Source organism: Kribbella sp. NBC_00889, assembly GCF_045207705.1.
Taxonomy (GTDB): Bacteria; Actinomycetota; Actinomycetes; order Propionibacteriales; family Kribbellaceae; genus Kribbella.
Genome location: NZ_CP108783.1, coordinates 2,273,359 through 2,331,029, shown reverse-complemented (window position 1 = coordinate 2,331,029; position 57,671 = coordinate 2,273,359). Strand labels below are relative to the sequence as shown.

Below are 57,671 nucleotides of genomic sequence, written 5' to 3'. Positions count from 1 at the left end.
ACAGCGTCGCGACTGCCCGCTGACGGGTTGTTTGCCCGATGACCGGCTAGATGCCGCCAGCGATCGCATAACCCGCCAGCGGGTCAGCCGACGACCTCCGCGACGGTCTCAAGGATGATGGTGCGTGCTTGTCACTTGAGCTTGAAGGTTAGTTCTCGCCAGAGGTTGTCTTTGGTGGTGATTCCGACGCGTTTGTTTGCTTGGGTGTCGGCTCGGACCACGGTGTGTTTGTGGTCGGCCAGGGCGGTCATCAGTTCCTTCTTCGGGATGGTGTCCTCCCAGCGTTTCACCAACCCCCACGGCAACATCGCAGCGGCGCCGTCGTGCCAGACCTCCTCCACGAACGCCTTCGGGGTGGCGTTGTGGGAGCCGTGGTGACCGATCTTGTAGAAGGCCGCGTCCGCGAGCAGAGCCTTCTTCCGCGGGTCGTTCAGCACGTGTTGCCAGGCGCCGTACTGCGCGTCTCCCGGGAACAGGAAGTGCGTGCCGGCGACGTCGAGTACCAGGAACAGGCTGGTGTTGTTGACGGCACGTTCCAGGATCGACGCCGCACCGAGCAGGCCGATGTCGTTGCTGAGCTTGTCCAGTTGCAAGGACTTCGCGGCTTCCTGCAGATCAGGCCGCACCCGACTGGGATCCCGCAGCGCGTAGACCTGTTCGAACAGCGGGTACGGCGAGGTCGCGACCGAACCGTCGATCGGCTCATCGAGGTTGAGCTGGAGCCAGCCGACACTGGCCGGCGGGTCCATCACCTTCAGGTCCTTGGGGTCGCGTGACGGCCCGAGCGCGTGGATCGTCACCCCGTCGACACCGATCTCGATCTTGTTCTTGACCTCATCCAGGTTCGGCAGATAGCGCACGGTGTGGTCGTTCTTGAATCGCTGGCCGTTCCGTCCGACCAGCCGGTCGGTCGCGTCCGCGTTCCCGAACGAGTTGAGCGCGAAGCTGCGCGCCGCCGCGACCGCTGCCGGCCACTGACCCGGATCCACACCGAGAGTCCGTCGTTCGATCATGCCCAGCAGTTGACGTGCGGTCGCAGCCTGCTTGCTGCGCAAGGCGAGGGCATCCGGGTCGTCCGCGTCCTCCACGAACGGCAGCCACACCTCGTCCACGGTGACCTGTTCCCAATCAGACAAAGCGAATCCGGAGATGTGGTCGGCATGATGATGGGTCGCTACCACGACATCCAGATGCGGCTCGCCGTTCGCACTCTCGGCGGTGAGGTCCGCGATGATCGCCTGGACCGACTCCCGGATCGGCCTGGCCTGTCCCTGGTTGTGTACGCCGCAGTCGACGAGCATCCGCCAGATCGCGCGGCCCCGTCGTACGGTCACCACGAAGGCGTCGCCGAAGCCGACGTTGTACATCCGCACCGTCACGGTCGATTGCGCCCGGGCCATCAGATCCCCCGATCCGCGTTCATGATCTCCGCGTGAATCGCGGCGAAGGTCAGGCGTTCGACGGACGGCTGGTCGGTCCATTCGCTCAACGCGTCTACGATGTCCAGCTGCTCGCCCCACCCTGTCATCGCCGCGAGCCGCCGTACGCCGGCGTCGTGGTGGTCACGCCCAGGATGGTCCAGCGGCAGCTTGGCGATCGCGGCCGCGTCCTTGAACGGCAGCGGTTTGGCGATCATGTGCTCGATCCGGCCGTCAACGCCGGCGATCAGAACCGTGCCGGCCCGCATCTTCGGTCTGGTGTCGTACGGCAGTTCCTGATCCTCCAGCTCGGGCCGCCGCTGGGTGAGCTGGATCGCCACCTCCGGCCGGGGCTGACCGTCGGCTGCCTGCCGGTACGCCACATGGATGCCGGTCAGCGCGATCCGCAGTTCGGGGTCCGGGTCGAGACCGATCTCCACGGCATGGAGGCGGGCCCAGCGGCTGAGCGTCTGGAACAGGACCTCGCCAGGGTCGCCCAGCTCGCTTTCGTCGGGATCGCTCCCGAGCGGAGCCTTCACCTGCAACGCGCCGGGCTTTCCTCCCGGGTCCAGGTCCATCGCCGCGAGCAGGATCAGGTTCCGAAGGTCGACCGGAGCCTCGGGGTCGTTCAGATCCAGCGCCTCGCGGTTGTTCGGGTCCACCTCGGCACCCTTCGGCCACGCCAGCGCCGGCGGCCATTCGAGCGCCACGTCGCTCAGCGAAGCGACCTGCTCGGGATAGATCCCCCGCCGGCGCATGGCCTCGACCAGATTGCCGCGCAGGTTGATGGCGTCGTCCGGATACAGCGCACGATCCGCCGTGACAATCGCCCGTACGACGTCGCCGAAGCAGACATCGACCACCGGTAGGTAGTCCATCGCGCGGACGACCATGCCGAGCAACCGGTCGGCGTTCTTCACGGCTTCGTCGGCGACCCGCTCGACCAGATCAGGATGCAACTCGCCGGCCGGCAGGATGCCCGTTCCACCGGTGGCGATCCGGATCAGATCTCCGATGGACCTCTTGTAGCTGTCGAGGTAGGCATCGAAGACAGCCGCGACGAAGCACGCACCGCGCTCATGCGGTTCCGTGGCCGAGAGGAACCGCTGCGGCGTCGGTTCGGTGCCGATCGCCGAGCGGAGCGCCGCTCCACGTCCTGTCGACTCGCCGAACTCGCGGGCCAACTGGAGCAGGCCGCTGTTCTTGCGGAGATCGCTCGACGTCGTTGCGACCGCCTCGCAGACGACATCGCGGTGGACGAAATGCTGGAACAACGCGACCAGATCCGCGAAGGCCTCGTGCCAGGCGAACACGTCCGGATTCGTCGGCTCGGCGTAGTACTGGCGCAGCCTGTGCAGGATCGCGTGCGTCACCTCGTGGGCGACGATGTCGGTCGACAGGCAAGTGAAGATGACCTGTCCGGGCAGGTTCGGCCCGGGGTCACGCCGATCGGCCTGGTAGTAACCGAAGAGCACGGCGCGCCGTTTCGGGTCGAAGAAGGCGTTGCGCCCCTCGAACGCGTGCGGCACAAGCCGAAGCTTCTGGCTCGACCGCCACCGGAACCGGCGTCCGACAAAGCGCTCGACCCGTTCGATCACGCTGGTCGCCACCGCGTAGACGATCTGCTGATGGGCCCTCGGGTCCCCTTCGGCCGGCCGCAGTCCGTCCTGCGCGAGAACAGCCGGATCGTTGAGGTCCAGCGGTTCGTACCACACATCCCGGGTCGCGTCGTAGTCGACGACCTGGACCAGGCTGCCGTCCGGACCCGGCAACAGATCGGCCTCGAACGGTACGTCGAGTCCCAGGAATCGACCGGACAGCCTTGTCGACATCGGGTCGAACGCGAAGGTTCTCAACTGCCGCCGGTCGGGTGGCCTGATCGTCGGATTGTTCGGCGCCACCGGCGCCACCGGCGCCGTGTCGCCGGTGGTCGTCATCACTTCGTGAGTGGATTGTCGGGATAAGGCAACGTCCCATCACCGGGGGGCTTCCCGAGGTGGGCGCGCAGACCGGTGTCGCAGATGACGTATCCCCAGTTGATCAACTGTTCCTGGACGTCGTCGTCCATCGCGTTCAGCCGCGTCGGGATCCCCGCAAGCCTCGCCGCAACAGCGGGATCCGACGGCAGCGGGTCGGCCAGCGGGAAGTCGTCCACATGGCTGCGGATGCCGACGTACATGCCGGGGCGCTTGTTGCGGAAGGCATCGATGACCTGACGTTTGCGCAGCGACCTGACCTGGTTGTCGATGACCTTGAGAACGCGGATCGTGTGCCGGGCCCAGTCCACCGGCGGGTCTGCGACCGCACCGAGGTGACCGCCCGCGTCGCTGACCAGGACCGTCTCGTACCGCTTCCAGGCCGTCTCCAGCCCGAGGTTGTCGTACACACCACCGTCGCTCAGGCGGATCTCGTTGCGGAACTCCGGCGTCGTCAGGTCATTGCCCGGTTGCGTGATCCATTCCTCCCGGTCGAGGTCGACCGTGCAGGGCGAAAGGATCGGCGGGAACGCCGACGAGGCCGCCACTGCGACAGCCAGCGGCACCTCCGGGTTGTTGATGCGACCGACTCGATAGTCGGCCAGATACTGCTTGCTGAATCGCATCAGTACGCCGGACTCCACGTTCGTCGCGTTGATCACGAACGTCGGCTTGTCCGGAAGACCCTGCAGCGTCGTCTGGCCGAACAAGTGCTTGCGCAGCGCACGGACGACCCGGTCGGCCACCGATGTGAACGGGAGCCCGATCCCGGTGAGCACGGCCGGAAGGTCCACATGCGTGCTGGCCATCGCACGAATCGGATCGACGACCTGATACACGAACTGCTTGGCCACGCCGGCCTGATCGAACTGCAGGTCGTTCCAATTCATCCCGAGTACGCCGGCCGTGATCGAACCGCCGGACACACTCGAGACACGCTTCAACTCAGGCAGCATCCCGGCCTCGTTGAGACGCCACAGAACACCGACGTGGAACACCATCGCCCGATAGCCACCGCCCGACAGGCACAAGGCGATCCCCGGCTGAGGCTTCCGGGCTGCATCACCAGGAATGCGCCGTACCGGTTCACCAGAAACGTGCACCTCATCCGGTGCCGACGCAGGACCCGCGGCCATCTCGCTCATCGGCCCGCCCCGGTCAATTCCCCGCAACTGTCCGACCCGCCCACGGGCACGCCGGAAACACGACAGTGCAACATGTTTCCCCCTGAAGATTTCCCCTTACCCAGAGCGTCCTCCCGCTCACGATCATTTGCAAGAAGTCACGACAGGGATCGAACAGTGTCAGGACTTGGCGTAGGTCTCGGCTGCGTGGGACTCGAACTCCAGGCCGATCGCGGGCTCGTCACCGACCACCCAGGCGTCGTGCCCAGGCTCGATCAGGTACGCGCTGCCGGCCGCGAGTCGCGCCTTGCTGCCGTCGTCGTGCACGACCTCGATCTCGCCCGAGAGAAGGGTGCCGACGTGCCGGACCTGGCAGGACTCGCCACCGACGACGGGACGAATGCACTCCGACCAGCGCCAGCCCGGCTGGAAGGTGATCTTCGCGACGCTGGCGCCGGGAAACTTCACCACGTTGACGACGGTCTTGTCCGGCGTCCTTTGCTCATCGGGTTCGTCGAACGACTTACTGTAAACGGCCATGCTCCGGCCCCCTCGATCGGGAAAGAATCATTTTCGACAATGGCCCAGATGGCTCGCCGTGAACAGATCCCGCCGCTTATGGCGTCCTTACAGAGCCGCCCGCTGAGGAAACGATCGGTTCGTGAGGTGTCGGTGGGGGTGCGGTGGTGGTCGGGTGGAGCGTCGGCTAGGGGTTTGGTGGGCGACGGGACTGGGTGGTTTGGCGGAGTACTGACCAGGCGTCGGCTACTGGGCCTACGTGGGTGAGTTTGTCGGGGTTGAGAACGGTGTGGATGGTTCGGATATGGCCGTCGAGGATGTCCAGGGTCCAGGTGTTGATGACCTTGCCGTCGCGGTCGCGGAGGATGGCGCCGGGTTGGCCGTTCAGGGCGTGGGGTTCGACGGTGCCGCCGATCCGGGTGAAGGGGGTGACCAGGGAGACGAGTAGGCGGGCCACCTTGCCGGCGCCGGTGATGCCGGTCCCCCACTGTGGGGCCTTGCCGCCGCTGTCGCTGACCATGCGTACGTCGGCTGCGAGCAACTCCTGCAGACTGTCGACGTCCCCTTCGCTGAAGGCGTCGAAGAAACGCGAGGCGAGTACGTCGCGCTCGGCGCGGTCGGCCTCGAACCGGGGCCGGCCGGCGTCCATGTGACGCCGGGCCCGCACCGCGAGCTGACGGCACGCCGACTCCGACCTGTCCACCGCGGAAGCGATCTCCGGAAAGCCGAACCCGAACACGTCACGCAGCACGAACACCGCACGCTCGAGCGGACTCAGCCGCTCGAGCAGGAGCAGGGCTGCCATCGACAACGAGTCGGCCAGCTCCGCCGCGCGCTCCGGATCCTGGTACGGATCCGCCAGCAGCGGCTCAGGGAACCACGGACCGACGTACGTCTCCCGCCGGACACGGGCGGACCGCAGTACATCGATCGAGATGCGAGTCACCACCGCGGACAGGAAGGCCTTGGTCGAGGCGGGCGCTGTCGGCGAGGATTCCCAACGCAGCCAGGTCTCCTGGACCGCGTCCTCTGCCTCGCTCACGCTGCCGAGGAGTCGATAGGCGATCGAGAACAGCAGCGGTCGCAGCTCTTCGAACTCCTCGGCACGCGTCATGCCAGCTCTTCCTTGAAGCCCTGCCGCCAGGACGGGTAGCGCAGTTCCCAGCCGAGCTCCCGCTTGGCCTTGGCGTTGGAGAACCCGCGGCCCTCGGTCATCATCATCACCGCCACGTCCCCGGCCAGTGGCCGCGCGAGCCAGGTGGGGAACCGCATCGGCCGCTTCGCTCCCGCGGACTCGGCCAGGTAGGGCAGCCATACGTTGGCCGGCGCCGGCTCGTCGTCGACGATGTCGAACACACCTTTGGCCTGCCGCTCCACAGCCAAGACTGTAGCGCTCGCCGCATCGTCGAGGTGCACCCACGAGCAGTAGCCGTCGCCACCCCCGACAACCGGAAACTGCCGCTTGCGCACCGGCTCGACCAGGTCGTCCATGGCACCAGGCCCGTAGAACCAGCCGTACCGCAGCACCGCGCCGCCGGCCTTGACCACCACCTCTTCGACGTGGCCGATCGCCGCCATCCCGGGCTCGGCCGGCGTACCCGTCATCGGGTCCACCGGGTCCTGCTCGGTCTTCACCCAGCCGCCCGTACGGATGCCGTTCCAGGCGCCGTACCCCTGCGCGACGAAGTTGGTCACACCAGTCGCCTCGGCGGCCGCGAGCAGGTGGTCCGTCCCCTCGGTCCGCAGCCGGTTGGTGCCGGCGAACCACCGATCCATGTGCTTCATGTCGGGCTTGCCCGCGTGGGCCACGGAGATCGCGGTCATCTGGTGCACGATCGCCTCCGGCCGGGCCTTGGCGACCGCCTCACCAACCGACGCGGCGTCCAGCCCGTCCATCACGACCGCCTCGGCGCCGAGCTTCTCCAGCAAGCCCAGCTTCGCCGAGCCCGTGGTGGTAGCCGTCACCTGGTGTCCCCGCGCCACCAGCTGCGGCACCAGCCGCCGCCCGAGCACCCCGGATCCACCTGCCACGAACACCCGCATGATCATCACCTTTCCGCCTTCAGGACTGTTCCTCAAGCCCGAGACGAGACAGTCCGGCCGGCTGTGACATGCCCTGTGGGGTGGCGCTCGTCACGTCGCCGAGCTGTCACGGGATCGATGCCGACGGCATCTGGTGGTCGTTCACACCAGCCGAAAGAACGGAAGCACACCATGAGCAAGGTTTGGTTCGTCACTGGTTCGTCACGCGGACTGGGACGTAGCTTCGTCGAAGCCGCTCTGTCCCGGGGCGACAAGGTCGCTGCGACCGCGCGGAAGGTCGAGACCCTCCATGACCTGGTCGTCAAGTACGGCGATGCGGTACTCCCGCTCGAGCTGGACGTGACCAGCAAGGCCGCGGTCTTCGGGAGCGTGGAGCAGGCACGGCAACACTTCGGCCGGCTCGACGTGATCGTGAACAACGCGGGCTACGGCCTGTCCGGCGCCGTCGAGGAACTGACCGAGCAGCAACTGCGCGATCAGTTCGAGACCAACTTCTTCGGCGCGGTGTGGGTCGTCCAGGCCGCGGTCCCCCACCTGCGCGAGCAGGGCGGCGGGCACATCATCCAGATCTCCTCGGTCGCCGGCGTCTCCGGGTTCCCACTCGGCGCCGCGTACTGCGCTTCCAAGTGGGCCCTCGAAGGCCTGAGCGAATCCCTCGCCCAGGAGGTCGCCGGCTTCGGCATCAAGGTGACCCTGGTCGAGCCCGGCGGCTACGCCACCGACGGCAACGCGGGCGCCGACCACGCTCAGCCCGATCCGCGGTACGACGGTCTGCGCGAGACCTTCGCGGCGTACGCGAAGACACTCGACCTCGGAGACCCGGCGGCCGCCGGCCAGGCGATCCTGAAGCTCGCCGACGTTGACAACCCACCACTGCGAGTCTTCTTCGGCAACCAGGGCAACGCGATCGTCCAACAGGTGTACGCCGACCGCCTCGAGACCTGGTCCGACTGGCAGGACCTTGCATTGGAGGCCCATGGCCGTACCCCCTGAGGGGTGTGCCGACTGACCCCGTTGGGAGGACGTACGTCGTACCGCCCCACAACTGAGCGTCAGGCCCCACCTGCAGCCTGAGGTGACCTAGCGTCAAGACCACCCGCCCTGCGGATACCAGCGGCAAGTGCCAAGGCCGTGCAGAGCTTCACGTTCCGCGCGGGCGGACGGCTGCTGGCGGTCCTGGCTCGGGCCACGGATCGTGATGGGCTGATTGCGCGGATACGGCTGTGGGGCCGGGGAGGGCAGTGCGCGTGCCTGGGTCGCTCGTTGGGGTATCGCCCCAGATCGCTTGGCGTGCTGCCTCTCGGAGTGCCGCAGCATCGGTGCGGAGATTGCCCGAGCACGTAGTCACCCTGGACGTATCTCCCACTCGTCCCTCCCGTGACTGCGCACTGTCCACACGTTCGGCGTCGTCCGACCGCAGTCCGTCCGACAGCCGTCCGCCCGACCACGGGTCGACGCGCGAACCGTCGTCGGGCAGGCGTCCGCGGAGGGGTTTGACCTGGGGGTTGGGAGGTGTGGATGAGCGCGGTCTGGTGGTTGGGGATGGTGGGGCGGGTTTGCATTGTCGTTGATCAGGGGCTGGTGGTGGGTCGGCCCAGGTGGGGCGGGTGACGTGGACTTTGCCGTTGGTGATGGTGATGGTCCAGTGGCCGGCGTGGAGGTCGATGTGGTGGCGGCGGCAGACCAGGACGAGGTTCCAGATGGCGGTTTCGCCGCCGTCGAGCCAGGAGCGTAGGTGGTGGGCGTCGCAGTGGATGGGTGGGGCGCCGCAGACGACGCAGCCTTTGTCGCGGGCGTTCAGGGCGCGGCGCATGGCGCGGGTGACGAGTCGTTCGGAGCGGCCGACGTCGAGGGGTTCGGAGTTGGAGCCGAGGACGAGCGGGATGATGTTGGCGTCGCAGGCCAGGCGTCTGATCGCGGCCGCGGACAGGTTGTCGCCGTAGACGAGTCCGCCGGTGGCCTCCGCGGCAGCCGACTTCAGATCCTCCAGGTCGATGGTGACCGTGATGTTCGCCTTCGCCCCGAACCCCGGGACGGCGCCGGCGGGTGCGGGGCCTGAGGCAGCCTCTCCGAGGGCAGGGTATGCAGGGCCAGTGTCAGGGCTGAAGATGTCGCCGCGGGCCGCGGCCGTGGCGGCGGCAACAGCGGCGGGCCTGACGCCTGCGGCGCCGGCTCCTGACGCTGCGCGACTGGACTGCGAAGCTAGGGCGGCGGGCGTGGTGGGGCCGGGCTTGGTGGTGGGGAGGTTGAGGGCCGGATCGGTGGATTTGGCGGCCAGGGTCAGCGCGGTCGTCAGGGCGTCGGCTTGGCGCTTGTCGCGGGGGCGGGGATCCAGTTCGCCGTCGAGGGTCTTGTGGGGACGGGCACCGGCGTGGATCAGGGACCGCAGCAGTTCGGCGTTCTCGTTGGCCAGGTAACCACGGAACTTGACGCCGTTCTCGGCGGTGATCAACGCCAGGGACTCGCGGGCGTAGGCCTTGTGCTCGTCAGGTTCGGGGCCGTCGGTGTCGAGGAGATCGCGGACCTGCTTGCCCGCTTTGCGCAGTTCACCAGGGTTGAGGTGGCGGGCCAGGTTCACCAGCTGCTGTTCGGCGACCTCGACATCCTCGACCGGCACCGTGGCGGGGACGCGCTCGAGGGCGGACACGATCGCCTCGGCCTGCGCGGGGTGCAGCACCTGGCCACCGTTGTCGGGGTCTGAGGTTGCGGGGATGGCGTCGTCGGTCAGGGCGGCAGACACGGTCCGATACTTCGGGAGGGCCCGGGCCAGGCGGACGTCGCGGTGGGCCACAGGGCGGTCCAGGCGGTAGCGGAAGGCCAACAGTTGCACGGTGTCATGGGCACCGATGTCGTGCGCGTGACCGATGTCGTCCAGGGCCGCAATGAGCTGCAGACGGTAGGTCTGGCGCTGGGCAAGCTCGGCATCCACGGCGTCGAGAGCCGACAGCATCTCGCTGCCACTCATCGACCAGATCGGCCGCTCGTCCAGAAGTTCCATACCTGCAACTCTAGACACCGCCACCGACAGTTTCCGAATCCAGAAGCCCTTATCCACAACGGAATCTGTTATCCACAGACGTCTGCCTCTGCGGATCTTGCCTTAGGCAACGTCTAATCCCGGCGCTCTCGTCGTCACCCACGAGGCTTCGACGGGCCGGGGGGCGACACCGCAACGCCGATCACTCGCCACCGACGAGATCGTCACCCGCCCGAGCTGTCCGCTGTGCCGACTGTGGCCGGGATCCAAACTGGGGGTCATGGTGGTCGCCGGCCAGGCTGTGATCGGCGGCGCCCGGTCGTGGGGCCGAACACGTTCGTCCAGAGGATGGACCCGTTGCTGGACAGGGGTCAGTGGGTTTGATCACGGCCTTGCCCGGCACCAGACCCACACATGACACCCGGTTGTCCTCATCGAACCAACCTCCGCTCGCGACCGGCCATCCGATGGTTTTACTGTCAGTACTTTCTGAGCTCGGCAGGACCAGGATCTGGACAATCCCGATTCTCCTTGCCCAGAAGGCACTTCTCGGTATGCCGCCCCCGATGGATCGGCCACATCACCGACTCAGGCTAAGGCGTTCGCGAGTGAGCCGGGAGGGCGTTGAAGGGGAGGCCGCTGGACTCGGATTGGCAGATGGATCGGAGTTGGGTGTAGAGGGCGGCAACTGTCTCGGGTTCGGTGGACCAGAGGTTGGTGGTTTCGGTGGGGTCGGTGGACAGGTCGTAGAGCTGGCCGTCGGGGTGGTCGGCGTCCCAAGCGGGGTTGGCGTGGGCCTTGCCGGAGCCGGCGCTGAAGAGGGCGCTGATCGACGGTTCCGAGAAGCCGCCGCCGGAGCCGGGCGCGAAGATCGCCTTCCACCGGCCGGAGCGGATCGCGAAGCGGCCGCCGAGGCTGTGGTGGACCACCGGCCGGTCCGCCGGCAACGACTCGCCTCGGGTCAGCGCGCCGAGCAGGTCCTGACCGTCCTCGGCTGCTCCGTCCGGAAGCGCCGCACCGGTCGCGGCCGCGACCGTCGGAAGGACGTCGGTGAGACAGATCGGGGCCTCGAGCAACGAACCCGCCGGGATCCGGCCCGGCCAGAAGGCGATGAACGGCTCGCGGTGGCCGCCGTCCCACAAGTCGCCCTTCTGGCCGCGCCAGTCACCATTGGGACGGTGCTGCGCCATGTCGCCGTCGTCGTCGAAGATCATCGGCGCACCGTTGTCGCTGGTGACGATGACCAACGTGTTCTCGGCTTCGCCGCGCTCGGCGATCGCCTGCAGTACTTCACCAACAGCCCAGTCGACCAGACAGACAGCGTCCGCCCGGTCCCCCAGTCCGGAGCGACCACGGATGAAGTCCGGTGGCACACACGGCCGGTGCGGCGCCGAGGGCGCGACGTAGCACAAGTACGGCGTACCGGGCTCGATCCCCCGCAGCCAGTCGACAGCCTCGCCGACGAACCGTACGTCGGCTTCGTCCTCGCGCCAGCCGTCGACCTGCAGCCCGGGGCGCTGCTCGGTCAGGTAGTTCTCCTTCTCCCGGTCGGGCACCCCGACAGTGCGATCGTCGGAGATGAAAGCGTACGGCGGCATGTCCAGCGACCCCGCGATCCCGAAGAACCGGTCGAAACCCAGCTCGGTCGGACCACCGGTGACCGCCGCGGTGTAGTCGATGTCGCGCCCGAAGTCGGTGTCGACGTCGTCGTGCAGCACCGCGCCGGGCGCGAACGCATCCCGGACAGACCCGTCGCGATGTCGCCAGCCAAGGCCCAGGTGCCACTTGCCGAAGGCACCGGTCGCGTAGCCGGCGTCGCGCAGCACGCTTGCCATCGTCGGCCGGTCCGGCTCGATCAGCACCGGACCGTGTCCCATCAGTACGAAGTTCTTCAACGGTCCGCGCCACGCATAGCGACCGGTCATCAGGGCATACCGGCTCGGCGTGCAGACCGCGGAGGCCGAGTGACAGTCGGTCAGCCGAGCACCGCCGGCGGCGAGCCTGTCGATGTTGGGGGTCGGAATGGCCGAGCCGTAGCAGCCGAGGTCCCCCCACCCCATGTCATCGGCCAGTACGACGACCACGTTCGGTGTCACGGGGTTCCTCTCATCGGTGCGAGCAGGGGGCATGCGCGCTCTTCACGATCCGGACCTGATCGGTCGTCGCCGGATCGATCTGGAAGTTGCCGTCGGCAGCGTTCGCCACACACGTGCCGTTCATGGCGACGTTCATCAGCGTCACGTCGGAGACCCGGTGATCGGGATCCCCACCGGTGAAGACGTTCGGCATCGTGAACGGCGTCTGCGCGGTGATGTCGCGGAACACCAGGCCGGAGATCTGGCCGAACCCGAGCGCCGGGTCGTACCACTTCGGGTGCTTCTCCAAGATGATGTAGAACAACCTCCAGTTCGCGTCCTCCACCCGGATGTCCTCGAACAGGAACCTCTGCAGGTGCCCAGGAGTGGCGTGCCGGGCCCGGAAGATCGCTTGCGGCGACAGCCAGTAGTGCTCGGCGTGAATGACGTCGTTGTCGTAGACGTGGAAGTCGGCCTGGTCGGTGAGGATGTTCCAGCTGATCATGAACGGCGCCCCGTTCTCGAGCTGCCAGACGACGTTGTCCCGGATCACCGAGTCGCCGGTCATCGGCTTCAGCGCGTCGTCGTTCACCTTGCAGAAGTTGCCCTCGACCAGGCTCGCCGTGCCGGCCCAGATGCAGTCGGTGCTGTACCACCAGCTCATCACCTTCAGGTTGTGCACGGTGATGTGGTCACCAAGCACCCGCACGTTGAATCGCGGGCCGTTGACGAAGGTCAGTCCGTCGACCACCACGTTGCTCGAGTTGGACGACCCCGTCGAGCAGGCCGCGTGCGGAGGCTGACCGGGATCGTGACAGTCGATGTCGATCAGCCCTGGCTGGTTCTTGTTCGCATCCTGATCGCCGGTGTCGAGGTACGTCCCGTCGATGACGCCGCGGCCACGAATCACCACGTTGTGGACGCCGAGACCCTTGAACGTCCCCTGCACCCACGCGCCACCCGCGACGTACACCGTCTGGTTCGAGTGCAGTTGCACCGTGCCGAGCTGATGCAGTCCGGGGCCGAGATACAGCACGTTGGGGTCCTGAGCCGGCGGTACGTCGACCTCCGGCGGGTTCGCGAACACCAGCATCGGATGCAGCACCGGGTTGGTGGTGTTCGGCGTGAACTCCACCGAGACGTTGGCCGCCTCGGTCAGGGTGAACGAGCACGTGCTGCCGGAGAAGTGCGTGCGGATCCGGGCGGACTCGGGCCGCACCAGACAGCCAGTCGCCGTACCGCTCAGCTTGTGCACCTCGACGGTCACCGGCCCGGCGAACGAGAACGACGTCCAGGACGTGTCCTTCTCCAGGTTGCTGTCGGTTTTGCGCGCCGCGACCTGGTAAACGAAGGAGCTTGTACTCCGTCCCCGCTGACCGACCGTGACGGAGTACTGATCGGAGACCGGACTGCCGGACGCGGGTGGGTAGGTCGTCAGCTGCGGCCTTGCATGGTGGTCGGCCTCGATCGAACCGTACGGAAGCTTCGCACGTTCGCGGGCCAGGTCGCGCAGCATCGTGTCGGTGGTCCGGGTGATCTGGTTCGCGAGCTGTTCCACCTGCGGCAGCGGGCCGTCGATCGCCTGGCTGCTACCGCCCTGGTCGTACTCCGTCCCGACGTACTGCGGGCCGGGCTCGGCCCCGGCCGGCGCGGCCGCGATCAATCCCGCGACCGAGACGAGCGCGGCGACCACACGTGCGAGCTTCATCATGCCTCACCTCTCGACGACGACAGCACGGTCTCAGCCGAAGCGACGCTGGAACTTGGCCTCGGGATCCCACTCGTTCAGGCCCGCGCACCCGAACGCGGGCGCGAGCACGTAGTGGTCGTAGGTCTCGACCAACCGGTCCCGCAGCAGCGTGTGGTGGCGCCGGAGCTCGTCCACGTGCTTCTCGCTGTCGACCAGGTTGGTCATTTCGTACGGGTCTTCCTCGAGGTCGAAGAACTGCCAGGGCTTTCCACCGTGGGCGTCGCCGAGCACCGTGTACTTGTAGCGACTGGTCCGGAAGCCGCGCCACGTCTCGTCATGGAACGGCATCCCCGGCCGCATCTCCGCGACGAACTCGAGCAGCACGCCCTCGCGGTCGAGCCCGGTCTCGTCGCCGCGGGCGAGCGGCGACAGGTCCAGCCCGGGCTTCGGATCGCGCGGTACGACGCCGGCCAGTCCGAGCAGGGTCGGGAACAGATCCTCGGTGCTGACCGGATCGGCCACCACCGACGACGCGATGCCCGCACCGGACAGGATCAGCGGGACTCCGAGCGACTCCTCCCACGGACGCTGCTTCGCCAGCAGACCGTGGCAGCCGAGCAGTTCGCCGTGGTCCGCGGTCAGACCGATCACGGTGTTCTCCAGCTGACCGGTTTCGCGCAGGGCGCCGACCAGGCGCCCGACGTTGTCGTCGAGGTTCTCGATCATCGCGTAGTAGACCCGCAGGTCGTCGATCAGGTCCCGGCCGTGCGGTCCGCGCTTGTTGTAGTCCTTGCCGACGTCAACGTTCTCCCGCAGGACGATCTCGCGGTCCTTCCAGCGCTCGACGTACTCCGGTGGCGCGGTGAAGATCGGGTGCGGCGGCTCCACCGACAGCACCGTGGCCCACGGCTTGTCCGACGGTTTGCGCAGGTCGGCGATCGCGAGGTCGAACAGGCCGTCGGTCTGGAACCCGTCGATCTTGTGGGCCTGCGGATCGTCCTCGTTCCAGTAGTAGGTGTCCCACGGGTCGTTGCAGATGTCGAAGCCCGCGAACCGCTGGAACCGGCCCTGGTACGGCCGCGGCACCTGGGTCCGCGACGTCTTCACCACGGTGTGGCCCGGGTAGTGGCCGAAGTTCCCGTACAGATGCCACTTCCCGTAGAGCGCCGTCTGGTAGCCGGCCCCGTTCAGCTCGTCGGCGAGGGTGCGCTCGGCCGGCGACATCCGCCACTCGATCGACGGGATGAACCGGGTGTGCGCGTACTCCCCCGTCATCAGCGAGAACCGGTACGGCACACAGACAGGGTACGTCGAGCACGCGGCGTCGAAGCGAGTCCCCGCCGCCGCCAGCGCGTCGATGTTGGGCGTCGCGACGTTCGGGTCGCCGTACGCGCCGAGGGCCTGGCGGCGCAACTGGTCGGCGACGATCAGGACGAGGTTCGGACGGGTGTCGGGTGACGTCACTTGAGTCCTCCTGCGGTGAGACCGCTGACGAATCGGCGTTGCAGTACGAGGAACAGCAGCACGACCGGGCCGAGCATGAAGATCGCCGCGGCGCTCGTCATCCCCCAGTCGGTCGAGTGCTGGTCCTGGAAGGCGAGGAAGCTGGTCGCCACCGGGCGCAGCTTCGGGTCGTGGATGAAGGTGATCGCCCAGAAGAACTCGTTCCAGGACCACAGCGCGACGATCAGCGCGACGGTCAGGAAGCCCGGCCAGGCCAGTGGCAGCACGACCCGGCGGGCGATCTGCAGGTCGGACGCGCCGTCCAGCCGGGCCGCCTCGGTGTAGTCCTTCGGGATCTTGAGCAGGAACGATCTCAGCAGCAAGGTGGCGAACGGCGCGTCGGTGGCCCAGTAGATGACGATCAGCCCGAACAGGTTGTCGACCAGGTGCAACTGGGTCCAGAGGAAGAACAGCGGCACCAGGAACAGCTGCACCGGCAGCGCACTGCCGAGGAACAGGTACCCGACCACGATCCCGCTCCCCGGCACGTGCAGATGACTGAGCGCGTACGCCGCGAGGCCGGCGATCAGGCAGGTGCCGAGGACGGCACCGAGACAGATGATCGCGCTGTTGCGCATGGTGGTGGCGAAGTCGCCGCGAGTCCACGCCTCGGTGAAGTTGTCCAGGCTGAGCGAGGTCGGCGGTGCCAGCGGGTTGGTGCCGATCTCCGCGTTGTTCTTGAACGCGTTGAACACCACCGCGACCAGTGGGCCGATCGCGAACAGTGCCAGCACGATCAGCACGACGTACGCCCCGGCGCCTGCACCGGAATGGCGGGACCGCCTCGGACTGGAGGCCGGCGGGCCAGGCGTGCGGGTGGTGGTCGCCGGGTCGATGACGGTGGTGGTCACTCGTCCTCCCATCCCTTCTTGCGCAGGTACTGGTAGACGGCCAGGATCCCGGCGGTGATGGCGGTCATCGAGAGTCCGAGGGCGGCGGCGTACCCGGCGGAGTACTCGTTGAAGGCCTGCTTGTACATCAGCGTCGAGACCACTTCGCTGGAGCCGGCCGGACCGCCCTGGGTCATGATGAAGATGTAGTCGAACGCCTTGAGCGTCCAGATCACCGTCATCAGGATCACGAAGATCATCGTCGGGCGGATGCCGGGCAGCGTGACCGCGAGGAACTGCTGCCATTTACCGGCACCGTCGACGCTGGCCGCGTCGTACAACTGCGGGTCGATGCCCTGCATCGCGGCGAGGAAGATCACCGCGAGGAAGCCCCAGAAGTGCCAGTCGACGACGAAGTTCACGCTGACCAGCGATGTGGCGGTGTCACCGAGCCACGAATGATCGATCCCGAACTGGTGACCGATTCCACTGGTCGGTGACAGCAGCATCTTCCAGACAGCTGCGTTCACCACACTGGCCACGACGTACGGAACGAAGTAGAGCGCGCGGAACAGGACCTGGAAGCGGCGGACCTGACTGAGCAGGTAGGCGCCCAGCAAACCCATTGCCATCGGCACCGAACCGAACAGCACGAACCAGATGACGTTGTGCAGCAGGGCCTGATGGACATCGGGATCGGTGAAGGCCTTGGTGTAGTTCTCCAGGCCGATGAACTCGGCCGGGCCGAGCCCGGACCAGTCGGTCAGCGAGTAGTACACCGTCGCGATCGACGGACCGAGCACCACGACGAGGTTGAGCACCAGCAGCGGTGCCAGGAAGGCCCAGCCGATCACCGCCGACCGGCGCCGCGCACGAGCGGCGCCGGGCGCCCGTACGGCGGTGCCGGCGACGGCCGTCGTCATTTGGCCGGGCCCTGGGCGGGCAGGGCGGGGATGGTGCCGTCGGCCTTCTCCTCGGTGAAGAGCCGGTCGAGTTCCTTGCAGTAGTCGGCCGCCTTGATCTTCTTGGTCAGCACCTGCTCGAGCCCCTCGTAGACGTACACGTCCGTCTTCGGTGGCCACCAGGTCCACGTGACGTACCCGTAGTCACCCGTCGAGACCGCCTTGTTCAGCGAGGTCAGCACGCGGGCCGAGCGAGGGTCGATCTTCTTCGGGATGTCGGCGTCGGTGAAGTCGATCGGGATGTTGTACGTCGCCGGTACGTCGGCCATCCGCTTCAGGGCCGCGCCGCGGTCACCGTAGTACCAGTTCATGAAGGTCGCGGCGGCGTCCTTGTTCTTGCTGGCCTCGTTGATCCCGAGCGAACCGCCGATACCCAGTTCGAACAGCGGGTACTTGACCTCGGACCGCAGCGCCGGGATCGGCATCCAGTCCCACTCGTTGTCGTTCTTCGCCTTGGCACCGAAGTACTGGCCGACCTGGCTCATGAACCAGCCGCCCTGCGGGATCATCGCGACCTTGCCCTTGCCGAAGTTCGCACCGATCTCCTGCGAGGGAACGGCGAAGTACTTGTCGACGCCGCCGGCCAGCCAGCCCTTGTCGAAGTAGCTCTGCACCAGTTCGACCGCCTCGACGAAGACCGGGTCGGTGAACTTGATGTCGCCGGACAGCGCCTGGTGCAAGGCGTCCGGACCCGAGTAGTGGTTCCAGAACACCGTCATCAGCCACTCGCCGGCGGCCTTCCAGTCCACGTTGGAGGAGCCGAACGCGGTGATGCCCTGGCCGTGCGCCTCGGCCGCCAGCGCCTCGAGCTCGTCGCGGTTCGTGGGCTGCTTCCAGCCCTTCGACGCGAACAGCGTCTTGTTGAAGTAGAGCATCATCGTGTCCACCCGCATGGGCAGCGCGAACAGCTTGTCCTCGGTCGTGAACGCGTTCATCGCCCAGGCCGACAGCTTGTCCTTCCAGCCGTACTTGTCCGCGTACGGCGTCAGGTCCGCAAGTGCATGCGCCTTGCTCCAGGCCAGGGTCTGCGTGGCCGACGGACCACGGACGACATCCGGCCCGGACCTGGCCTGCAGGGCGGTCTGCACGAGCCGGCGCAGGTCGTCACCCTTGTAGTACGTCGTGTTCAGGTCGACCGACGGATTCGCCTTCTCGAACAGGGCGGCGACCTGCTCGTTGAAGTACTTCTGGTTCGCGTCGCCCTGGATGTCGAGCCACAGGTCGACCTTGCCGCTGCCCGAGCCGGCTCCACTGTCGTCGCTGCCTCCACAAGCGGTGAGGACACCGGGCGCAGCGATGGCAGCCGCGCTCAGGCCCGCACCGGTCAGGAAACGGCGGCGGCTGAACGGATGTGCGGTCATGATTCCTCCTCGCGCGAGATGGGTGTGATGCGGACCTCTTGGGTCGCTGTCCGGCCCTCGGTGACCACCAGCGCGACGCCGCCGCAGTCGTACGTGGGGTCGGTCAGGTCGAACAGAGCCTCACCGTCGACGGTGGCGACGAGCCGGTCGCCGTCCACGGTGAGGGCGAGCTGATAGGTGTGGCCGTACTCCCAGTCGAACGCGCGGCTGGCGAGCACGGTGTGGTGCCGGACGAGGCGGACGGTGTTCCGGTCGGCCAGTTCGAGCGCGTAGTACCGCTGCAGCCCTTGGACCCGAGCCGCGATGCCGGCCGACGCCGCCAGGTGTGGAGTCACATCGGCGGTGACGGTGTAGTTCTGCCAGTCCCTTGATCCCTGGCTGAGCAGGCCGGTACCCCGGTTCTGCACGATGCGGAACGGCTCCGGCCAATGGCCGTCCCAGCGGTCGACCGCGCGCAGCCAGGCACGACGCCAGACCGTTCCGGCCACCGGTCGCGTGAGGGTTACGTCGGGTGCGCCGTCCCAGGTCAGGCGGTCCAGCTGGACGGTGCCCGAAGTCGTCAGACCGACAGCCGCGACCGGCTGGCCACCGAGCTCCGGCACGGTGAACGCCAGATCCGCGGACTCGCCTGCGGACAGGGTCGCCCCCGGTCCGGACACGGTGCGCAGTTCGTCGTTCTCGTCGTACGCCGTGATCGTCAGTCGCACCTCGGCGTCGTCCGTGGCGTCGACGTGCGCCGTGACCGTCTGCCCGGTGTAGAGAGTGGGGCTCGCGAGCAGGCCGTAGATCGGCATGTCCAGAGCCTCGGGCGGGATGAACGTCGGCGTACTGACCGTCGTCGCGCCCGGCACCGTCAGGCGGGCGTCGTGGTTCATGACCTGACCGTTGCCCTCAGCAACGGCGAAGCCCTGCACCGAGCCAGGGAAGGCGAAGTGGAACCGGGCGCCGCCCTTCGGGACCACCGGTTGCTCACCGGCCCAGGTCCGTCCGTGCCCGGCGAGAGTCAGGGCCTCACGCGCCGCGTCGGTGATGCAGGATCCACCGTCGGCGGCAGGCAGGTAGAGCCGGTCGGCGATCGGGCCACGCCAGTCCGGGCCGGCGTCGAGGCCGGCCAGCCCACCTCGAACGCCGCAGATCGCTCCGACGTTGCCGGCGTTCGAGTCGGTGTCCCAACCGGAGGTGTTGACCACCGTCATCGCCTGGGCGAACTCGCCGCCACTGTGCGCGAGGGCGTTGATGATCGTCGCGTGGTTCGGGATCACGTGGCAGTTGCCGCCGTACAGGTGGTAGCCGTACCGCTCCTCGATCCGTTCCCGAGTCGCTTTCCAGTCACCGCCGGTGGCCCATTCGCGGACGTCGGCGACGACGCGGTAGATCAGGCTGTCCTTCGGGATCAGCGTGACCGCGGTGTCGAGCAGCCGATCCATGTCCAGCTCCACGAACGACTGCGCGACCAGGGCCGCGACCACACGAGCAGCATGGATCGCCTCACCGTCGTGGCTCACCCGGGCGGCGCGCTCGGCCAGGTCGGCCGCGGCCTGCGGATCGCCCGGCCGTGTCATCGCGAATCCCTCGACGAAGATCTGCGCACCGACCTGCTCGGCGACCACCTGACCGTTGCGCGCCATCGCACCGCTGTCCGGCGGAAGGATGCCTGCCTTCATCCGCAGGTACGCCGTGTGCTCGGTCGAGTTGCCGAGCCCGCCCCACCACAGCACCGTCTGTTCCTCGACGATCTGGTCGAGCCAGGTCTGGCCGACCTGCTCGGAGGTCGGCTCGACGCCGTGGTCGCGCAGCGCCCGCGGGAACACCAGCGTCCCGCTGATGTCGTCGTCGGTGACCACCAGCAGGTGGTTCTTGAGCGGCAGATCGGTACGGTCGTTGACGTAGTAGGTGATGTCGCCGAGCTCGTCGACGATCCGCTGGTACCGCCAGCCCTCGAACGGCCGGCCCAGATAGACGGCGATCACCTTGCCGAGCACACCGGCGTACACCCGGTCTTCGTAGTCAGCCGGAATCATCAGAACGGCACTCCCGCGGTCAGGATCACATTGGCGTACGGCGTGGTCTCGCCGGTGCGGACGACGGCCCGCGAGGTCCTGCAGAGGACTTTGAAGTCTTCGTGGCTGGTCCGTTTCAGCGGGACCGAGCCGAGGTGTTCGTCGAGGCCTCGCAGCAACCGCGAGTCCGTCAACTCCTGCGCGATCAGGGCCTGCTCGACCACCAGTTCGGCGGCGAGTGCGGCCAGCACCGGCAGCAACGCGGGCTCGTCGCGGGCCCAGACCAGGTCGATCGTCTCGACCTCGGGTGGCACCGGCAGCCCGGGATCCGCGAGCACGATCGTCTCGGTATGTCGCAGACCGGCCACCACCGCGGCCAGCCGCGGGTGCCACAGTCCTGATCGACGCATCTCAGTCCTCCGTTTCGGGTGCGTCTCCGCCCGTCGGGTCGATGCAGCCGCACGACCCGCGCCGGACCAGCTGGACCGGCAGGACCTCGGTCCTCGCCTCGTCCGCGTCGACCTCGCCCCCGCCCAGTTGCTGCACGAGATGGCTCACCGCAGCCCGCGCCAGCAGGCGGAACGGCTGCTGGACCGTGGTCAGGCCCGGCGTCGAGTACATGGCCGCGGCCACACCGTCGAACGACGCGATCGCCAATTCGTCCGGACAGACCAGACCGAGCTCGGCGACGGCCCGCAGTACACCCATCGCCTGCTCGTCGCTGGCCGCGAAGATCGCGTCCGGCCGCTCGTCCGCGGCGAGCATCTTGCGGGCTGCGCTGTACCCGGCCTGCCGGCCGAACGGCGCATGCCACAGCGACATCGCATCCGGTTGTATGCCGCCGTCGGCCAGCGCCGAACGCCAGCCGGCGACTCGGTCCGTTGCGGGCATCACGTCCTGCGGTCCGGCCAGGCACGCGATCCGCCGCCGGCCGTGTTCGAGCAGATGCCGGGTCGCTGCGTACGCACCGCCACGGTTGTCGACGAGTACGGCCGGCGCTATCCCTTCCACGGCACGGTCGAGCGTCACCCACGGCGTCTTCGCGCGCTGCAGATCCTCCAGGCAGCCCAGCGGACCGTGGGCCGGGACCAGGAACAACCCGTCGACCTGACGGGCCAGGAAGGTCTGCACGTACGTCGTCTGCCGGTCGTCGTCCTCGGACGAGTTGCCGATCAGCAACGTGTACCCCTCGGCGAACGACTCCTCCTCGATCGCGCGGGCGAGTTCGGCGAAGAAGGGGTTGGCGTTGTCCGGGACGACCAGGCCCAGCGTCATCGTCCGGGCCATCCGCAGCGAGCGGGCGATCCCGTTCGGCCGGTAGCCGAGCTGCTCGATCGCGGCGAGCACCCGTTGCCGCGTCTCCTCCGCGACCCCGCGAGGTCCGCCGTTGAGCACGTAGCTCACGACCGAGGGCGACGTACCCGCCAACCGGGCCACGTCCGAGCGCCGCACCGTCACCGCGCCTCCGATCAACACGAGTTGCGTGGAATCGAGCGGCCAGCATGTCGTGCCGGTCACATCCCGAGCAACACGTGTTGATCCGTCGTGACCCAACCGTGATGAAGGTGATCTGTCAGCGGCTGCTGTGCGTCGGAGCGGGGTCGAGCGGCGGGTACGGCGAGTCCGGGAGGCCGAGGTTCCGCCAGACGAAGCGCGGGACGCGGGCCAGGAAGCCGCGGAGGAAGTCGGAGCTGTGGGCGATGACCCCATGGCTGTGGGTGCCTGGCGCGAACCACGCCCAGTCCTCGGTGATCCTGAACGACGCCGGTGGGTTGGCCATCAGGTACTCCATCTGGCGGGGGTGGATGACGTCGTACGCGAACTTGGTGTCCTGGGCGGTGACGGCGAACTTGTCGTTGAAGGCTTCGCTCTCGAAGCTGATGCCGTGGCCGAAGCCGCGCCGGGCGACCTGGATCCATGGCATCCGGGCCGGCAACTGGAAGCCGAGGATCGGCTCGCTGTGGTTCTCGACCACGGTCCGGGTGTGCGTGCGACCCTCGCTGTCGGTGGAGGTCTCGGTGCGAGTGGTCTTCCAGTGGTGCGTGAACGCGACGAACGGCGGACCGTCACCGTCGCGGCCCCGGATCACCTCACTGGTGCTGTGATCGTGGCCGGACCGAGTCACCGGGGTGCCCTGCAGCAGGCTGTCGTCGACGCCGATCCAGTACCACTCCGGGTGCTGGTAGAAGGTCAGCCGCGGCGGCTGCTCCGGCTGGATCCACTGGTCCAGCGGTGTGGCATCGATCGCGGCGGCGACGGTGGCCAGTTGCTCCAGCCAGGGAGCGAGCAGCTCGACGTCCTTGCGCGGCGGATCCAGAACGACCAGCTGGTCGGCGTCGATGCTGAGGTTCACACCCGGTTGGCCCGCCGCGAGCGCGGTCAGCCGCTCACACAGCTGCGGCGTCATCACCACTGCCGCGAACGCCGGGTTCAGTGCGCCGACCTGCCAGCCCTGCCCGAGGTGCGCAGGGGTCTGCATGACGGTCGCTTCGACGCCGGACCGCGGCTGCGTCTGACCGCCGGTGATCCACAGCTCCGGCAGCCGGCGAGACAACGTGACCATGCCGACCCAGCCCGACCAGTACTCCGAGTCGTACTCGATGACCTGGAACGCCCGGCCGGAGCTGGTGTGGCCGATGATCTGATCGTCCGGCTTGCGCCGGAAGCCCATCCCGAACGGCGGATTGCCGAGCCGGCCCACGGCATCGAACGTCGGACTGTTCACGAACGTCCAGCCGCGATCCCGCAACGACTTGATGTACCGCTGCCGCCGTACCAGCGCGATGATGCCCCAGATGATCGCGGCCGCACCGACGACCACGACGGACAGTACGACGATCCCTGACCCCGCCACGTCCACCTCCTTCAGCCCAGAACCCAACCACACGGCCGGGTCCAGCCGCAGGAACGTCTGACGCATCAGCCGCCCGAACCGCTCCGCCGCAACCGGCTCAGTTCGGCAAGGTGGCGGCCGGCTGGGTTAGGCCAGCAGCGGTAGGAGATGGAGGATCGGGGCGCCGAGGGTGCCGAGCCAGCCGGCAAGGGTTTGCAAGGGCTGGACCAGGGCCGCGCCCGCGGAGGCGAGTGAACCCGCGGACAGAAGCAGCCGGGTGAGTCTCTCCAGTGAGCTTGCGGCCTTGGGCCGATCGGGCTCGGGTTTCTGGATCTCGGTCTCGATCTCGCGCACCTCCGCCTCCGCGGCGGCCGAGGTCTGCTGCTCGAGCGGAGCAAGCCGGAGCCCGGCGCGCAGATCGATGACAGCCTGGCGGGCAGCCTCAGGCGTCACCAGTACGCCGTGCTGACCACCGGTGATGTGCTGGTCCCGGCCGACGTTGTTGATGTTGCCGGCCGACTGGTTGCCGATGTTGAAGGTCATCACGCATCCCTCTCAAGGGCCGCGGTACGGCCGTGGCGGCGGCAGTTCCCGGTCGACCCGCTTGCGCCGCGACGTCGCGACGATGTGCAGCACGATCCCGATGATGATCAGCAGGATGCCGAGGGTGTTGATCAGGCCACCCACCAGTGTCGTCAGGAAGCCGTCGCCGAAGTCGTCCGGCGGACCGGTCGAGTCCAGCGGCGTATCGATGATCAGCTTGAAGAAGCTGTAACCGCCGGCGTAGGCGATGCCCAGACCGGCCACGAACAGGACGACTCCCATCCAGACCATCCATCGCGCCCTGGTTCTCGTCGCCGCGATCTCACGGAAGAAGCTCTCCCGCTGCTGGATGACCTGCTGCGAGTAGTTGTACTGGTCCCGCCCGACGTTGTTGATCGACTCCGCCCGCTGGTCCCCGATGTCGTAGCGAACCGCCTGCTGCGGCGCCGGTGTCCGATCGCCCTCGTAGCGAAGCCGAAGGCCGGCGAAGGCCACCGTGTCACCGGCGGACAGCTGACGCGGAGCACCGATCGGTACGTCGTTCACGTACGTGCCACCGGACGACCCGAGGTCCTCGACGTAGTCCAGACCGCCCTGGCGCCACAGCGCAGCATGCGTACGGCTCACCTGGATGTCGTCGAAGCGCACGTCGCAACTCGGCAGCCGGCCGACCGTCAACCGGTTCCCGACCAGGCTGATCCGCCGCCCTTGGTCCGACCCCGCACTCTCCACGACCAGGTACGTCGCTCCAGCAGTCGAAGGCCCCAAGTCACCACCCCCGAATTCCAGGAAACCACCCCGAATTCAGGCAGGCAAGAGCCGACGGCGCCACGGTCAGTCTGGGACCACCGGAGTTTTTACGTCAAGACCCCGGAATTAATCTGGGCGGATTAATTCCGGGGTCTTGACAGAAAACAGCGGGACGGCCCAGAGTCCTCCGCATGGCCAAGGACACCGCCGGACCGCTTCGCCTGCTCCGGGAGACCCACGAGGATCGGGTGCTGACGGTGTTGCGTACCCAGGGCGCGATGACCCGTGCCCAGTTGGCGGAACGGACCGGCCTGTCCCGGGCGACCCTGTCGTCGATCGTCCAGGAGCTGCTGGCGGCCGACGCACTGACCGAGACCGCGATCGACGACAACACCAGTCGCGGTCGCGGCCGCCCAGTGACCCAGCTGACGGTGAACGCCTCCGGCGGACTCGCGCTCGGCATGGATCTCGGTCATCGCCTCATCCAGGTGACGATCGCGAACGTCGCGCACGAGGTCGTCGGCTCGGCCGGCACCGACTGTTCCGAACGTACGCCGTGGTCGAAGCGGCTCGAACTCGCCCTCGACCTGGTCGACACGCTTGCCGCCGACAACGGAATCTCGCTGTCCGCCCTCGCCGGTGTCGGCGTCGGCGTGGTCGGTCCGGTGTCGGAGACCGGCGGCCACCGCCAGCCGAGCCGAGCCACCCGCATTCATCTCGTCCGCGACGGCCTGACCGACCGTTTCGGCGTACCTGTGTACGTCGACAACAACACCCGGCTGGCCGCGCTCGGTGAGGCGATCTGGGGCGCCGGCGCAGGTCTGCAGAACGTCCTGTATCTGCGGCTCTCGTACGGCGTCGGCGGCGGCCTAGTCCTCGGTGGGCACTTGTTCTCCGGTGCCGGCGGCGCGGCCGGCGAGCTGGGCCACATCACCGTCGATCCCCGCGGACCGAAGTGCGCGTGTGGTGGCCGAGGCTGCCTCGAGCGCTACGTCTCGCTCGCCGCGATTCTCGAGCAGTGCGGGGTACGCCGTTTCGACGAGGTACTGCGCCGGCTGGCCGACGGCGATCGCGCGGTACGCGCGGTGATCTCGACGGCCGGCACCAGGATCGGTGAGGTCCTGGCGGCGGCCTGCAACACCGTCAACCCCGAGACAGTGGTCATCGGCGGCGAACTGGCTGCGGCCGGTGCGTCGCTGCTCGACCCGATCCGTGACGCCGTCCGCAAGCACACCCACAACCAGGTACGGCACGGGCTGCGGATCGCTCCGGCCGCCCTGGGCCACGACGACGCGGCGCGCGGCGGCATAGCCCTCGTACTCCGGCGCTCCGCACTCCTGGCCGGCTACCCGGCCGCCCCCGCCGATCCCGCCGAGGCTGCGGCCGCGCGGGACCGGATCCCCGACCTCGGCTGAGCCCTGCCCTGAGGAGGCACTCGCCATGAGCACCTCGACCACGCCCCGACCGTCCCGACGCCAACTGCTGCGCACCGCCGGTGGCCTCGCCCTCGGCCTTCCGCTGCTCAACGCCTGCACCGGCGGCGGCCAGAGCGCCCAGAACGCCGGTGCCGATCCAGCCGGCACCAGCGGCCCGATCACCGTCAACTGGTGGGACCAGTTCAGGCCGCTGACCGAGCTGTTCGAGAAGAAGCTGTTCGTCGAGTACCACCAGAAACACGACAACATCACGGTCAAGCGCCGTCAGCTCGATCCCGCCGACCTCGGTCAGGCGCTGCAACTCGCCCGGCGCAGCAAGCAGTTGCCCGACGTCCATTCGACGGCCGGCCTGAGCGGCAGCGTCGCGGCTCTGGTCACCAATGGCTGGTTCCACCCGATCGGCGACTTCGTTGATCTCGGCAACAGTCCGATGAAGGACTACCTGTACGACGGGATCCATCGCTTCGACGGGAAGGTGTACACGTTCCCGGTCTTCAGCGGCCGGTGGCACGACTCGACGACCTGGGTGAACAGTGCGCTGGCCAAGCAGGCCGGTCTGGATCCCGAGCAGTCGCCGGCGACTTGGGACGAGTACCGCGCCACGGTCCGCACGCTCGACCAGAAGACGCCCGACTCGGTGCACGGTCTGCTACTGCCGATGAAGGACACCGACTACCTGGGCGGGAAGCTGACCGCCTTCGCCCAGATGGCCGGCGCACCCGGTCAGACCGACTGGAAAACCGGCGAGATCGTCGTCGCGAGCGACCCGTTCATCCAGGCGATGGAGTTCCTGCTCGCGTTGAAGTCCGACGGCGTACTGCATCCCGCGTCCTCCTCCCTGGGTCCGCGAGACGCCCGGGCCCGCTGGGCCGCCGGTGAGGCCGCGCTGTTCGCGTGGGGCCCGTGGTTCATCGGCGGTCTCATGGTCGAGGAGTCTCCGGCCGTCGAGCGCGGCATCAGCGCCTGGCAGATCCCTGCGCCGTCGACGCAACGCGGCACCGTGTACGTCGCGCCCGCGCCCGGCTCGTTCTTCGTGTCGGACCAGGCCAAGAACCCGAAGGTCGCCGCCGACGTGCTGCTCCAGATGACCACGCCAGAGTTCGCCGCCCAGTTGGCCACCCGGATGGACCAGCCGCCGATCCTGCTCGACTCGGTGGACAAGGCCGATGTCCATCCGGCCTACAAGAAGAACGTCTCGTTCTTCCAGCAGGACGTGCGGATCGGGCCGGTGCCGGAGGTCCGGAACGGCGGTGTGGCGAAGGCCCTGGCCGAGATGCGCGACGTGCACCCGAGTCCCGGTGAGATCGTCCAGGCCGCGCTGACCGGCTCGACCAAGGACTACAAGGCCGCGCTCCACCAGTACGCCGACAAGGCCACGAAGGAACGCAAGCGCGCGATCGACGCGGCGAAGAAGAAGGGCGCCGAGGTCAGCGAGGACGACTGGGTCTTCGGCAACTGGCAGCCCGGTCAGGACTACACCCAGGCCAGCTACAAGTGACCCTCACCACGGAGGCACCAGCACGACGGAAGCCACCGGCGCCCGCGCCGAAACGGCGTACCGTCTGGCGGCGGATGCGGGACGACTGGTGGATCTACCTGTTCCTGTTGCCGACGGTGGTCGGGTACGGCCTCTACACGGTCTATCCGCTCGTCGCCAGCTGGTGGTACGCGTTCCTCGACTGGCCCGGGTTCGCCGACGTCGGTACGTTCATCGGCTTCGCGAACTTCGAGCTGCTGTGGGCCGACGATCTGTTCTGGAACTCCTTCCGCAATTCGCTCGTGTTCCTGGCGATCGCAGTGCCGCTGCGGGTCGGTCTGGCGCTGCTCCTCGCGATCGTGCTGAACCGGCGGAGTACGCCGTTCCGCGGACTCTTCCGGACCCTGCTGTTCCTGCCGGTCGTGACCACCGGCGCGATCGTCGGCGTCGTGTTCACGCTGATCCTGGACGCCGGCGGGCCGGTCAACCTGGCGCTGGTGAAGTCGGCGCTGGTGGACAGCCCGGTCGACTTCCTCGGCTCGTCCGGGCTGTCGCTGTACAGCGTGATCGGTGTCTGGGTGTGGAAGTGGCTCGGCATCACCCTGATCTACTGGCTGGCCGCGTTGCAGACGATCCCGAACGAGCTCTATGAAGCCGCGCGGATCGACGGCGCCGGCAACTGGAAGGAGTTCCGGTACGTCACCCTGCCGCTGCTGCTGCCGTTCCTGGTGGTGATCACGCTGATCGACATGGTCGGGGCGCTGAACGTCTTCGACCTGGTGATGACGCTGACCGGCGGCGGTCCGGCGTTCTCCTCGGAGGTGGTCGAGGTCTACATCTACCGGACCGCGTTCGGCGCCACCGTCCCGCAGCTCGGGTATGCCTCGGCCGCGGCTGTCCTGTTCGGGCTGCTGACGATGGCACTCGCGATCGCCCAGGCGCTGGGGATCCGGGCCGCTCGGCGGGCGATGGCATGATCGCGACCAGAAGTTCCCGCTGGCTCATCGGCACCGGGCTCGCGCTGCTCTGCGCCGTCTGGATCTACCCGTTCCTCTGGCTGGTCTCCGGCTCTCTCAAGACCAACCCGGAGATCTTCGGCAAGGGCCTGAACCTGTTGCCTGAGGCACCGGTCTGGGAGAACTACAGCCGGGCCTGGTCGGAGGTCGGGTTCTCGTCGTACATGCTCAACACCGTCCTGATCACCCTGGGCACGGTTGCCCTGGTCATCATGCGCAGCGCGCTGGCCGGCTATGTGCTCGGGCGGTACGACTTCGTCGGCAAGAAGGTCCTGATCGGCGTCTTCCTGGTCACCTTCTTCCTGCCGGAGGGCTACACGATCATCCCGGTCACGCAGCTGACCGATCAGCTCGGTCTGCTCAACTCGCACCTCGGTGTCGTCCTCGGACTCGGCGCGGGCGGTCACGCGGCCGCGACGCTGCTGTACGCCGGGTTCTTCCGGACCATCCCGAAGGACCTGGAGGAGTCGGCCCGGATGGACGGCGCCGGACCGCTCACGGTCTTCTTCCGGATCATGCTGCCGCTGGCCAAGCCGATCACGGTGAGCGTGTTCATCCTGCAGTTTCTCGCCGCCTGGAACGCCTACCTGCTGCCGCTGGTGTTCACGCTCAGCCATCCTGAGCTGCGCACGCTGGCGGTCGGCATGTCCGCGTTCGTCGGGGAGAACGACACGGACTGGGCCGGGATGGCCGCGGCCGCCGTACTGTCGCTGGCACCGGTCGTGGCCGTGTTCGTCGTACTGCAGCGGCAGTTCGTCGAGAGTTTGGCCGGCGCGGTGAAGCAATGATCCCTAGCTCTGGAGACCGAGTGCCGTCGAACATCCTGCTCCTGATGACCGACCAGCACCGCCTGGACACCCTCGGCTGCTACGGCAACCGGGTGTGCGAGACCCCCGCTCTGGACGGGCTCGCGGCCGCCGGCACGCTGTTCACCAACGGCTTCACCCCGACCGCGATCTGTACTCCGGCCCGGGCCACGCTGCAGACCGGCGTACTCCCCTACAAACACACGCTGCTGGCGAACTACGAGCGCAACGTCGGCTATCGCGAGGAGCTCGACGACACGTTCCCACCTTTCTCGTCCTTGCTCGGCGAAGCCGGCTATCAGCTCGGCCACGTCGGCAAGTGGCATGTCGGCAAGGTGAAGGGGCCGAAGGACTTCGGGTACGACGGCGAGCACTACGCCGGCTGGGGCAACGCGGTCCAGCACCCCGACTACCTGCGATATCTGGCCGAGAACGGCTATCCCCCTTTCGCGGTGCACTCCCCCGTCCGCGGCACCTTCGCGAACGGGGAGCCCGGCAACCTGCTCGCCGGCATCCTCGAGCAGCCGGTGGAAGCCACCTTCGAGTACTTCCTTGCCGAGCGCACCATCCAGCAGCTCCGCCGGTACGCCGAGGACGGACGGCCGTTCTACCTCGGCTGCAACTGGTTCGGGCCACACCTGCCCTATTTGTTGCCTGAGGCGTATTACCACCGCTACGACCCGGCTGATGTCGAGCTGCCGGTCTCGATCGCGGAGACCTTCGCCAACAAGCCCCGGGTGCAACAGCACTACTCCTCGCACTGGACGTTCGACAGCCTCGGGCCGGACACCTGGCGCGAGCTGATCGCGGCGTACTGGGGTTACGTGACGCTGATCGACGAACAGGTCGGCCGGATCCTCGCCGTACTCGACGAGCTCGGGCTGGGCGACGACACGGCCGTGTTCTTCACCGCCGACCACGGCGAGTTCACCGGGTCGCACCGGCTGCACGACAAGGGTCCGGCGATGTACGACGACATCTACCGGATCCCTTTGCTGGCAAGGATTCCGGGGAACCCACCCGCTCGGACCGAGGACGGATTCGCCACCCTCACCGACCTCACTCCGACCTTCCTCGAGCTCGCCGGACTCCCTGTCCCGGAGTACTACCAGGGCCGGTCGTTGCTGCCGCTGGTCGCGGGCGACCGCCCGGCTGACTGGCCGGATGCCGTGGTCGCGGAGTTCCACGGCCACCACTTCCCGTACCCGCAGCGGATGATCCGCACCGACCGCTACAAGCTGATCGTGAACCCCGCCGACGGCAACGAGCTCTACGACCTGGGGACCGACCCGCACGAGTTGCAGAACCGCTACGAGCACCCCGAGCTGGCCGGCGTACGGCGTGAGCTGATGGGCCGGCTGTACGCGACGCTGCGGGATCGCGGCGACAACTTCTACCACTGGATGACGTCGATGTTCGAAGTCGGCGCGAAGACCTACGACACCGCCCTCAGCGCCCTGGACGAGGAGAACCCGCACCCGTGACGACCACAGCGACCATCGACATCCGCACCGGCCGGCGCAGCACGATCGACCCGCTGATCTACGGCCACTTCCTGGAGTCGGCGTTCTTCGGCAACATCGACGGCGGCGTCTTCGACGAAGGCTCGCCCCTGGCGTACGACGATCCGGACGCGCGCAACGGACTGCGCCGCGACGTCGTCAAGCTGTGCCGCGAGCTCGGCCTTCCGGTGGTCCGCTGGCCGGGCGGCAACTTCACCTCGCCGTACCACTGGGAGGACGGGATCGGGCCGCGCGCCGAGCGGCCGCGAAGGCTCGAGCTCGCGTGGGGCGAGGAGGAGGACAACCATTTCGGCACCGACGAGTTCCTTGCCTGGTGCGCCGAGGTCGGCACCGAGCCGTATCTCGCGCACAGCTGCCGCGACGTCGACGACGCGGTCCGCTGGGTCGAGTACACCAACTACGCCGGCGATACGACGTACGCACGGAAGCGTGCCGCCAACGGCCACCCGGATCCGTACAAGGTCAAGTACTGGGGTCTCGGCAACGAGGTCTACGGCCGCTGGCAGATGGGACATCGCTCCGCCGAGGCCTATGCTGCCGACGCCACCGAGCACGCCCGCTTCATGCGCGCCGTCGACCCGTCGCTCAGGTTCGTCGGGGTCGGCCTCACCGACGACCGGCGAGGCTGGACCGACACCGTCCTGAAGGCGGTCGGGAACCAGATCGACTACCTGTCCTTCCACCTCTACGGCGCGACCACCCAGCTGGTCGACGGCGACACCGAGTACGACGCGATCGTCGCCCAGGCGCAGTACTTCGAGCAGCAGATCCAGACGTACGCCGATCTCGTCGCCGGCCTGGCCGCGCAGCACGGAATCGAACGGCCGCTGGGTCTCGCGCTGGACGAGTGGAACATCCGTCACGTCGAACCCGACACCTGGCCCGAGCCACAAGCCTCGGACGACGGCGGCACGATCGAGCGCGACGTCGACGGGCTCTCCACCGAGCGCTGTCGCCGGGTCAACCGGTGGAGCCCACGCACCCTGGCGGATGCGCTCTTCTACGCGGGTGTCTTCCACGCACTGCATCGCGCGAGTGGGCACGACGTACCCGTGACGATGGCGAACACGGTCAACCTGCTCAATGCCAACGGGGTCGTTGTCGCTCGACCGGGTGGCGCGGTGCGGGCCGCGACGTACCACGTATGGGACCTGTACCAGAACCACCTCGGTCCGGTCGCGTTGACCGCCGAGGTCCGGTCATCCGGGCGGCTGGCCGCCGTACGGCAAGGGGATGCACGCGACGCCGCCGGCGAGTTCCGCACGCGCAGCGGCACCGTGCCCGACCTCGACGTCTCGGCCACGCAGACCGAGGACGGCCGCTCGCTGCGGCTGGCCGTGATCAACCGCCACCGTACGGCGACCATCCGCGCCGACCTGAGGCTCGACGGCCGCGCCGAGGGCTTGCCGACGCGAGTCGCCGTCCGAGATCTCGGCGTGGACGTGGACGACGTACTGGCCTCGAACACCCTCAGCAGCCCCGACAACGTCGCCCTGAGAGATCGCGGCGTCCTCGACCTGACAGACGCCGGCTACGACTTCCCACCCCACAGCATCACCCTGCTCTCCTTCAACCTCATCTGAACCCGGAGGGCTGGGCACGCCGATCGCGAAGGTCCAGGAGGTTGATGTCACCTGAGGCTAGGCAGCGGCGGCTTCGAGGATGCACATGCGGGTGCCGGTGTCGATGACCTGCTTGAGGTGGAGGCCGGCGGCTGCGAACAGGGCGGCGTACTCCGCCTCAGTGCGTTCCCGTCCGCCGGGTAGGACGAGCATGTTGAGGTCTGAGAACGCGGACACCATCTCGTGGCCGGGCCGGTCCAGGACGAGCTCGACGACGAGGACGACGCCGCCGGGGTTGAGCGCCGCGGCGCACGTTCGGAGGATCTCCACGCAGCGGTCGTCCGGCCAGTCGTGCAGGATCGACTTGATCAGGTACGCGTCCGCCGGCGGGACCGCCTCGAAGAAACTGCCGGCCATCGCTGACCATCGCGATGCGACCGCTTGGGTTCGCGGCTCCTTCGCCACAACATGCGGCAGATCGAACACCACACCGTGCAGGTGCTCGTGCTGGTTCAGTACGGCGTCCAGCAGGATCCCCTGCCCTCCCCCGACGTCGACGACCTTGCTCACCCCGGAGAAGTCGTACGCCGACGCGACCGACTTCCCGACGTACCAGCTCAGCGCCGTCATGTTGTCGTTGAAGATCACGTTGTACTCGGGATGCTTCTGCCGGTGAACCCAGACATCGACACCCTGCAGATCCTCGAACGCGTTCTCACCCGTGCGCACGCTGTGAGCGAGGTGACCCCAGGCCGACCACAGCGCCGGGTCCTGCTGCATCCGGGCCAGCGGTCGCAACGTCCCCGGTACGTCGGACCGCAGCCGCTCACCCATCTCGGTATTGGAGTACGTCCCGTCCTGCTCGGCGTACACCCCGACGGCCACCAGTGCCCGCAGCAGCCGCCCCAGCGTTTCCTCGTCGGCCCGGACTACGGCCGCCAGCTCGGCAACCGTGCGCCGCTCCCCCGCCAATGCGTCGGACACTCCCAGCTCCGCCGCCACACTGAGCGCCGCAGCAACCCGGAAGCCCGTCACCATCTCCTGCAGATCATCCATACCGCTGATCATGCGCCTGTTTCGGATGAAGAGTCCCTGGTCGTGACGATCAGAGGCATGCCAGGGTGTTCAACCGGCGCGAGCAGGCGTCCACAACGGCAACGGTGGAGATCTGCGTCGTCACCAGACGTCGCCTGCGAAGGGGACACCCATGAGCACACCCGAACCGACTACGACGACAGGTCCTGGATCCGTGTCCTCGGCTCCGCACCTGCCGGAGGGCTTCACGGACACGTTCACCAGCCGGATCATCGATGCCGGCGGATTGCGCCAACATGCGGTCGTCGGGGGCACCGGTCCGCCACTGCTACTGGTCCACGGCTGGCCGGAGAATTGGTACGCCTGGCGTGAGGTGATGCCGGCACTGGCCCGGGACTTCACCGTGATCGCAGTCGACCAGCGCGGCATCGGGCTGACCGACAAGACCAGGGACGGCTACGACACGGCCACACTGGCCGCTGACCTGGCCGCGCTGATGGATGCGCTCGGACATGAACGGTTCGCAGTGGTCGGGCACGACACCGGAATGATCATCGGCTACGCGCTGGCCGCCGACTACCGCGACCGGGTCGAGTCCCTCGCCGTCGCCGAAGTGCCCGGACCACCCGGAGTGGTCGACTCTCCGCCCCTGTTCGTTCCCGACGTGATCAACGACAAGCTCTGGCACATCCCGTTCAACCGCGTCGACGACGACCTGATCGTCGACATGGTCAGCGGGAACGCGGACGCCTACTACTGCTACGAGTTCGCCATCCAGGGCGGCGGGACAACACCGCCCGAGCACGCCATCGAGTACTACGTCAGCCTGTACAACCGCGACAAGGACGTACTGCGCGCGAGCTTCGGGTTCTACCGCGCATGGCAGGCCACCATGGGACAGAACATGCAGCGCAAGGAGCACAAGCTGATGATCCCCGTGCTCGGGATCGGCGGCGAGAACAGTTGGGGTCCGCACGTCGCGGAGGGCATGGGGCCCGCCGCGAACGACGTACAGAGCGTGGTCATCCCCGGTTCCGGCCACTGGGTCGCCGAGCAGGCTCCCGAGCAACTGCTCGAGGCGCTGACAACATTCCTGGCCCCGTACCGCGACGCGGCGCGCGTCGCCGCGGTGTCGTAGGTCGTCATGTTCCAAGGTCAGCAGTTGCCCTCCTTCGGCGGGGCTACCGGGTGGCTCAACTCCGAGCCGCTCGGTCCCGCCGATCTGAAGGGCCACGTCGTTCTGGTCGACTTCTGGACGCTGACGTGCATCAATTGGCTCCGCACCGTGCCGTACGTGCGGGCCTGGTCTCAGGCGTACGCCGGCGACGGGCTGATCGTGATCGGAGTGCACACGCCGGAATTCGAGTTCGAGCACGAGACCGATCTGGTGCGGCAGGCGGTCAAGGAGCGAGGGCTCGACTACCCGGTTGCCCTCGACAACGACTACGGGGTCTGGAGCGCCTTCGACAACCACTACTGGCCGGCGCTGTACTTCGCTGACGATCGAGGGATGATCCGCGATCATCACTTCGGCGAAGGACGCTACGTCGAGTCGGAGCGCACCATCCAGCGGCTTCTCGGCATCGAGCGCGAACCGGTGGCGGTGGTCGGCACCGGCGTCGAGGCGCCGGCGGACTGGACCCAGCTGCGCACGCCGGAGACCTACCTCGGCTACGGGCGGGGCGGGCGGTTGCCGGGCGGCGCCGGACTCGACGACCGCCAGGAGTACCAGCTGCCGGAGCGCCTCGCCTTCAACAGTTGGGCCCTCGGTGGCCGGTGGACAGTTCGGCCCGAGTTCGTCGTACTGGACGAGCCCGGCGGGAGGATCGCCTTCCGGTTCCAGGCGCGAGACGCACATCTGGTGCTGGCTCCTGGCGCATCGGACGCGGTCCTGTTCCGCGTGCTGCTCGACGGCGAAGCGCCCGGCCGATCACACGGTGTCGACGTCGACGAGGACGGGAACGGCGTACTGCGCGAGGGCCGCATGTACCAGCTCGTGCGCCAGGACGACGCCGTCCTCGAGCGGACCGTGGAGATCAGGTTCGACGAAGCCGGCGTCGAGGCGTACGTGTTCACGTTCGGGTAGAGACGTGCCCCTGCGGAGTCAGCCTTCGACGAGTTGCTGGCCGCCGTCGATGTCGACGGTGGCGCCGGTGATGGCCGTGTTGATCATCAAGTGGATCGCCAGGTTGGCGATGTCGGCCGGACCGACGACCCGGCCGATCGGAAGTGTGGTCCGGAGTTGCTCACGACGGGCGTCCAGCTGGTCGCCGAGGATCGTCGCCGACAGCGGAGTGTCGACGAAGCCGGCCGCGATCAGGTTCACCCGGACCGGCGCCAGCTCGACGGCCAGGTTCCTCGTCAGGGCCGGCCCCGCGGCCGTCAGCGACCCGATGGAGGCGAGGCCCGGCGCCGTCCGGCGGCCGCCGGTGCCACCCATGAAGAGCAACGACCCGCCTGGACGAACCCGGGTGGCCGCGTGGCGGGCGACGTGCATGGGCAACAGCAGGTGCGCTTCGAGGTCACGGCGTACCGCGTCGAAGTCCATGTCGGCGACCAGCCCGTAGTACGGACCGGGGCCGGTGACCAGAACGTGGTCGATCGGGGTGGGCAGGTCGCCGAAGAAGATCTCCAACTGGTCGAAGTCGGTCGCGTCGAAGGCGGCGACATCCGCCCCGAGCTCCTTGCCGGCCTGCTGGAGACGTTCCAGTGAGCGCGCCGTGATGATCACGCTGGCGCCTTCGGCCCGCGCGAGCCGGGCCGTCTCGAAGCCGATGCCCAGGCTCCCGCCGATCACCACGACCGTCTGCCCGTCCAAGATCTTTTCCGTCATCGTTCCTCCATCTGTGCGGGCCTTAGGATTCGGCGCCACGAAGCGCGTCGCGGAGATCCCGGCGGGAGCTGATCGCGAGCTTGGCGAAGACCTTGCGGAGGTGCCACTCCACCGTGCGAGGGCTCAGGAACAGGCGAGCGCCGACCTCCGGATTGGACAGGCCGTCGCGCGCAAGCAGGGCGATCTGCTTCTCCTGGGGCGTCAGCTCGTCGCGCTTTGTCCCGACCCGCCGTTTGCGGACCGTCTCGCCGGTCGACAGCAGTTCGCGCCGGGCCCGTTCGGCGAACGCCTCCATGCCGATGGCAGTGAGCAGCTCATGCGCGGTGCGTAGCTGGCGTCGCGCGTCGACGCGGCGACGATGGCGGCGGAGCCACTCGCCGTACAGCAGGTGTGTGCGAGCGAGTTCCGGGCGCAGGAGCGTCCGCTTCAAGCGATCGATCGCCTCCTGGTACTGGCCCTCGGCGACAGAGCCCTCGCTCAGCAGTGCACGCGACCGCGCCGCGAGTCCGAGCGCCCAGTCCGTGCCCGCCGCCGCGGTCGCAGCGACCAGTCGGTCGAGAGCGCCGGCCGCGAGGTGCTGCTCACCGCTGCGGGCGCCGGCCTCGATGAGCTCGGGCAGTGCCCAGGCAGAGAGGAAGAGCTCCGGCGTGTCCGCACAGGCCTGGCGGGCCGCGGCCAGTGCCTGTGGGTAGCGACCGAGTCCGTTGAACAGGATCGACGAAGCCCACTGCGAGTACTGGACGCCGATCCCCTGCCCACCGTCCGCCGCGTCCTGGGCGGCAGACGTGATCAGCGCGGTCGCCTCGGTCTGGCGTCCGCGCAGGGCGGCGAGCAGCATGGCGCCGTACGGCGCGATCCGGGTCTCGGTCGCGTCGGTGACGGCATCGATCTCCGCGATCACTGCATCGGCTTCGGTGAAATCACCCCGCCAGGCGACCTGGATGGCGTGTGCGGTCAGGTCGATCGGCAGCCGTGCCAACGCGCCGGCATCGCGGGCCAGCCGCAGTTGGCGAGCGTTGATCGTGTACCAGCTCTCGTCGTCCCAGAGCACGTTGGACGGCACCGTGGTCAACCATCCCCAGCGGAAGTTGTCCGCCGGGGACAGGTCCTTGGCGGCGAAGGCGTCGGTGGCGCGCCTGAGCATCGGCGCGGCGACCGTACGTCCTTCGGTGACCAGTTGCGCCAACCCGTCCAGCAGCAGATCGGAGGGACGCGGAGCGTCGGCGGGCGGGAGTGCTCTGGCTGCCCGCGACGCCTCGAGCAGACTGCCGGCGGTGGCCAGCCGGCCGGCGAACAGCGCCGCTCCCCAGGCGTCGAGGTAGGTCTCGCGGGCGAGGTCCAGCTTGAACGGCTCGAGTTGCTTGGCAGCCTTCAGCAGCAGCGGAGGCGCGTCGCTGCCGTGGCCTGAGGCGAACGCGATCTGACCGCGCAACAGATCGGCCCGCGCACGCTGGAACTCGTCCAGTACTCCGGTCTCCGCGGTCGTCAACAGCCCGAGCGCCGCATCGAGTTCTCCGGCCTGGAGGCTGACCTGCGCGGCTGTCAGTGCGCGCTCCGCACGTCGTTCGAGCTCTGCCGTCAGCGCGACCGACCGCTGCAGGAACGCGGCTGCGGCGGCGAGCCCGCCGCGGGCCTGCGCGCGACCCGAGGACCGTTCCAGCTCGGCGGCCACTGCCTCGTCCGGTCCGGCTGCCGCGGTGCCCAGATGCCAGGCCCGGCGGTCGGCGTCGATCCTCGCGTCGGTCACCTCGGCCAGCGCGGAATGCACGGCGCGGCGGTCCTGTGGCGTCGCGGACCGGTACACGGCTGAGCGTACGAGCGGATGCCGAAACGCCACCCGATCGCCGATCACCAGCAACTCCTCTGCCTCGGCATCGACCGCCGCCGAGTCGCCTACGCCCAGTCGTTCGGCGGCTCGCCAGACCAGCAGCGGGTCGCCGACCGGCTCCGCCGCCGCGACCAGGAGCAGCAGCCGGGTCGGTTCGGGAAGCGCGGCGATCCGCGCCAGGAAGCTGTCCTCGATCCGACCGGACAAGGCCTGTGTACCGAGCAGCCCGAAGCCACCCGCCAACTGCGCGACGGTCAGCCCTCGCGGCAGCTCCAGCAACGCCAGTGGATTCCCGCCGGTCTCGGCCACGAGGCGGTCCCGGACGCTCGCGTCGAGTCCGAACCGGACGGCCGACTCCAGCAAGGCCCGCGCCTCGTCGCTGCGCAGGCCGGCGACCTCCAGCTCCCGCAACGCCCGCAGTTCCACGCCGGACCGACGCGTTGCGAACAAGACGCCGATCGGCTCAGCCATCAGCCGTCGCGCCACGACTCCCAGGACCTGGGCCGACGCCCGATCCAGCCACTGCGCGTCGTCCACCACACACAGCAGCGGCCCCTCCTCCGCCAACTCGGAGAGCAGGCTCAGTACGGCGAGTCCGACGAAGAACCGATCCGGTGGCCCGGCGTTGCTCAGGCCGAAGACCGTGGTCAGCGCATCACGCTGCGGAGCGGGAAGCCGGTCCAGACGGTGCAACATCGGCGTACACAACTGATGCAACGCCGCGAACGCCAGTTCCATCTCCGACTCGACGCCGACCACCTGGAGCACCCGCAGATCCGAGGCTCTCGCCATCGCGTAGCCCAGGAGCGCCGACTTGCCGACCCCGGCCTCGCCGCGCAGTACAAGCGAACGCCCCTCGCCCGAGCGAACAGCGGCAATCAGCTCGTCCAACACTGCGCACTCGGAGCGGCGACCGCGCAGTCTGTCTGGCCCTCCCCAGAAGGACGCACCCTCGTCCTTCACCTGCATCGCCCGCCCCTCCCCGGCCCGCCCGGCAACTTTTCCAGACTAGGTGCGCCCCCGTTGGCCTGGCTACAGCCCTCAGTGATCCCGTACGCTCGTGCGTCCGGGCGGCAGGGGGCCGCCGGTGGGGGGAGTATTCATGCACGTCCAGGGAAGTCTGACGATCGACGGCGTCCTGGCGGTGCCGATCGAGGCGTACACGTTCTCGGTGACCGGCGCCGCCGCGGTCGCGACCGGCAAGTCGCGGATCTATCTCGAAGACGCGTACGTCGTCGAGACCGTCCGCGCCGCGGTGAACACCGCACCGACCGGCGCGGCGCTGGTGGTCGACCTGAACAAGAACGGCACGACGATCTACACGGATCAGGGGAAGCGGCCGAGCATCGCGGCCGGGACCAACACCGACGCCGGCGACACTCCCGACGTCACCACGCTGGCCGCCGGTGACTACCTCACCGTCGATGTCGACCAGGTCGGATCGACGGCTTCGGGGGCCGACCTGACGGTGACCGTCCGGGTCCGCCGGGCCGGGTAGACCGTGGCGCAGGCAGCGGGCTACACGTTCAACGCGGACACGGTCGACGGTACGACGGTACGAGACGTCGCCGGCTACTTCCTGCCCGGCACGATCCTCGGATCGGCGACGCTCGTTCCGGCCAGGTACGGCGACGGCCTCAACTGCACCGGCGGCGCACTCCATGTGGTCGTCCGGCCACCGAGAGCCGGAGAGGACTTCTACCCACTCAACACCGACGGCGGACTGTCGGTTGCCGCCTGGGTCCGACTCGGCAACACCACGGCCGCACCCCGCTGCATCGCGTCCGCGACCAGCAGCGGCACCCTCAACTGGGCCGTCTACGCGTCGAACTCCAGCGGCAACGTGGAGGCGAGGATCGCGGGTGCGACGTACAGCACGACCACGAGCATCCGCGACGGCGAGGAGCATCACGTCCTGGTCGTGTACGACGCCACGCCGGCCATCGACACCGTGACGATCGCCGTCGACGGTGTCGAGGTCCTGTCGGTCAACGCCACGGCCGCCTTCACCTACTCCGGCACCGAGGTCGTCATGGAGGCCGGGCGGAACACACTCACCGGCACCGAGGCCCTGAACGGGATCATCGACGACCTGCGCTGGTGGAACGATCCGGTCGAGGACACGTACTGGCCGACTCTGATCGCCGCCGAGCAGATCGACTTCCAGCTGGCGATCTATCCGTTCGACCACGACACCGCCGAAGACTTCGGCACCTACGGCCGCGCCCTCGCAGTCGCTCCGTCGGCGAGCTTCACCACCGGCCTGTACGGGCGAGCCCTGGTCTCCGCAGCGACCGCAGCAGGCGTGACAGGGGCGATCAACTTCCCCGATTGCGACCGACTCGCCATCTCCGGCCGGCTCCGCCTCGACACCGCACCGACCGGCACGGCTGCTCCGATCCTGGCCATCAACGATGCCCTGGGCAACGGACGCGTCCGTGTCGTGGTGAACACCGCGCGAACCGTCACCGCTACCTGGACCACCATCGACGACGGGACCGTCTCGGTGACCAGTACGGCGACCTTGACGGTCGGCCAATGGACCCGGTTCCTGTTCGCGATCAACCCGACGTACGTGCAGGTCCGGCTCGAGGACGCGCAGGAGACGGTGAGCATCGGCGACGGCGTCCCGCACGTGACACCCGCGATCGACGGACTCGACACGCTGTACGTCGGTGGCGACGCGAGCGCCGGCGGCCAGGTCTCGTACGACTACCTGACCTTCACGAAGAACTTCCTCGCGGAGCTGACCGCGGGGTACTGGAGTGGCGCACCGGTCGCCACGCCGTACCGCCCGGAGAATGTGGCCCGCGGCATCTACCACTTCAACGAGAACGCCGGGACGCTGGTCGACGACAAGTCGCCGTCCGGCAACGACCTCACGCTCGCCGCGGCCGGGTCCTGGGTCACCGGCATCCAGGGGTCCGCCCTCGGCTCGAACGGCACCGGGCCGGGTGCCTCGAGGACGACCCTCACCTGGCCGGCATCGCCGCCGGGCTGGGCGTTCTCGGCGTGGGTGAAGTGCCGATCCGGCAGCAGCGGCGCCCGGTTCCTGGTCCTGCGGAGCAGCAGCGCCGAGGTCGCGCACGCCGGCCTCCTGGACGGAGTGTTCTGGGTGCGGCTGTTCGGCGCGAGCGGCACCACCGGGATTCTCAGTTCGGCCCGAGGACCGATCGCCGCCGAGACCTGGACGCATGTGGCGGCATCGTGCGACCAGAAGGCGATCCGGTTCTTCCTGGACGGCAAGCCGTTCACGATCGAGCCCTACTCGGCGGGTGCGCTGCTGCAACCGACGGAGCTGAACGTCGGCGGCGACAACCCGGACTCGTCCGTGGCCGACGTCGACGACCTCCGCCTGTTCGACTCCCCGATCAGCGCGGCCAACATCCGGTGGCTTCACCAGAACACCGGCCAGTACTACGACGCGGCACCCGCCACCTTTGCCGCCTGGGGCGTGCCGCTCTAGATGATCAATTCCAAGGGCCAGTGGTGATGAGCCAATCCTGATCGCGTGAAGTGTGCCGCCGCTGCCGGACGCCAAGGCAGCGTGGCCCGGATCTGGGGAGGTTTCCTGGCCCGATCCGGGCAATTGGCCTCCCCGGATCGGGTTGTTCAGCCTCCCCAAACTGGTTTGGGGAGGCTGTCGAGGCGGTCAACGACCCGGCCCGGCCCGAGCAAGTGCGATGGGGCACGCCCAGGAGGCGGCGGGGCCGGGTGCCGGGAAGCCGGTGTCTGCTGACTCGCTGACGGGTTATGTCAGCACTGGCGGCGAGTAACCGGTCATCAGGCAAACAACCCGCCAGCGGGCAAACCTCCCAGCGCACCAGCGCGGCGGCGACCTGGTCGCGATCGTCGTCTCGGTCGTGGCCGGGGTCACCGCCGGTGCAGGTGTCCCCCTGGCGGCCGCGGCGGACGTCGTACTGGCCGCGGACTGGCCCGGTTCTCGATCGCGGACACCAAGGTCGGGCTGTCAGCCTTCCTCGACAAGCGCGGCCCGGCCTTCCCCAGCGCTACTGACTGAAGGCGGCCGGCAGTGGCTCGGTGTGGATGATGTGGAGGCGGCTGACGGCTCGGGTCAGAACGACGTACAGGCGGTGGAGGCCGCGTGGTTCGGCGGCGACGATCCGGGCCGGCTCGGCGACCACGACCGCGTCGAACTCGAGCCCCTTCGCGAGGGATGCCGGCACGCAGACCAGGCGCGTCGCGTCCATCTCCTCCTCGCCCGCGCCGAGAAGCGCGGGCTCGAGACCCGCCGCGACGAGCGCGTCCATCAGCTCCGAGACGTGGTCGTCGGCCGCGATCAGAGCGACCGAACCTTCGCCGCCCAGGTCGGCCTTGCACGCGTCGACGAGCTTGTCGACGAAGGAGCGCTCGTCGGCCTCGATGACGCTCAGCGCATCCTCGACGGTCCGGACACCGGTCGGTACGCCGAGCGTGGGCGCGATGTCCGGCAGCAACTTCGCGGCGAAGTCGATGATCTGGGCCGGGACCCGGAAGCCCCGATCGAGCTCGGCCACCACGGCGTCGGACTTCTCGAGGTGACCGAGGACGCGATCCCAGGAGCCTGCGGCCCACGCGGTCGTCGCCTGGGCGAGGTCGCCGAGGACGGTGGCCGAGCCAGTGCGGCAGCGCCGGCCGAGCGCGCGCAACTGCATGGCCGACAAGTCCTGTGCCTCGTCCAGGACGAGGTGGCCGAGTGAGCCGCTGCTGCGTTCGATCGAGTCCTCGAGTTCGTCGAGCAGCACGGTGTCAGCGGCCGACCACTTCGCGGATTTCCAGGACCGCGCAGGCTTGGTCCACAGCAGCGCGGCGCGTTCGTCCGCCGTGAGCTCGTCGCCGGCGGTCTGCGCGAGGAAGTCGGCATCGGAGAACAGTCGATGCAGCACCTGCTCGGGAAACACTCGCGGCCAGACCGCGTCCTGCACCTGGCGCACGGGCTTCGAGCGGGCGACGGCATTCTGCACGCGGTCGTCCGGCGACTCGGCGCGCTCCTCCATCCGGACCAGGACGACGTGCGCGATCCGCTGGGCCAGAGCATTGCGGCCCGGCGCGTACCGCGTCGACTCGCGCAGCGACGACACGATCTCGCTGACCTCGTCCTCGTGCACGCGGTAGCGCCGGGATCCCTTGCTGTACAGGACTCCGGCGGTCGGCGTACCGACGTACGACCACAAGGCACGGTGCAGCACGGTGGCCATCCGGGCATTGCCCTTGACCCGCGCGGCCTCCGCTTCGTCGACCGCCACGGCGGCCTGACTGATCCATTCGTCGATGGTCGTCTGCCGTACGTCGACCTCGCCGAGCGCGGGCAGGACCTTGCGGATGTAGGACAGGAACGAGCGGTTCGGCCCGACGATCACGACGCCGCCGCGGCTGAGCCGTTCCCGTTCGGTGTAGAGAAGATAGGCCACCCGGTGCAGGCCGACGGCGGTCTTCCCTGTGCCGGGCGCACCCTGCACGCAGACGGACGGATGCAGCGGCGCACGGACCAGGTCGTCCTGCTCCGGCTGGATGGTGGCCACGATGTCGCGCATCGGCCCGGTGCGCGGGCGCTCGATCTCCGCGCGCAGGAACGCGTCGGCCTGGTCGGCCACGACGGTCCCGATCAACGGCTCGTCCTCGAAACCGGTCAACTCTGCATGGTCGGAGAAGCCGTACCGGCGCCGCAGCAGGACTCGCTGCCGGTCGCTGTGGGTGGCCCGGTAGAACGGCACCGACACCGGCGCGCGCCAGTCGATGACGAGCGGTGCGCCACTCCCGTCGTGCACATGCCGGCGGCCGATGTAGATCCGGTCGAGCTCCTCGATCGCGCCGGCCTCGTAGTCCAGCCGCCCGAAGAACAGCGGCACGTCGGGCAGGTCGATCAGCGCCCGGGTCCGCTGCTCGTACGCGCGCTGGTTGGCCTCGTTGGTGAAGCGCTCGTCGTTGTCCTCACCCCCGATCACCGGGATCTCGCGTCCGAAGACGTCGCCGTACATGCGGGCCAGCGCGGCGCGCGCCTCGGTCAGGAAGGCCCGTTCGGCCTCGAGTTCATCGGTGCCGGCAGGGCTGGGTGCGGAATCGACCATCGAAAGGAGCCTCGACTCGTGTTGGCAGACGGACGAACGACGGACTGGCGGCGATCAACAGGGTCCCGCCCCGGAGAACCATCCGGTTCGATTCGATCCTTCACACAGTGCAGAGAAGCCACCCGAAAAGACAGGCCGAGGACGTTACCAGCGGCCCCGACGCGCCGCTACCGAATTACCCGCGGCCCGATTCGGCCTTACATTTGGGACCGATGGAAATCGGTTGCCGCTCGTTCTCTCACCGTTAACCTCAGGGCCCCCGTGGGCGTCGTCTGCACTTCCTAAGTTCCTTGAGGTTATGAAGGAAGGGATGCATGGACGCACTCATCGCGGTCCGGGCTCGCGGGATCACCAAGGCGTTCGGTGAGGTCGTCGCCCTCGACGGCATCGACCTGGATGTCGCGCAGGGACAGATCCACGGCCTCGTCGGGCCGAACGGCGCCGGCAAAACGACACTGCTAGGTCTGCTGCTCGGTCTGGCCGTCGCCGACAGCGGCAGCCTCGAGATTCTGGGTACGCCGGTCGGCCGCGCGCTGGCCGCACCCGAAGGCGTGGCCGGCTTCGTCGACGGGCCCGGCCTCTACCCATCGCTGACGGCCCGGCAGAACCTCGCCGCCTTGGCCGATCTCCGCGGCGGTACCGAGACGGCCGGAATCGACGCCGTCCTCGCCGAGGTCGGTCTCACCGATGTCGCGGACGACCGGACCCGTGGCTTCTCCCTCGGCATGCGGCAGCGACTCGGACTCGCCGCCGCGCTACTCACCAAGCCGCGGCTGATCGTGCTCGACGAGCCGTCCAACGGCCTCGACCCGGCAGGCAAGAGGCACGTCCACAGTGTTCTCAACCGACTGGCGGCCGAGGGAACGACCGTCGTCCTTTCCAGTCACCGCATGGACGATGTCGAGGCCTTGTGTTCCGAGGTGACCATTCTCAACACCGGACGCATCGTCTTCACCGGACCGCTGAGCAAACTCGCGGCCGAGAACGGTGAACTCGACTATCGCCTGGTCACTTCCGATGCAGAGGCCGCCCGCAAGGTGGCAGGCGACACCAACGGGATCATCGTCGACGAGGCTGTGTCCCCGAACGACGACCTCTTCGTTGTTCGGGGACTGGTGCCCGCGCTGGACGACCTCGTCGTACGGCTGGTGCATGCCGGCATCGCGGTGCGCGAGTTCGCACCCGTCGTGTCGCCCCTCGAGGCAGCGTTCCTCGCCCTCACCGAGCAGCAGGAGGCCGATCAGTGACCGCGACCGTCGCCGACGCCCGTCCCGTCTCGGTGGCCCGCGGCTACCGGTTCGAACTGGTCAAGCTGACCTCGCAGTGGCGGATCCGCCTGATCGTCGTCGCCTGCTGGATCGCACCCGCGCTGTTCGTCGCCGCGGTCAGCCGGCAGACCTCACTCCCGGTCGACACCCTCTTCGGGCGCTGGATGCACGCGACCGGGTGGGCCGGACCGCTCGTGATCCTGGGCTTCTCCGGGAACTGGGCGCTCCCGCTGCTGACCTCGCTGGTCGGCGGAGACGTGTTCGCCTCCGAGGATCGGCTGGGGACCTGGCGCCACCTGCTCGTGGCGGTCCGTTCGCCGCAACGGATCTTCGTGGCGAAGGCACTGGCCAGCCTGACGGTCATCATGCTGCTGATGGCCGGGCTGGCTGTGTCCAGCGCGGTCGGCGGGCTGATCGCGGTCGGCAATCAGCCGCTGGTCGGCCTCGACGGTCACCTGTTGTCGTCTGGCAACGCCGCTGGGAACGTACTGCTCGCCTGGGTCTGTGCGATCGCCCCGACCCTCGCCCTCGCCGCGATCGGCCTGCTCGGATCCGTCGCGCTGGGCCGGTCTCCGATGGGTCTGCTGCTGCCCGCGCTGGTCGCGCTGGCCATGCAACTGGCGCAGATGCTGCCGCTGCCGGTCGCCGTACGCCTGGCTCTGCCCGGGTACGCGTTCACCGCCTGGAAGGGCCTGTTCACGAGCCCGGGTCAACTCGCTCCGTTGCTGATCGGCGTCCTCGTCAGCCTTGTCTGGGCGGCCACCGCGACTGTGCTCGCGTACCTGCTCTTCCTGCGGCGTGACTTCACCAACCTGACCTCGGACGGCCCGGGCCGGCGCGCGATCACCGTCGGCCTGGTGCCGCTGGTCGGTCTGCTCGCCGTCACCATCGCGATCCTCGCCGCGGTGACGGCCTCGGCGACGGCCGGCATCCAGCAGGCCAAGGTCGAGGCCGGCGTGTCGACCGCGTTCGCCCACCTCTACCGGGTGCAGACCAAGGAGCTCAACCGTCCCGACGTCACCGAAGCGCAGCTGCAGGCTTCGACGGCGTGCACCAAGGGCGACGGCAAGGTCGACCCGGTGGGACCCGGCAACGACTGGCGTTGCGTCGTCTCGTGGCATCTGCCCGACGTCGCGGCGACCGGGCAAGCCATCTACCAACTGGACATCACCGCAGATGGGCGCTTCATGGCCGACGGCGACGGACCGAAGGAAGTCAACGGCTTCTTCCTGGTCCGGACGCCGATCGGCGACGCACCCAACCCCCTATGGCAGTTCGACGGCAACGTCGACCTGCTACCCACCCCGAAGGGATAACCCAAGATGCAGGTAACACGCCTCCGCCGGCGTGTCGAGAAGAAGCCCCCGGGCCTTCTCGGTCGACGCATCGGCCGCCGCGTACCACTCGTCACGGCAGGCGCCACCGTTGTCGCCGTCCTCGCCGCCGGTACCGGCTCAGCCCAGACCACGCAGTTCGGAACGTCCCACGTCGGCGACACCACCGACAAGGGTCTGGTCATCTCCAGCGACCAGTACCTCAAGCCGATCGGCGATCGCCTCCTCCTTCAGCCCGGCAAGATCATGTCCTCCTCGGTCAGCCCCGACGGCACCCACGTCGCGGCCTCGATCACCGACGGCGGCATGGCGCTGGCGATCGTGAACCTGAAGGACTGGAAGGTGCAGCAGCTGATCGGCAACAACGCCGCGGCGAATCTGCGCATCCCTGGCAACGACATCGGTCAGGAAGGCCCGACGTACTCCCCCGACGGGTCGCAGCTGTGGCTCGGGCAGACCGACGGCTACCGCAGGTTCACGGTGAACCCGGACGGCAGCCTGGCCAACCCGACGTTCGTCTCGATCCCGGCCGACGGGCCCAAGCACGCACTGGTCGGCGAGGCCGTGTTCTCGTCCGACGGCTCGATCGTGTACTCCGCGGTCAACGGCCAGAACCGCGTGGTCGCGATCAACGCGGCGACCGGCGGCATCATCCAGAGCTGGTCGGTGGGCATCGCTCCGCGTGACCTGATCATGGTCGGCGACAACCTGTACGTCAGCAACGAGGGCGGCCGGACGGCACGGCCGGGCGAGACCACGATCAACTCGTACAACACCCCGGTGCCGGCCAACCCGGTCACCGCGGCCACCACGACCGGCACGGTCAGCGTCATCAACCTGGCGAAGCCGGCTGCGGCCGTGACGAGCATCGACGTCGGTCTGCACCCGACCGCCCTGTACGCCAAGGGCAACGCGCTGTTCGTCACCAACACCCAGACGAACGACGTGTCGATCATCGACACCGGCAAGAACAAGGTCGTCCAGACCGTCGCCACCCAGCCGTGGCCGGAGGCCTCGGTGGGCTACGAGCCCGACGGAGTGACGCTCACCGACGACGGTCATCTGCTGGTGACTCTCGGCCGCGCCAACGCGGTCGCCGTCTACAAGTACACGACCCCGCTGGAGCCGGTCAGCTACGTCGGTCTGCTGCCGACGGACTACTTCCCGGCTGAGATCGCCACGGTCGGCGACGACGTACTGGTGTCCAACACCCGGGGCATCGACGCCCGCCGTACGACGACCGCCGCCGGGCACGGCACCCACGACACCACGTCGAGCCTGCAGCGGTTCAAGCTGCCGACGGACAACGTGATCCGCGCCGACACGGCCAAGGTCTTCCAGCAGAACGGCTGGACCAAGGGCTCGGTCCAGGTGGCCAACGGCAAGGGCGAGGCCGCCAAGAAGAAGCCGGTGCCGGTCCCGCAGCGGCTGGGCGAGCCGTCGACGATCAAGCACGTCTTCCTGCTGGTCAAGGAGAACCGGACCTACGACCAGGTCTACGGTGACATGCCGGAGGGCGACGGCGACCCGGCGCTGGCGCAGTTCGGTGAGAACGTGACGCCGAACCAGCACGCGCTGGCCCAGCAGTTCGGGCTCTACGACAACACCTACGACGTCGGCACGAACTCGGCCGAGGGTCACAACTGGCTGATGCAGGCGGACAACCCGGAGTACACCGAGTCCTCGGCCGGCGAGTACCTGCGCAGCTACGACACCGAGGACGACGCGCTCGGCCACCAGCAGACCGGCTTCATCTGGAGCGGGGCGCAGGCGGCCGGCAAGACCGTGCGCGACTTCGGTGAGTTCCAGCAGTTCCTGACCAAGCCGGCCGGTGCGAGCTGGCAGAACCTGTACTGCGACACGAAGAACATGGTCGCCACCGGGCAGGACACGAAGTACCCGCTGGTCTCGTCCTCGCCGATCCCGTCGTTGAACGACGTGTCGGTGCACGGCTTCCCGAAGTTCGACACCAGCGTCCCGGACATCTACCGGGCACAGATCTGGAAGCAGGACTTCGAGAAGAACGGGCCGGCGAACCTGAACATGTTCTGGCTGTCCAGTGACCACACCGGCGGTCCGGCGAACGCGGCCGCCCAGGTCGCGGACAACGACCTCGCGGTCGGCAAGATCGTCCAGACGATCTCGCACAGCAAGTACTGGAAGGACTCGGCGATCTTCGTCGTCGAGGACGACTCGCAGGCCGGCCTGGACCACATCGACGGCCACCGGGCGCCGATCCAGATCATCAGCCCGTGGGCCCAGCACGGCACGGTCGACAACCACTACTACTCGCAGATGACGATGATCCGCACCATCGAGCAGATCCTCGGGATCCACCCGATGAACCAGAAGGACAGCGCGGCGACCCCGATGCGGGACGCGTTCACCCAGCGCCCCGACAACACGCCGTTCACCGCTCTGCCGAACCGGACCTCGCTGACCGGCGGTCTGAGCACCCCGCCGTCCTGCGGTCTGGACACCCCGGCGGCGCAGAACCCGCTCGCGGCGCCCGCGCCGAAGGCGACGGTACCGGCGGACATGCAGGAGATGGCGGCCACGTGGAACGACTGGAAGTCGCAGCAGCGGCTCACTGGCCCGGACGCCAAGGCCGACTTCGCGAACCCGGCGCAGATGGACCACTTCACGTGGTACCAGGCGCACGACTGGGCCACGCCGTACCCCGGTGAGGACAAGATCGTCGCACCGCAGGACGTGCCAGGCTCGTACATCCCGGCCCCGGACTCCGACGGCTGAGATAACACGTAGTACGCAGCACCCGAGGCCCCTGGCCGGCATCACGCCGGTCAGGGGCTTCCGCATTCCTACCAGGGATGGATGGATCTCCAACCTCCGATCGAGGCGGCAGCAGCCCGGACTTCAACACTCACGCCGATGACCGGGCGTGACGCAGCGCCACCACAACCCAGGGTTGGAGAAACGCGGGTCAGTCGCTCTCGTCCAGCCGGAGCTGGAGAAGTTGCGCGAGCGGCATGGACTCACCATCGCGAGCGCCCAGGCCGACGGTGATCGGCGGATCGGACGGCAGGATGCGTACGCCGAGGAGCCGGGCGCTGAGGCTGGCCGGCGTACCGAGGATGTAGAAGTTGCCGTCGGCGTCGGTGCCGAGCGAACGGTTGCGGCGCAAATACCAGCCAGTGATCCCGGTGCGGTAGCTGGCTCCCGATCCGGTGACCTGCGCCCTCAGCGGCTGTGGCTGGACGCCCCGTTCCTTCATCGTCCGGACGAAATCGGTCAGCAGCGCACGGGCCTGCGCGATCTCGGCGGCCTTGCGGCGTTCGAGCGCCGCGGCATGGACGGCGGCTGCCTCCCGCCGTTCCTCGCGCCAACTCGGCTGACTGTCCACCCCGCCAGCCTAGGACACGTCAGGCTGGTGCCGGCTGAGCTATCCGGCCCAGCAGGTGTTGCCAAGCACGGTCAAGGCCGGCGGCAATGCAGCCGGCCACGACTGTGTCTGCCGCGAGCACGCTCATCTTCACTTCCGGCATGACCGGCGAGAGCAGACGCAACTGCTCGACGACCGCATCGAGGAAGCCCGGTGCCTGCCCGATACCACCGCCCAGCACGATCAACTCGGGGTCGACGACGGCGATGACGCTGCACACCGCCTTGGCCACGAGGAGTGCCTCCTCGGTCACCACGGCGGCCGCGATCACATCACCACGCGCCGCCGCCGCGAACACCTTCGCTGCCGACGTCGCACCTCGCACACCCGCACGCCGAGCGGCCCTGACCACGGCAGCGGCCGATGCCGAGGCGTCGAAGCTGCCCCGCTTGCGTGCATCCCGCGCATCGCTTCCGCTGCCTTCGGTGAACGGCAGGTAACTGATCTCGCCCGCCACACCGTGGAAGCCGTGCCGCAGCTTCCCATCGAGCACCAAGCCCATGCCGATACCCGTACCGACGGACACGAACGCGAAGCTGTCGACATCGCGGCCATGACCGTGGACCCGCTCGGCCAGGGCCGCGGCGTCGACGTCGTTCTCGATCATCAACGCCGGACCGAACCGCTCGCGCAGCGCCGGCAACACCGCGGGCGAGTCCCAACCCGACAGGCGCCCGGTCAACGTCAGGGTGTCGCGCTTCGGGTCGTAGACACCCGGACTTCCGATCACTGTCTGGGTGAGCTGCGACGCGGTGATACCTGCTTCGTCCAGCAGTGTCTTGGCGAGGTCGGCGAGTTCCTGGACCCGGGCCATCTCCCGCACTGCCTTCGTGCGCACGCTGAGCCGGCAACGCACCGTGCCCCGCAAATCCGCGACCGCCCCACGCAAGAACTCGCGCCCGACATCGAGCCCGAGGACGAACCCTGCCTCCGGGCGTACGTCGTACAACCGCGCGGCCGGACCCGGGACGCCGGTCCGCTGGCCGGACGCATGCACCAGCCCGCCGCGCTCTATGGTGGCCAGGGCCGCGGAGACTGTCGGCTTCGACAGACCGGTCAGCGCGGCCAGCTCCGTCCTCGACACCGGCCCGGACCGCCGGATGTGTTCCAGCAGCACCTGCTCGTTGATCGCGCGAATCAGCTGCGGGCGGGCCGCGGCGGCACCTCCGGCGACAACCGTCACGTCGGTCTCCTTCAGGTCGCGAATTGGTCAAGCTGCGAGTTGGGCCTTGTGCCCGCCAGGATTGTTAAGTTAGTTTCCTAACGATTCTATTGGACGGCACGGTGGAGTTGCCAGCCCATGATTCCTACCCCGGTTGTGCTCGGACTCGACTTCGGCGGGACGAAGATCGCCGCCGCGGTCGCCGACCTGTCCGGCCGGCGTCTCGGCACGACCACCATCGACAGCCTGGCCGAGGCAGGAGCCGAGGCCGCGATGCGTCGCGGTCTGACCGCGGCCCAGGACCTGTTGGCGGATGTCGCTCCGGACAGGGAGCTCGCCGCGGTCGGCGCGGCGACGCTCGGGATCCCGTACGACGACCACGTCGAGCTCGCGCCGACGTTTCCCGGCTGGGGCGAACTCCCCTTCGGGCGGATGGTGCGGGAGGCGTTCCCCGACGTACCTGTCCGGCTCGGGACCGACGTGAAGGCCGCCGCCGCCGCCGAGGTGCGGTGGGGTGCGCTGGCCGGTTGCGATCCGGGGATCTACCTCAACCTCGGCACCGGCCTGGCGGTGGCGATCGTTGCCGGAGGCACGGTGATTTCCGGCGCTCACCGAGCGTCCGGAGAGATCGCCTACAACGTGCGGACCGCCGCGGATGTTTGGATCGAGCCGGCGCAGCGCACGATCCTCGAGGATGTCGTCAGCGGCCAAGCACTCGAGGCGACCGGCAGCACCCGGCTCGGACAGCGGGTATCGGCGGCGGACGTTTTCACCAGGTCGGCGACCCAGCCGGACGCCGCCGTCCTCACCGACGAGTTCAACCGCGAGCTGGCGATGCACGTCGTCAACCTCGCCATCGCCCTCGACCCGGCCCGCATCGTTGTCGGTGGCGGCCTGGTCGGCTCCTGGGACCGGATCGGTCCCGAACTGCGCCGGGCACTCGACGCGGCCGTCCCGTTCCCACCGGAACTGGAAAAGGCCCGGTTCCCTTCGGACGCGCCGCTGGTGGGCGCACTCGCCCTCGGAGTCGAGGCCGCGGGCGCGGTCCTCGGTGCGGAGGCATTCGCATGACCATGAGATCGAGGAGTGAAAGGCAGAGACGATGAGGGGCATCAAACGGATCGCCGTCGCCACCATGGCGGTCGGCATACTGGCCGCTGCGGGCTGTGGCGGCGGTGACAAGCCGATCGGGAGTGCTTCCAGCAACCCGTCGTCCTCGACGAGCAGCGGCGGCAGCACCGGGCAGTTCAAGAAGGGTGGAGTCGTCACGATCGCCAACGTCGGCGGTCAGACCTGGCCATGCCAGTTCAACCCGTTCAACCCGTCGGTCAACCAGGTGGCGCTGGGCTTCGTCTACGAGCCCCTGACCTTCGTCAACGTGCTGAAGAGCGGGGCCACCACGCCGATGCTGGCGACCGCGTTCACGTGGTCGCCGGCCAAGGACTCGATCGTCTTCACCATCCGCGACGGCGTGAAGTGGAGCGACGGCCAGCCGTTCAGCGCCGACGACGTGGTCTACACGTTCAACCTGATGAAGCAGCAGCCGGCCCTGGACCTGTTTGCCCTGTGGAGCGGCGCCGGCCTGACCAGCGTCACCGCGGCCGGCAACAAGGTCACGCTGAAGTTCAAGGGTGCGGCCGAGCCGTACTTCTACAACTTCGCCAACCAGGTCGGCATCGTGCCCAAGCACATCTGGTCCACCGGCGAGGCGGCCTCCAAGCCGGCCACCTATGCGAACCCGAAGCCGGTCGGCACCGGAGCGTTCACCGTCGAGTCATGCAGCAGCAACAACATCACCTATGCCGCCAACGGCAGCTACTGGCAGCCTGGCAAGCCGTATGTGTCGAAGGTGCAGTACCCGGCGTACCTGGACAACAACCCGGCCAACCTCGACCTGGCCAGCGGCAAGGCGCAGTGGGGTGGTCAGTACATCCCGAACATCGACAAGTTCTACAAGTCGAAGTCACCGGACAACAACTACTGGTTCCCACCGACCGCGAACGTCGCGCTCATCCCGAACCTCGACCCGTCGCACAAGGTGACCAGCAACCTGGCCGTCCGGCAGGCGATCGCCTACGCGCTCGACCGCGAGCAGATCTCGAAGATCGGTGAGAGCGGCTACCAGCCCGCCGCGAACCAGACCGGCGTCGTCACCCCGACCTTCGACAAGTACTTCGACAAGGATGCGCTGACGGCGGCCGGCTACGACAAGCCGAACCCGGAGAAGGCCAAGCAGTTGCTGGCCAGCGCCGGCTACAGCGCGTCGAACCCGCTCAAGCTGAACGTCATCAGCGTCACCGGCTACACCGACTGGGACGCGTCCCTGGCGGTCGTCAAGCAGCAGCTCGCCGCGGTCGGGATCGAGCTGACCACCCAGGACCTGCAGCAGCAGTCGTACAACCAGAAGCTCTACACGGGTGACTACGACCTGGCGTACTCGAGCCAGTCCGGCGGACCCACGCCGTACTACGAGCTGCGGCAACTGCTGTACTCGAAGAACACCGCCCCGATCGGCAAGCAGGCCAACAGCAACTACTCGCGCTACATCAACCCCGCGGTCGACAAGCTCTTCGATCAGTATGCGAGTGCGGACCCGGACACCCAGGTCAAGCTGATCAAGCAGATCTCGGGCTACATGATCAAGGACATCCCGCTGATCCCGACGACCGAGTCGGTTGACTGGTACCAGTACAACACCACGGACCTCGAGGGCTGGCCGACGCAGGACAACCCGTACGCCCAGCCGGCGCCGTACAACATCCCCGACGTCGGGCAGGTGCTGACGAACCTGTACTCGAAGTCGGCCCAGAAGTAAGGAAGGAAACGTGGCAAGAGTGAGCACGAGGAGCTGGTGGTCGTGCGGTTCCTGATACGTCGTCTCGGGTTCTTCGTGCTCACTCTCTGGGCGGCGATGACGCTGAACTTCTTCATCCCGCGGATGATGCCGGGCAGTCCTGAGGACGCACTGCGGTCGCGGCTCAGCAAGGGCGGCGCAATCGTCACGCCGGAGCAGTTACGCACGGTGCTGGCCGAGTTCGGCTTCGACCCGGACAAGAACATCGTGTTGCAGTACGGCGAGTACCTCAAAGCGATGGTCACCGGGCACTGGGGCGTGTCGGTCGGCAGCAGCCTCGGTGTCCCGGTGACGACCCTGATCGGCGACGCGCTGCCGTGGACCCTCGGCCTGGTCGGCATCACCACCGTGCTGGCGTTCGGGATCGGCACCCTGATCGGCACGATCGCCGGCTGGCGGCGGGGCGGGCTGATCGACGGGGTCGTGCCGCCGATCTTCATCGTCACCTCGGCGCTGCCGTACTTCTGGGTGGCGCTGCTGCTGATCTCATTGTTCGCCATGGGCAACAATCCGGTCCTGCCCAACGACTTCAACTACGATCAGGGACTGACGCCCGCGTTCACGGCGGAGTTCGCCGGCAGCGTGCTCAAGCACGGCATCCTGCCGGCCGCCACCATCCTGATCACTGCGGTCGGCGGCTGGATCCTGACCATGCGCAACAACATGGTCACCACGCTGGCCGAGGACTATGTCCGGATGGCCCGCGCCAAGGGCATCCCGAACCGGAAGATCATGTTCGGCTACGCCGGCCGGAACGCGTTCCTGCCGAACCTGTCCGGGTTCGCGATGTCACTCGGCTTCGTCATCTCCGGCGTGATCCTGGTCGAGTACGTCTTCAACTACCCCGGCCTGGGTTACATGTTCTACAACGCCACGGTGAGCACCGACTACCCGTTGCTGCAGGCACTGTTCCTGCTGTCGACACTCGCCGTCCTGATCTGTGTCCTGCTCTGCGACTTCGCGGTGTTCCTGCTCGACCCACGAGCCCGGACGAAGGGGTAGTTGCCAGTGAGTGAGCGAAGCGAAGTCACCATCCAGCAGAGCTGCTCATCGCGCTTATCGGCGCCCGCAGCGAAGCGAGGACGTCGATGAGTGCGATCGTCGCCGGCACCGCACCGGCCGCACCGAGTGTGACCCGCCGCCCGCGGGGCGGCATCTTCCGGGCCATCCTGCACAACCGCAAGGCCATGGTGGGGGCGGCCTTGCTGGTGCTGTTCTGCCTGCTGGCCGCCGTTCCGAAGCTGTTCGTCCCGTGGCTCAAGGGCGACCCACAGGCGATCGGTGACCTGCCTCTGCAAGGCCCCTCGTCCGCGCACTGGCTCGGCACCACCGGCCTCGGCCAGGACGTGTACGCCGAGCTGATCTACAGCACCCGCGAGTCGTTGATCATCGCGATCGTCGCCGGCCTCGGCGCCACGATCCTGGCCGTCGTCATCGGGGTCTCGGCCGCCTACCTCGGCGGCGCCGCGGACAACGTGCTGTCGATGATGACCGACATCTTCCTGGTGCTGCCGACGTTCCCGCTGATCATCGTGCTGGCGACGTACGCCGGCAAGGGCAACCTGACGGTGATCATCGTCGTGCTGATCCTCACCGGCTGGTCGTACGGCGCCAGACAGATGCGCGCGCAGGCGCTGTCGCTGCGCAACCGCGACTTCCTCGAGTCGGCCCGGGTCCGTGGCGAGCGGCGGTCGTACATCATCGTGGTCGAAGTGCTGCCGACGATGATCTCGCTGATCGTCGCGAACTTCCTCGGTGCTGCCTTGTACTCCGTCCTGACCGCGGCCGGCCTGCAGTTCCTCGGGCTCGGCGATCCCAACTCACTGAGCTGGGGCACGATGCTCTACTGGGCGCAGAACCAGGGCGCCCTGGTGAACGGACTGCCCGCCTGGGCGCTGTCGCCCGGCCTGGCGGTCGCGCTGCTCGGCGTCTCGTTTGCCCTGCTCAACTATGCGTTCGACGAGATCAGCAACCCCGCCCTGCGGCCGGTTCGGAGGCGACGTGCCAAGTCAGCAGCCAATTCTTGAGGTCCGCGATCTCACCGTCGAGTACGACACCGGCGACCGCCCGGTCGTCGCGGTCGACTCGGTGGATCTCGACGTACACGCCGGTGAGTTCGTCGGGGTGGTCGGCGAGTCGGGCTGCGGCAAGTCGACGCTGCTGTTCGCCATCGCCCAGCTGCTGAGCCCACCGGCCGCCATCACCGGCGGCAGCGTGCACTTCCAGGGCCAGGACCTCGTCGCGATGAGCGAGAAGAAGCTGGCCGCACTGCGCTGGCGGGACTACTCCGTGGTGATGCAGAGCGCGATGAACGCGCTCAACCCGGTGAAGAGCATCGGCAGCCAGTTCCGCGACGCGATCATGGCGCACGACGAACGGGTCGACGACGAGCGCCCGGCCGAGGTGATGCGGATGGTCGGCATCGACCCGATCCACCTCAAGAGCTATCCGCACCAGCTCAGCGGCGGGATGCGGCAGCGGGCCATGATCGCGATGGCGCTGCTGTTCACGCCCGACATGATCATCATGGACGAGCCGACCTCGGCGCTCGACGTGGTCGCGCAACGATCCCTGATGGTGCAGATCAAGCAACTGCAGAAGCAACTCGGCTTCGCCGTCGTCTTCGTCACCCACGACATGTCGCTGATCAGCCACTTCTCCGACCAGCTGATGGTGATGTACGCCGGTCAGGTCGTCGAGTTCGGCGCCACGCGCGCCGTGTTCGACCATCCGGCGCACCCGTACAGCAAGGGTCTGCTCGACGCGTTCCCGTCGATCCGGGGCCCGAAGCAACCACTGACCGGGATTCCGGGCAGCCCGCCGAACCTGGCCAGCCCACCGAGCGGCTGCCGCTTCCATCCGCGCTGCCCGGTGGCGTTCGAGGACTGTCCCAAGATCGAGCCCGAGCTCTACCAGGTCGGTCCGATCCAGGCGCGCTGCCTGCTGCACGCACCGGGCCAGACCCACCCGGCCGAGCCCGTCCAGGAGGTGACGTCATGACCGATATCAGTGTGGACTCCACGTCGTCGACCGTCCAGGACTCGGTGGCGTCGACGGCGCCGCTGCTCGAGACCAAGAAGCTCACCCGCCACTTCCGCGTCGGCCGCGGGCTCTCCCGCCAGATGCTGCACGCGGTCGACGACGTCGACCTCACCATCGACCGGCAGGAGATCGTCGCGCTGGCCGGAGAGAGCGGCAGCGGCAAGAGCACCATCGCCCGGCTGCTCGCGGGTGTGTACCAACCGACGAGCGGCGAGATCTACTACCAGGGCCGGCCGACGTCGAGCATGCGGTCGCGCAAAGACCAGCTCGCCTACCGTGGCGACGTACCGATGGTGTTCCAGGATCCGTTCAGCTCGCTCAATCCCGCCTTCCGCGTCTCGCACGGCATCCTGCGCAGCCTGAAGCTGCACCGTCCGGAGCTCACGCGGGCGCAGCGGCTCGAGGAGGCCGAACGCGTCG

General features: G+C 68.1%; 45 protein-coding genes (1 of these 45 running past the window's edge). 20 read left to right on the top strand and 25 right to left on the bottom strand.

The window, feature by feature from the left end:
- Positions 1-131 precede the first annotated feature (131 nt).
- From OG817_RS11240 to OG817_RS11215, 6 genes are all read right to left on the bottom strand, one after another.
- Positions 132-1,400 carry an MBL fold metallo-hydrolase gene (locus tag OG817_RS11240; RefSeq protein ID WP_406053821.1) on the bottom strand — a complete coding sequence of 423 codons (1,269 nt, stop codon included), beginning with the start codon at positions 1,398-1,400 and terminating at the stop codon, positions 132-134.
- Positions 1,400-3,358 carry a hypothetical protein gene (locus OG817_RS11235; RefSeq protein WP_406053819.1) on the bottom strand — a complete coding sequence of 653 codons (1,959 nt, stop codon included), beginning with the start codon at positions 3,356-3,358 and terminating at the stop codon, positions 1,400-1,402. The genes OG817_RS11240 and OG817_RS11235 overlap by 1 nt, the downstream gene beginning before the upstream one ends.
- Entirely contained in the window at positions 3,355-4,530 is a 1,176-nt protein-coding gene (locus tag OG817_RS11230) for a patatin-like phospholipase family protein (protein ID WP_406057417.1), read from the bottom strand. Before OG817_RS11230 ends, OG817_RS11235 begins: the two co-directional genes overlap by 4 nt.
- A gap of 168 nt (positions 4,531-4,698) precedes the next feature.
- Positions 4,699-5,058, bottom strand: a complete 360-nt coding sequence (locus OG817_RS11225) for a cupin domain-containing protein (protein ID WP_131515149.1) — start codon at positions 5,056-5,058, stop codon at positions 4,699-4,701.
- Between the two features lie 166 nt (positions 5,059-5,224).
- Positions 5,225-6,151 (bottom strand): RNA polymerase sigma-70 factor, encoded by a 927-nt coding sequence (locus OG817_RS11220; protein WP_406053817.1) that lies wholly within the window; start codon positions 6,149-6,151, stop codon positions 5,225-5,227.
- Positions 6,148-7,080, bottom strand: a complete 933-nt coding sequence (locus OG817_RS11215; RefSeq protein ID WP_406053815.1) for an NAD-dependent epimerase/dehydratase family protein — start codon at positions 7,078-7,080, stop codon at positions 6,148-6,150. Before OG817_RS11215 ends, OG817_RS11220 begins: the two co-directional genes overlap by 4 nt.
- Before the next feature lie 171 nt (positions 7,081-7,251).
- Between OG817_RS11215 and OG817_RS11210 the strand changes: the two genes are divergently transcribed.
- Entirely contained in the window at positions 7,252-8,073 is an 822-nt protein-coding gene (locus OG817_RS11210; RefSeq protein ID WP_406053813.1) for an SDR family NAD(P)-dependent oxidoreductase, read from the top strand.
- A gap of 148 nt (positions 8,074-8,221) precedes the next feature.
- Here OG817_RS11210 and OG817_RS11205 read toward each other — a convergent pair whose 3' ends face one another.
- The 13 genes from OG817_RS11205 to OG817_RS11145 form a co-directional block, all read right to left on the bottom strand.
- Entirely contained in the window at positions 8,222-10,078 is a 1,857-nt protein-coding gene (locus OG817_RS11205) for a DUF222 domain-containing protein (protein WP_406053811.1), read from the bottom strand.
- Positions 10,079-10,650: 572 nt separating this feature from the next.
- Positions 10,651-12,153: an arylsulfatase gene (locus OG817_RS11200; protein WP_406053809.1), complete on the bottom strand. Its 1,503-nt coding sequence runs from the start codon at positions 12,151-12,153 to the stop codon at positions 10,651-10,653.
- A 10-nt stretch (positions 12,154-12,163) separates the two neighbouring features.
- A complete protein-coding gene (locus OG817_RS11195; RefSeq protein WP_406053807.1) occupies positions 12,164-13,840 on the bottom strand; it encodes a hypothetical protein in 1,677 nt (558 codons plus the stop codon).
- A gap of 33 nt (positions 13,841-13,873) precedes the next feature.
- Positions 13,874-15,286, bottom strand: coding sequence for a sulfatase (locus OG817_RS11190; protein WP_406053805.1), 1,413 nt, complete (start codon positions 15,284-15,286; stop codon positions 13,874-13,876).
- Positions 15,283-16,176 (bottom strand): carbohydrate ABC transporter permease, encoded by an 894-nt coding sequence (locus OG817_RS11185; protein WP_406053803.1) that lies wholly within the window; start codon positions 16,174-16,176, stop codon positions 15,283-15,285. The genes OG817_RS11190 and OG817_RS11185 overlap by 4 nt, the downstream gene beginning before the upstream one ends.
- On the bottom strand, positions 16,173-17,078 hold the full coding sequence (locus tag OG817_RS11180; protein WP_406053801.1) for a carbohydrate ABC transporter permease: 906 nt from the start codon (positions 17,076-17,078) through the stop codon (positions 16,173-16,175). The genes OG817_RS11185 and OG817_RS11180 overlap by 4 nt, the downstream gene beginning before the upstream one ends.
- Entirely contained in the window at positions 17,075-18,478 is a 1,404-nt protein-coding gene (locus tag OG817_RS11175) for an ABC transporter substrate-binding protein (RefSeq protein WP_406053799.1), read from the bottom strand. Before OG817_RS11175 ends, OG817_RS11180 begins: the two co-directional genes overlap by 4 nt.
- Entirely contained in the window at positions 18,475-20,499 is a 2,025-nt protein-coding gene (locus OG817_RS11170; protein WP_406053797.1) for an ADP-ribosylglycohydrolase family protein, read from the bottom strand. Before OG817_RS11170 ends, OG817_RS11175 begins: the two co-directional genes overlap by 4 nt.
- Complete coding sequence (gene rbsD, locus OG817_RS11165; RefSeq protein WP_393382647.1) at positions 20,499-20,888, bottom strand: D-ribose pyranase; 390 nt, start codon at positions 20,886-20,888, stop codon at positions 20,499-20,501. Before rbsD ends, OG817_RS11170 begins: the two co-directional genes overlap by 1 nt.
- A 1-nt stretch (position 20,889) precedes the next feature.
- Positions 20,890-21,936, bottom strand: a complete 1,047-nt coding sequence (locus OG817_RS11160) for a LacI family DNA-binding transcriptional regulator (protein WP_406053794.1) — start codon at positions 21,934-21,936, stop codon at positions 20,890-20,892.
- Positions 21,937-22,051: 115 nt separating this feature from the next.
- Positions 22,052-23,332, bottom strand: a complete 1,281-nt coding sequence (locus OG817_RS11155) for a hypothetical protein (protein WP_406053792.1) — start codon at positions 23,330-23,332, stop codon at positions 22,052-22,054.
- Between the two features lie 126 nt (positions 23,333-23,458).
- On the bottom strand, positions 23,459-23,854 hold the full coding sequence (locus OG817_RS11150; RefSeq protein ID WP_406053790.1) for a hypothetical protein: 396 nt from the start codon (positions 23,852-23,854) through the stop codon (positions 23,459-23,461).
- Positions 23,855-23,866: 12 nt separating this feature from the next.
- Entirely contained in the window at positions 23,867-24,622 is a 756-nt protein-coding gene (locus tag OG817_RS11145) for an FHA domain-containing protein (RefSeq protein ID WP_406053788.1), read from the bottom strand.
- Positions 24,623-24,795: 173 nt separating this feature from the next.
- Here OG817_RS11145 and OG817_RS11140 point away from each other — a divergent pair, with 173 nt between their 5' ends.
- From OG817_RS11140 to OG817_RS11115, 6 genes are all read left to right on the top strand, one after another.
- Positions 24,796-26,019 (top strand): ROK family protein, encoded by a 1,224-nt coding sequence (locus OG817_RS11140; protein WP_406053786.1) that lies wholly within the window; start codon positions 24,796-24,798, stop codon positions 26,017-26,019.
- A gap of 25 nt (positions 26,020-26,044) precedes the next feature.
- Positions 26,045-27,538, top strand: a complete 1,494-nt coding sequence (locus OG817_RS11135) for an ABC transporter substrate-binding protein (RefSeq protein ID WP_406053784.1) — start codon at positions 26,045-26,047, stop codon at positions 27,536-27,538.
- Between the two features lie 74 nt (positions 27,539-27,612).
- Positions 27,613-28,494, top strand: a complete 882-nt coding sequence (locus tag OG817_RS11130; protein ID WP_396393468.1) for a carbohydrate ABC transporter permease — start codon at positions 27,613-27,615, stop codon at positions 28,492-28,494.
- On the top strand, positions 28,491-29,321 hold the full coding sequence (locus OG817_RS11125) for a carbohydrate ABC transporter permease (RefSeq protein ID WP_360447553.1): 831 nt from the start codon (positions 28,491-28,493) through the stop codon (positions 29,319-29,321). The genes OG817_RS11130 and OG817_RS11125 overlap by 4 nt, the downstream gene beginning before the upstream one ends.
- Positions 29,318-30,823, top strand: coding sequence for a sulfatase-like hydrolase/transferase (locus OG817_RS11120; RefSeq protein ID WP_406053781.1), 1,506 nt, complete (start codon positions 29,318-29,320; stop codon positions 30,821-30,823). The genes OG817_RS11125 and OG817_RS11120 overlap by 4 nt, the downstream gene beginning before the upstream one ends.
- Complete coding sequence (locus OG817_RS11115; protein ID WP_406053779.1) at positions 30,820-32,445, top strand: alpha-L-arabinofuranosidase C-terminal domain-containing protein; 1,626 nt, start codon at positions 30,820-30,822, stop codon at positions 32,443-32,445. Before OG817_RS11120 ends, OG817_RS11115 begins: the two co-directional genes overlap by 4 nt.
- A gap of 57 nt (positions 32,446-32,502) precedes the next feature.
- Here OG817_RS11115 and OG817_RS11110 read toward each other — a convergent pair whose 3' ends face one another.
- Positions 32,503-33,480 carry a methyltransferase gene (locus OG817_RS11110; RefSeq protein ID WP_406053777.1) on the bottom strand — a complete coding sequence of 326 codons (978 nt, stop codon included), beginning with the start codon at positions 33,478-33,480 and terminating at the stop codon, positions 32,503-32,505.
- A 151-nt stretch (positions 33,481-33,631) separates the two neighbouring features.
- Between OG817_RS11110 and OG817_RS11105 the strand changes: the two genes are divergently transcribed.
- Positions 33,632-34,597 (top strand): alpha/beta fold hydrolase, encoded by a 966-nt coding sequence (locus OG817_RS11105; protein WP_406053775.1) that lies wholly within the window; start codon positions 33,632-33,634, stop codon positions 34,595-34,597.
- A 6-nt stretch (positions 34,598-34,603) separates the two neighbouring features.
- Positions 34,604-35,545 (top strand): redoxin domain-containing protein, encoded by a 942-nt coding sequence (locus tag OG817_RS11100; protein WP_406053773.1) that lies wholly within the window; start codon positions 34,604-34,606, stop codon positions 35,543-35,545.
- An 18-nt stretch (positions 35,546-35,563) separates the two neighbouring features.
- Here the strand turns inward: OG817_RS11100 and OG817_RS11095 are convergent, their stop codons facing one another.
- Complete coding sequence (locus tag OG817_RS11095) at positions 35,564-36,292, bottom strand: SDR family oxidoreductase (protein WP_406053771.1); 729 nt, start codon at positions 36,290-36,292, stop codon at positions 35,564-35,566.
- 22 nt (positions 36,293-36,314) lie between these two features.
- The gene (locus OG817_RS11090) at positions 36,315-39,089 is read right to left on the bottom strand and encodes an AAA family ATPase (RefSeq protein WP_406053769.1); all 2,775 of its coding nucleotides are present in this window, start codon (positions 39,087-39,089) and stop codon (positions 36,315-36,317) included.
- 133 nt (positions 39,090-39,222) lie between these two features.
- Here OG817_RS11090 and OG817_RS11085 point away from each other — a divergent pair, with 133 nt between their 5' ends.
- Both OG817_RS11085 and OG817_RS11080 read left to right on the top strand, forming a co-directional pair.
- Positions 39,223-39,618, top strand: coding sequence for a hypothetical protein (locus OG817_RS11085; RefSeq protein WP_406053767.1), 396 nt, complete (start codon positions 39,223-39,225; stop codon positions 39,616-39,618).
- Between the two features lie 3 nt (positions 39,619-39,621).
- Positions 39,622-41,586, top strand: a complete 1,965-nt coding sequence (locus OG817_RS11080; RefSeq protein WP_406053765.1) for a LamG-like jellyroll fold domain-containing protein — start codon at positions 39,622-39,624, stop codon at positions 41,584-41,586.
- A 544-nt stretch (positions 41,587-42,130) separates the two neighbouring features.
- On the opposite strand, the gene OG817_RS11075 is transcribed toward OG817_RS11080, so the two are convergent.
- Complete coding sequence (locus tag OG817_RS11075; RefSeq protein ID WP_406053763.1) at positions 42,131-44,188, bottom strand: HelD family protein; 2,058 nt, start codon at positions 44,186-44,188, stop codon at positions 42,131-42,133.
- Positions 44,189-44,502: 314 nt separating this feature from the next.
- On the opposite strand from OG817_RS11075, the gene OG817_RS11070 reads away from it, so the two are divergent.
- The 3 genes from OG817_RS11070 to OG817_RS11060 are packed head-to-tail and all read left to right on the top strand — an operon-like array spanning position 44,503 to position 49,544.
- The gene (locus OG817_RS11070; protein WP_406053761.1) at positions 44,503-45,435 is read left to right on the top strand and encodes an ABC transporter ATP-binding protein; all 933 of its coding nucleotides are present in this window, start codon (positions 44,503-44,505) and stop codon (positions 45,433-45,435) included.
- Positions 45,432-46,772, top strand: a complete 1,341-nt coding sequence (locus OG817_RS11065) for an ABC transporter permease (RefSeq protein WP_406053759.1) — start codon at positions 45,432-45,434, stop codon at positions 46,770-46,772. The genes OG817_RS11070 and OG817_RS11065 overlap by 4 nt, the downstream gene beginning before the upstream one ends.
- Before the next feature lie 6 nt (positions 46,773-46,778).
- Complete coding sequence (locus OG817_RS11060; RefSeq protein WP_406053757.1) at positions 46,779-49,544, top strand: bifunctional YncE family protein/alkaline phosphatase family protein; 2,766 nt, start codon at positions 46,779-46,781, stop codon at positions 49,542-49,544.
- A gap of 190 nt (positions 49,545-49,734) precedes the next feature.
- On the opposite strand, the gene OG817_RS11055 is transcribed toward OG817_RS11060, so the two are convergent.
- The gene (locus OG817_RS11055; protein ID WP_406053755.1) at positions 49,735-50,154 is read right to left on the bottom strand and encodes a hypothetical protein; all 420 of its coding nucleotides are present in this window, start codon (positions 50,152-50,154) and stop codon (positions 49,735-49,737) included.
- Positions 50,155-50,173: 19 nt separating this feature from the next.
- Positions 50,174-51,376, bottom strand: a complete 1,203-nt coding sequence (locus OG817_RS11050; protein WP_396393453.1) for an ROK family transcriptional regulator — start codon at positions 51,374-51,376, stop codon at positions 50,174-50,176.
- A gap of 117 nt (positions 51,377-51,493) precedes the next feature.
- Between OG817_RS11050 and OG817_RS11045 the strand changes: the two genes are divergently transcribed.
- The 6 genes from OG817_RS11045 to OG817_RS11020 all read left to right on the top strand — a co-directional run.
- Positions 51,494-52,426: an ROK family protein gene (locus OG817_RS11045; RefSeq protein WP_406053752.1), complete on the top strand. Its 933-nt coding sequence runs from the start codon at positions 51,494-51,496 to the stop codon at positions 52,424-52,426.
- Positions 52,427-52,457: 31 nt separating this feature from the next.
- A complete protein-coding gene (locus tag OG817_RS11040) occupies positions 52,458-54,170 on the top strand; it encodes an ABC transporter substrate-binding protein (RefSeq protein WP_406053750.1) in 1,713 nt (570 codons plus the stop codon).
- A gap of 42 nt (positions 54,171-54,212) precedes the next feature.
- Positions 54,213-55,211 (top strand): ABC transporter permease, encoded by a 999-nt coding sequence (locus tag OG817_RS11035; RefSeq protein ID WP_360447609.1) that lies wholly within the window; start codon positions 54,213-54,215, stop codon positions 55,209-55,211.
- Positions 55,212-55,297: 86 nt separating this feature from the next.
- On the top strand, positions 55,298-56,236 hold the full coding sequence (locus OG817_RS11030; RefSeq protein ID WP_406053747.1) for an ABC transporter permease: 939 nt from the start codon (positions 55,298-55,300) through the stop codon (positions 56,234-56,236).
- Positions 56,211-57,209 (top strand): ABC transporter ATP-binding protein, encoded by a 999-nt coding sequence (locus OG817_RS11025; RefSeq protein WP_406053745.1) that lies wholly within the window; start codon positions 56,211-56,213, stop codon positions 57,207-57,209. The genes OG817_RS11030 and OG817_RS11025 overlap by 26 nt, the downstream gene beginning before the upstream one ends.
- Positions 57,206-57,671: the start of an ABC transporter ATP-binding protein gene (locus tag OG817_RS11020; RefSeq protein WP_406053743.1), read on the top strand. 593 nt of this gene lie beyond the right edge of the window; the window shows 466 of its 1,059 coding nt (coding positions 1-466); the start codon lies at positions 57,206-57,208; its stop codon lies beyond the right edge, outside the window. Before OG817_RS11025 ends, OG817_RS11020 begins: the two co-directional genes overlap by 4 nt.

Excerpts from the sequence above, each read along its gene's own strand:
- OG817_RS11180 (WP_406053801.1), bottom strand. The coding sequence starts at position 17,078 with ATGACGACGGCCGTCGCCGGCACCGCCGTACGGGCGCCCGGCGCCGCT.
- rbsD (WP_393382647.1), bottom strand. The coding sequence starts at position 20,888 with ATGCGTCGATCAGGACTGTGGCACCCGCGGCTGGCCGCGGTGGTGGCC.
- OG817_RS11210 (WP_406053813.1), top strand. The coding sequence starts at position 7,252 with ATGAGCAAGGTTTGGTTCGTCACTGGTTCGTCACGCGGACTGGGACGT.
- OG817_RS11175 (WP_406053799.1), bottom strand. The coding sequence starts at position 18,478 with ATGACCGCACATCCGTTCAGCCGCCGCCGTTTCCTGACCGGTGCGGGC.
- OG817_RS11135 (WP_406053784.1), top strand. The coding sequence starts at position 26,045 with ATGAGCACCTCGACCACGCCCCGACCGTCCCGACGCCAACTGCTGCGC.
- OG817_RS11140 (WP_406053786.1), top strand. The coding sequence starts at position 24,796 with ATGGCCAAGGACACCGCCGGACCGCTTCGCCTGCTCCGGGAGACCCAC.
- OG817_RS11060 (WP_406053757.1), top strand. The coding sequence starts at position 46,779 with ATGCAGGTAACACGCCTCCGCCGGCGTGTCGAGAAGAAGCCCCCGGGC.
- OG817_RS11095 (WP_406053771.1), bottom strand. The coding sequence starts at position 36,292 with ATGACGGAAAAGATCTTGGACGGGCAGACGGTCGTGGTGATCGGCGGG.
- OG817_RS11195 (WP_406053807.1), bottom strand. The coding sequence starts at position 13,840 with ATGAAGCTCGCACGTGTGGTCGCCGCGCTCGTCTCGGTCGCGGGATTG.
- OG817_RS11070 (WP_406053761.1), top strand. The coding sequence starts at position 44,503 with ATGGACGCACTCATCGCGGTCCGGGCTCGCGGGATCACCAAGGCGTTC.
- OG817_RS11085 (WP_406053767.1), top strand. The coding sequence starts at position 39,223 with ATGCACGTCCAGGGAAGTCTGACGATCGACGGCGTCCTGGCGGTGCCG.
- OG817_RS11205 (WP_406053811.1), bottom strand. The coding sequence starts at position 10,078 with ATGGAACTTCTGGACGAGCGGCCGATCTGGTCGATGAGTGGCAGCGAG.
- OG817_RS11150 (WP_406053790.1), bottom strand. The coding sequence starts at position 23,854 with ATGACCTTCAACATCGGCAACCAGTCGGCCGGCAACATCAACAACGTC.
- OG817_RS11125 (WP_360447553.1), top strand. The coding sequence starts at position 28,491 with ATGATCGCGACCAGAAGTTCCCGCTGGCTCATCGGCACCGGGCTCGCG.
- OG817_RS11225 (WP_131515149.1), bottom strand. The coding sequence starts at position 5,058 with ATGGCCGTTTACAGTAAGTCGTTCGACGAACCCGATGAGCAAAGGACG.
- OG817_RS11230 (WP_406057417.1), bottom strand. The coding sequence starts at position 4,530 with ATGGCCGCGGGTCCTGCGTCGGCACCGGATGAGGTGCACGTTTCTGGT.
- OG817_RS11215 (WP_406053815.1), bottom strand. The coding sequence starts at position 7,080 with ATGCGGGTGTTCGTGGCAGGTGGATCCGGGGTGCTCGGGCGGCGGCTG.
- OG817_RS11090 (WP_406053769.1), bottom strand. The coding sequence starts at position 39,089 with ATGCAGGTGAAGGACGAGGGTGCGTCCTTCTGGGGAGGGCCAGACAGA.
- OG817_RS11110 (WP_406053777.1), bottom strand. The coding sequence starts at position 33,480 with ATGGATGATCTGCAGGAGATGGTGACGGGCTTCCGGGTTGCTGCGGCG.
- OG817_RS11045 (WP_406053752.1), top strand. The coding sequence starts at position 51,494 with ATGATTCCTACCCCGGTTGTGCTCGGACTCGACTTCGGCGGGACGAAG.
- OG817_RS11105 (WP_406053775.1), top strand. The coding sequence starts at position 33,632 with ATGAGCACACCCGAACCGACTACGACGACAGGTCCTGGATCCGTGTCC.
- OG817_RS11030 (WP_406053747.1), top strand. The coding sequence starts at position 55,298 with ATGAGTGCGATCGTCGCCGGCACCGCACCGGCCGCACCGAGTGTGACC.
- OG817_RS11120 (WP_406053781.1), top strand. The coding sequence starts at position 29,318 with ATGATCCCTAGCTCTGGAGACCGAGTGCCGTCGAACATCCTGCTCCTG.
- OG817_RS11220 (WP_406053817.1), bottom strand. The coding sequence starts at position 6,151 with ATGACGCGTGCCGAGGAGTTCGAAGAGCTGCGACCGCTGCTGTTCTCG.
- OG817_RS11075 (WP_406053763.1), bottom strand. The coding sequence starts at position 44,188 with ATGGTCGATTCCGCACCCAGCCCTGCCGGCACCGATGAACTCGAGGCC.
- OG817_RS11100 (WP_406053773.1), top strand. The coding sequence starts at position 34,604 with ATGTTCCAAGGTCAGCAGTTGCCCTCCTTCGGCGGGGCTACCGGGTGG.
- OG817_RS11170 (WP_406053797.1), bottom strand. The coding sequence starts at position 20,499 with ATGATTCCGGCTGACTACGAAGACCGGGTGTACGCCGGTGTGCTCGGC.
- OG817_RS11040 (WP_406053750.1), top strand. The coding sequence starts at position 52,458 with ATGAGGGGCATCAAACGGATCGCCGTCGCCACCATGGCGGTCGGCATA.
- OG817_RS11130 (WP_396393468.1), top strand. The coding sequence starts at position 27,613 with ATGCGGGACGACTGGTGGATCTACCTGTTCCTGTTGCCGACGGTGGTC.
- OG817_RS11240 (WP_406053821.1), bottom strand. The coding sequence starts at position 1,400 with ATGGCCCGGGCGCAATCGACCGTGACGGTGCGGATGTACAACGTCGGC.